The organism is Moraxella marmotae (genome assembly GCF_042219885.1).
Classification (GTDB): domain Bacteria; phylum Pseudomonadota; class Gammaproteobacteria; order Pseudomonadales; family Moraxellaceae; genus Moraxella; species Moraxella marmotae.
Map to the genome: position 1 here is coordinate 1556809 of NZ_JBHJHR010000002.1, position 57671 is coordinate 1614479.

Annotated in this window: 51 protein-coding genes, 2 tRNA genes and 2 pseudogenes (2 of these 55 only partly in view); 31 read left to right on the forward strand and 24 right to left on the reverse strand. The window is 43.7% G+C overall.

Translation table 11 applies throughout. The annotated features are described in order from the left end of the window. The 5 genes from ACFBZI_RS07115 to ACFBZI_RS07135 all read right to left on the reverse strand — a co-directional run. A protein-coding gene (locus ACFBZI_RS07115) for a sugar transporter (protein WP_375715690.1) crosses the window boundary here: on the reverse strand, window positions 1-95 show its 5' portion. 1102 nt of this gene lie to the left of the window's left edge; 95 of the gene's 1197 nt are visible here — the first part of the coding sequence; the start codon lies at window positions 93-95; its stop codon lies beyond the left edge, outside the window. Window positions 96-367: 272 nt separating this feature from the next. Continuing rightward, window positions 368-1858 carry a 30S ribosomal protein S12 methylthiotransferase RimO gene (rimO, locus tag ACFBZI_RS07120; RefSeq protein WP_375715691.1) on the reverse strand — a complete coding sequence of 497 codons (1491 nt, stop codon included), beginning with the start codon at window positions 1856-1858 and terminating at the stop codon, window positions 368-370. Window positions 1859-2119: 261 nt separating this feature from the next. After that, window positions 2120-2196, reverse strand: a tRNA-Asp gene (locus ACFBZI_RS07125). 5 nt (window positions 2197-2201) lie between these two features. After that, window positions 2202-2277, reverse strand: a tRNA-Val gene (locus ACFBZI_RS07130). Between the two features lie 286 nt (window positions 2278-2563). Next, a complete protein-coding gene (locus ACFBZI_RS07135) occupies window positions 2564-3052 on the reverse strand; it encodes a glutathione peroxidase (protein ID WP_375715692.1) in 489 nt (162 codons plus the stop codon). A gap of 308 nt (window positions 3053-3360) precedes the next feature. Between ACFBZI_RS07135 and ACFBZI_RS07140 the strand changes: the two genes are divergently transcribed. From ACFBZI_RS07140 to ACFBZI_RS07150, 3 genes are all read left to right on the forward strand, one after another. Next, window positions 3361-3693, forward strand: a complete 333-nt coding sequence (locus ACFBZI_RS07140) for an ArsR/SmtB family transcription factor (RefSeq protein WP_375715693.1) — start codon at window positions 3361-3363, stop codon at window positions 3691-3693. A gap of 124 nt (window positions 3694-3817) precedes the next feature. Continuing rightward, window positions 3818-4837, forward strand: coding sequence for an NADP-dependent oxidoreductase (locus ACFBZI_RS07145; protein WP_375715694.1), 1020 nt, complete (start codon window positions 3818-3820; stop codon window positions 4835-4837). Between the two features lie 167 nt (window positions 4838-5004). Beyond that, window positions 5005-6246 (forward strand): NADH:flavin oxidoreductase/NADH oxidase family protein, encoded by a 1242-nt coding sequence (locus ACFBZI_RS07150; protein ID WP_375715695.1) that lies wholly within the window; start codon window positions 5005-5007, stop codon window positions 6244-6246. A gap of 132 nt (window positions 6247-6378) precedes the next feature. Here the strand turns inward: ACFBZI_RS07150 and ACFBZI_RS07155 are convergent, their stop codons facing one another. From ACFBZI_RS07155 to ACFBZI_RS07175, 5 genes are all read right to left on the reverse strand, one after another. Beyond that, on the reverse strand, window positions 6379-6951 hold the full coding sequence (locus ACFBZI_RS07155) for a biliverdin-producing heme oxygenase (protein WP_375715696.1): 573 nt from the start codon (window positions 6949-6951) through the stop codon (window positions 6379-6381). A gap of 118 nt (window positions 6952-7069) precedes the next feature. Next, a complete protein-coding gene (locus ACFBZI_RS07160) occupies window positions 7070-9412 on the reverse strand; it encodes a TonB-dependent hemoglobin/transferrin/lactoferrin family receptor (RefSeq protein ID WP_375715697.1) in 2343 nt (780 codons plus the stop codon). Window positions 9413-9732: 320 nt separating this feature from the next. Next, window positions 9733-10380 (reverse strand): endonuclease III, encoded by a 648-nt coding sequence (gene nth, locus ACFBZI_RS07165; protein WP_375716334.1) that lies wholly within the window; start codon window positions 10378-10380, stop codon window positions 9733-9735. Between the two features lie 230 nt (window positions 10381-10610). Then, the gene (locus ACFBZI_RS07170) at window positions 10611-10925 is read right to left on the reverse strand and encodes a hypothetical protein (RefSeq protein ID WP_375715698.1); all 315 of its coding nucleotides are present in this window, start codon (window positions 10923-10925) and stop codon (window positions 10611-10613) included. Continuing rightward, complete coding sequence (locus ACFBZI_RS07175; protein ID WP_375715699.1) at window positions 10922-13312, reverse strand: Lon protease family protein; 2391 nt, start codon at window positions 13310-13312, stop codon at window positions 10922-10924. The genes ACFBZI_RS07170 and ACFBZI_RS07175 overlap by 4 nt, the downstream gene beginning before the upstream one ends. Window positions 13313-13546: 234 nt before the next feature. On the opposite strand from ACFBZI_RS07175, the gene rsmG reads away from it, so the two are divergent. The 11 genes from rsmG to ACFBZI_RS07230 all read left to right on the forward strand — a co-directional run bounded on the left by rsmG (window position 13547) and on the right by ACFBZI_RS07230 (window position 24456). Next, a complete protein-coding gene (gene rsmG, locus ACFBZI_RS07180) occupies window positions 13547-14227 on the forward strand; it encodes a 16S rRNA (guanine(527)-N(7))-methyltransferase RsmG (RefSeq protein WP_375715700.1) in 681 nt (226 codons plus the stop codon). A gap of 136 nt (window positions 14228-14363) precedes the next feature. Continuing rightward, complete coding sequence (locus ACFBZI_RS07185) at window positions 14364-15143, forward strand: ParA family protein (RefSeq protein ID WP_375715701.1); 780 nt, start codon at window positions 14364-14366, stop codon at window positions 15141-15143. A gap of 5 nt (window positions 15144-15148) precedes the next feature. Beyond that, on the forward strand, window positions 15149-15703 hold the full coding sequence (locus ACFBZI_RS07190) for a hypothetical protein (RefSeq protein WP_375715702.1): 555 nt from the start codon (window positions 15149-15151) through the stop codon (window positions 15701-15703). Window positions 15704-15800: 97 nt separating this feature from the next. Beyond that, window positions 15801-16883 carry a ParB/RepB/Spo0J family partition protein gene (locus ACFBZI_RS07195; protein WP_375715703.1) on the forward strand — a complete coding sequence of 361 codons (1083 nt, stop codon included), beginning with the start codon at window positions 15801-15803 and terminating at the stop codon, window positions 16881-16883. Between the two features lie 60 nt (window positions 16884-16943). Then, window positions 16944-18719: a lipid A export permease/ATP-binding protein MsbA gene (gene msbA / locus ACFBZI_RS07200; RefSeq protein ID WP_375715704.1), complete on the forward strand. Its 1776-nt coding sequence runs from the start codon at window positions 16944-16946 to the stop codon at window positions 18717-18719. A gap of 39 nt (window positions 18720-18758) precedes the next feature. Then, entirely contained in the window at window positions 18759-19844 is a 1086-nt protein-coding gene (gene lpxK, locus ACFBZI_RS07205; RefSeq protein WP_375715705.1) for a tetraacyldisaccharide 4'-kinase, read from the forward strand. Window positions 19845-19897: 53 nt separating this feature from the next. Then, window positions 19898-20668 carry a 3-deoxy-manno-octulosonate cytidylyltransferase gene (gene kdsB, locus ACFBZI_RS07210; RefSeq protein ID WP_375715706.1) on the forward strand — a complete coding sequence of 257 codons (771 nt, stop codon included), beginning with the start codon at window positions 19898-19900 and terminating at the stop codon, window positions 20666-20668. A gap of 192 nt (window positions 20669-20860) precedes the next feature. Next, entirely contained in the window at window positions 20861-21877 is a 1017-nt protein-coding gene (locus ACFBZI_RS07215; RefSeq protein ID WP_375715707.1) for a DNA polymerase III subunit, read from the forward strand. Between the two features lie 40 nt (window positions 21878-21917). Beyond that, a complete protein-coding gene (locus ACFBZI_RS07220) occupies window positions 21918-22688 on the forward strand; it encodes an ABC transporter permease (protein ID WP_375715708.1) in 771 nt (256 codons plus the stop codon). Window positions 22689-22697: 9 nt separating this feature from the next. Continuing rightward, a complete protein-coding gene (locus ACFBZI_RS07225; RefSeq protein WP_375715709.1) occupies window positions 22698-23705 on the forward strand; it encodes an ABC transporter substrate-binding protein in 1008 nt (335 codons plus the stop codon). Further along, on the forward strand, window positions 23686-24456 hold the full coding sequence (locus ACFBZI_RS07230; protein WP_375715710.1) for an ABC transporter ATP-binding protein: 771 nt from the start codon (window positions 23686-23688) through the stop codon (window positions 24454-24456). Before ACFBZI_RS07225 ends, ACFBZI_RS07230 begins: the two co-directional genes overlap by 20 nt. A 106-nt stretch (window positions 24457-24562) precedes the next feature. On the opposite strand, the gene ACFBZI_RS07235 is transcribed toward ACFBZI_RS07230, so the two are convergent. Beyond that, window positions 24563-25144 (reverse strand): septal ring lytic transglycosylase RlpA family protein, encoded by a 582-nt coding sequence (locus ACFBZI_RS07235; RefSeq protein WP_375715711.1) that lies wholly within the window; start codon window positions 25142-25144, stop codon window positions 24563-24565. 493 nt (window positions 25145-25637) lie between these two features. Here ACFBZI_RS07235 and ACFBZI_RS07240 point away from each other — a divergent pair, with 493 nt between their 5' ends. The 9 genes from ACFBZI_RS07240 (at window position 25638) to ACFBZI_RS07280 (ending at window position 35921) form a co-directional block, all read left to right on the forward strand. Further along, complete coding sequence (locus tag ACFBZI_RS07240) at window positions 25638-26471, forward strand: D-Ala-D-Ala carboxypeptidase family metallohydrolase (protein WP_375715712.1); 834 nt, start codon at window positions 25638-25640, stop codon at window positions 26469-26471. A 73-nt stretch (window positions 26472-26544) separates the two neighbouring features. Next, the gene (locus tag ACFBZI_RS07245; protein WP_375715713.1) at window positions 26545-27432 is read left to right on the forward strand and encodes a hypothetical protein; all 888 of its coding nucleotides are present in this window, start codon (window positions 26545-26547) and stop codon (window positions 27430-27432) included. Between the two features lie 279 nt (window positions 27433-27711). Further along, window positions 27712-28803 (forward strand): 3-phosphoserine/phosphohydroxythreonine transaminase, encoded by a 1092-nt coding sequence (gene serC / locus ACFBZI_RS07250; protein WP_375715714.1) that lies wholly within the window; start codon window positions 27712-27714, stop codon window positions 28801-28803. Window positions 28804-28809: 6 nt separating this feature from the next. Continuing rightward, complete coding sequence (locus ACFBZI_RS07255; protein ID WP_375715715.1) at window positions 28810-30771, forward strand: extracellular solute-binding protein; 1962 nt, start codon at window positions 28810-28812, stop codon at window positions 30769-30771. Between the two features lie 107 nt (window positions 30772-30878). Then, a complete protein-coding gene (gene gloB / locus ACFBZI_RS07260; protein WP_375715716.1) occupies window positions 30879-31661 on the forward strand; it encodes a hydroxyacylglutathione hydrolase in 783 nt (260 codons plus the stop codon). 117 nt (window positions 31662-31778) lie between these two features. Then, a complete protein-coding gene (locus ACFBZI_RS07265; RefSeq protein WP_375715717.1) occupies window positions 31779-32339 on the forward strand; it encodes a manganese efflux pump MntP in 561 nt (186 codons plus the stop codon). Window positions 32340-32342: 3 nt separating this feature from the next. Next, on the forward strand, window positions 32343-33389 hold the full coding sequence (locus ACFBZI_RS07270; RefSeq protein WP_375715718.1) for an ABC transporter permease subunit: 1047 nt from the start codon (window positions 32343-32345) through the stop codon (window positions 33387-33389). Then, entirely contained in the window at window positions 33389-34420 is a 1032-nt protein-coding gene (locus ACFBZI_RS07275; RefSeq protein ID WP_375715719.1) for an ABC transporter permease subunit, read from the forward strand. The genes ACFBZI_RS07270 and ACFBZI_RS07275 overlap by 1 nt, the downstream gene beginning before the upstream one ends. Beyond that, a complete protein-coding gene (locus tag ACFBZI_RS07280; protein WP_375715720.1) occupies window positions 34398-35921 on the forward strand; it encodes an ABC transporter ATP-binding protein in 1524 nt (507 codons plus the stop codon). The genes ACFBZI_RS07275 and ACFBZI_RS07280 overlap by 23 nt, the downstream gene beginning before the upstream one ends. 20 nt (window positions 35922-35941) lie before the next feature. On the opposite strand, the gene ACFBZI_RS07285 is transcribed toward ACFBZI_RS07280, so the two are convergent. After that, the gene (locus tag ACFBZI_RS07285; RefSeq protein WP_375715721.1) at window positions 35942-36418 is read right to left on the reverse strand and encodes an Lrp/AsnC family transcriptional regulator; all 477 of its coding nucleotides are present in this window, start codon (window positions 36416-36418) and stop codon (window positions 35942-35944) included. A 251-nt stretch (window positions 36419-36669) separates the two neighbouring features. Between ACFBZI_RS07285 and leuA the strand changes: the two genes are divergently transcribed. After that, on the forward strand, window positions 36670-38376 hold the full coding sequence (gene leuA, locus ACFBZI_RS07290) for a 2-isopropylmalate synthase (protein WP_375715722.1): 1707 nt from the start codon (window positions 36670-36672) through the stop codon (window positions 38374-38376). A 288-nt stretch (window positions 38377-38664) separates the two neighbouring features. On the opposite strand, the gene ACFBZI_RS07295 is transcribed toward leuA, so the two are convergent. From ACFBZI_RS07295 to ACFBZI_RS07310, 4 genes are all read right to left on the reverse strand, one after another. Beyond that, the gene (locus ACFBZI_RS07295; protein WP_375715723.1) at window positions 38665-39126 is read right to left on the reverse strand and encodes a threonine/serine exporter family protein; all 462 of its coding nucleotides are present in this window, start codon (window positions 39124-39126) and stop codon (window positions 38665-38667) included. Then, window positions 39126-40034 (reverse strand): threonine/serine exporter family protein, encoded by a 909-nt coding sequence (locus ACFBZI_RS07300; RefSeq protein WP_375715724.1) that lies wholly within the window; start codon window positions 40032-40034, stop codon window positions 39126-39128. The genes ACFBZI_RS07295 and ACFBZI_RS07300 overlap by 1 nt, the downstream gene beginning before the upstream one ends. Window positions 40035-40238: 204 nt before the next feature. After that, window positions 40239-41408: an aspartate aminotransferase family protein gene (locus ACFBZI_RS07305; RefSeq protein ID WP_375715725.1), complete on the reverse strand. Its 1170-nt coding sequence runs from the start codon at window positions 41406-41408 to the stop codon at window positions 40239-40241. Between the two features lie 28 nt (window positions 41409-41436). Continuing rightward, window positions 41437-41616: a DNA gyrase inhibitor YacG gene (locus ACFBZI_RS07310; protein ID WP_375715726.1), complete on the reverse strand. Its 180-nt coding sequence runs from the start codon at window positions 41614-41616 to the stop codon at window positions 41437-41439. 405 nt (window positions 41617-42021) lie between these two features. Here ACFBZI_RS07310 and ACFBZI_RS07315 point away from each other — a divergent pair, with 405 nt between their 5' ends. Further along, window positions 42022-43512 (forward strand): DUF3360 family protein, encoded by a 1491-nt coding sequence (locus ACFBZI_RS07315; protein ID WP_375715727.1) that lies wholly within the window; start codon window positions 42022-42024, stop codon window positions 43510-43512. 240 nt (window positions 43513-43752) lie between these two features. Here the strand turns inward: ACFBZI_RS07315 and ACFBZI_RS07320 are convergent, their stop codons facing one another. Continuing rightward, window positions 43753-45210, reverse strand: coding sequence for an NAD-dependent succinate-semialdehyde dehydrogenase (locus ACFBZI_RS07320; RefSeq protein ID WP_375715728.1), 1458 nt, complete (start codon window positions 45208-45210; stop codon window positions 43753-43755). 248 nt (window positions 45211-45458) lie between these two features. Between ACFBZI_RS07320 and ACFBZI_RS07325 the strand changes: the two genes are divergently transcribed. Then, entirely contained in the window at window positions 45459-45623 is a 165-nt protein-coding gene (locus tag ACFBZI_RS07325; protein ID WP_375715729.1) for a hypothetical protein, read from the forward strand. Window positions 45624-45805: 182 nt separating this feature from the next. Here the strand turns inward: ACFBZI_RS07325 and ACFBZI_RS07330 are convergent, their stop codons facing one another. Beyond that, window positions 45806-46186, reverse strand: a complete 381-nt coding sequence (locus tag ACFBZI_RS07330; protein WP_375715730.1) for a winged helix-turn-helix transcriptional regulator — start codon at window positions 46184-46186, stop codon at window positions 45806-45808. 217 nt (window positions 46187-46403) lie between these two features. Between ACFBZI_RS07330 and ACFBZI_RS07335 the strand changes: the two genes are divergently transcribed. From ACFBZI_RS07335 to ACFBZI_RS07345, 3 genes are all read left to right on the forward strand, one after another. Continuing rightward, the gene (locus ACFBZI_RS07335; protein ID WP_375715731.1) at window positions 46404-46919 is read left to right on the forward strand and encodes a nuclear transport factor 2 family protein; all 516 of its coding nucleotides are present in this window, start codon (window positions 46404-46406) and stop codon (window positions 46917-46919) included. A gap of 144 nt (window positions 46920-47063) precedes the next feature. Beyond that, window positions 47064-47459 (forward strand): DoxX family protein, encoded by a 396-nt coding sequence (locus tag ACFBZI_RS07340; protein WP_375715732.1) that lies wholly within the window; start codon window positions 47064-47066, stop codon window positions 47457-47459. A 268-nt stretch (window positions 47460-47727) separates the two neighbouring features. Further along, the gene (locus tag ACFBZI_RS07345) at window positions 47728-48285 is read left to right on the forward strand and encodes a DUF805 domain-containing protein (RefSeq protein WP_375715733.1); all 558 of its coding nucleotides are present in this window, start codon (window positions 47728-47730) and stop codon (window positions 48283-48285) included. A gap of 90 nt (window positions 48286-48375) precedes the next feature. Here the strand turns inward: ACFBZI_RS07345 and ACFBZI_RS07350 are convergent, their stop codons facing one another. The 3 genes from ACFBZI_RS07350 to ACFBZI_RS07360 form a co-directional block, all read right to left on the reverse strand. Beyond that, window positions 48376-49512, reverse strand: coding sequence for an NADH-dependent flavin oxidoreductase (locus tag ACFBZI_RS07350; protein ID WP_375715734.1), 1137 nt, complete (start codon window positions 49510-49512; stop codon window positions 48376-48378). 123 nt (window positions 49513-49635) lie between these two features. Then, window positions 49636-49860, reverse strand: a complete 225-nt coding sequence (locus ACFBZI_RS07355) for a hexameric tyrosine-coordinated heme protein (protein WP_375715735.1) — start codon at window positions 49858-49860, stop codon at window positions 49636-49638. 236 nt (window positions 49861-50096) lie between these two features. Further along, window positions 50097-50498 (reverse strand): Ohr family peroxiredoxin, encoded by a 402-nt coding sequence (locus ACFBZI_RS07360; protein WP_375715736.1) that lies wholly within the window; start codon window positions 50496-50498, stop codon window positions 50097-50099. Between the two features lie 540 nt (window positions 50499-51038). On the opposite strand from ACFBZI_RS07360, the gene ACFBZI_RS07365 reads away from it, so the two are divergent. Further along, window positions 51039-51422, forward strand: coding sequence for an SMI1/KNR4 family protein (locus tag ACFBZI_RS07365; RefSeq protein WP_375715737.1), 384 nt, complete (start codon window positions 51039-51041; stop codon window positions 51420-51422). A gap of 42 nt (window positions 51423-51464) precedes the next feature. Here the strand turns inward: ACFBZI_RS07365 and ACFBZI_RS07370 are convergent. Then, window positions 51465-52046, reverse strand: a pseudogene (locus ACFBZI_RS07370) (IS1595 family transposase); the annotation flags it as partial. Window positions 52047-52307: 261 nt separating this feature from the next. Here ACFBZI_RS07370 and ACFBZI_RS07375 point away from each other — a divergent pair. Continuing rightward, window positions 52308-53777: a hypothetical protein gene (locus ACFBZI_RS07375; RefSeq protein ID WP_375715738.1), complete on the forward strand. Its 1470-nt coding sequence runs from the start codon at window positions 52308-52310 to the stop codon at window positions 53775-53777. Between the two features lie 228 nt (window positions 53778-54005). On the opposite strand, the pseudogene ACFBZI_RS07380 reads toward ACFBZI_RS07375, so the two are convergent. Next, window positions 54006-54588, reverse strand: a pseudogene (locus tag ACFBZI_RS07380) (IS1595 family transposase). 1100 nt (window positions 54589-55688) lie between these two features. After that, window positions 55689-57671, reverse strand: partial view of a bifunctional proline dehydrogenase/L-glutamate gamma-semialdehyde dehydrogenase PutA gene (gene putA / locus ACFBZI_RS07385; RefSeq protein ID WP_375715739.1) — the 3' portion only. It continues 1602 nt past the right edge of the window; only the last 1983 of its 3585 coding nucleotides appear in the window; its start codon lies beyond the right edge, outside the window — the gene reads right to left on this strand; its stop codon occupies window positions 55689-55691.

The window sequence follows — 57671 nt, forward strand, 5'->3', positions numbered from 1 at the left end:
AAAATAAACGCCGCCAATGCCAAAATAATGACAGGCAGCAGGCTTTTTTGGCTTGATGCTTGGGCGTTGTCGGTGGAATTGTGATGATTTTGCATAATTGATGGTTGTTTTTGTGGCGTATTTTGATTGTATTAAATGATTTAAACTTGAATGATAAAAATCATCAAGCTGGTCTGAATACATTAAAATTAAATTTAATAAACTTAATTATTAATATTAATAAAAATATCAACAAAAAAAGCATCGAAAAACAAAACCCCATCGTTGCCAGATGGGGCGACAAAACGGCGAAAGTCAGCCGCTTATTTTAACATTTCGATAAATTGCCATATTCATAATTGCATTAAACATCATTTAATAACAATCATCATTGAGCTGAGTCAAAACTGGCAAACAAATCATAATCGCTGGCTTCATCGATGACGACGGTTAGCATATCGCCAGCTTTGACCGTGTCATCAATGTTATCAACATAGACATGACCGTCAATCTCAGGGGCATCGGCATAGCTGCGGCAGATGGCGATGTTTTCTTCTGTGTCAATCTCATCAACCAAAACCACAAGGCGTTTGCCGACTTTTTCGGCAAGTTTTTCGGCACTGATGGCTTGTTGGAGTGCCATCAGCCGCTCGTAGCGTTGTTGTTTGATGGCTTCAGGGACAGGGTTTGGCAAATCATTGGCAGCTGCCCCTTCAACTTCTGAATAAGTAAAGCAGCCGACACGGTCAAGGCGAGCTTGTTTTAGCCAGTCCAGCAGATATTCAAAATCCGCTTCGGTCTCACCGGGGAAACCGACCACAAAAGTTGAGCGAATCACAATATCAGGGCAGATGGCACGCCATGCTTGGATACGCTCTAGGGTGTTTTCGCTCATGGCAGGGCGTTTCATTGCTTTTAGTACGCTTGGGCTGGCATGTTGAAAAGGAATGTCCAAATACGGCAACAAACCGCCCATGCCGCCTGATTTTGCCATGCTGTCCGCCATAATCTGCACCACAGCATCAACATGCGGATAAGGATAAACATAATGCAAACGCACCCAAATGCCAAGCTGTGCCATCGCTTCGCACATATCAAAAAACTTGGATTTTAGTGGCTGACCGTCCCAAAAAACCGTTTTGTATTTCAGATCCACACCATAGGCAGAAGTGTCCTGTGAGATGACCAAAAGCTCTTTGACGCCTGATTTTTTGAGTGCCAGTGCTTCTTTCATCACGCTATCGATGGGGCGACTGACCAAATCACCACGCAGCGATGGAATGATACAAAAAGTACAGCGATGGTTACAGCCTTCGGAGATTTTTAGATAGGCGTAATGCTTGGGGGTCAGCTTGATGCCAGCGTCGCTGATGAGATCGATTTTGGGATCATAAGTCTTTGATTTGGTAGGTTTTGGCACATGATGCGTAACTGCCGAGACCACTTCTTCATAAGCGTGAGCCCCAGTTACCGCCAGCACCGCAGGGTGCATGGTACGGATTTTTTCGGCATCTTTGCCCAAACAGCCTGTAACGATGACCTTGCCGTTTTGGTTAATCGCTTCACCGATGGCGTCCAAAGACTCTTGCACCGCCGATTCGATAAAGCCGCAAGTATTAACCACGACCAAGTCCGCACCGTCATAGTTGTTGGCGACCTGATAGCCTTCTTTGGTCAGCTCGGTGATGATGCGTTCGCTATCCACCAACGCTTTTGGACAGCCCAAAGACACAAAGCCGATTTTTGGGGCGTGATTTTGTCCAGCAATAGGGCTGCTGCTGGCGGTTTGTTCGATGCTGCGGTTTTGGTTGTGATTGGCTTTGTGATGATAAGCAGGCTGATTGGCAGCTTTGGGATCAAATACGATGGGGCTTGACATAATGGACTCGTCTGGCTCGTGGCTATTCAAGGTTTTGCCAAATTTTAAACGCTTTGGCTTTATATGCTTGTTGCAATTTTTGCAATTTGCTTTTTGTCATTTGGCAAAATGGGTGGTTATTTTAGCATACTTTGTGCATTTAGCATATTTGCCAAATTTTACACATTGTTCACGCACTGACAAAAACCACCCAAGAAAAAATCCCCAAGCCAGGGGAGACTTGGGGAGAAAGTGATAAGCTTAAACAAGCTACACTAAAAATGGCGCAGCGGACGGGACTCGAACCCGCGACCCCCGGCGTGACAGGCCGGTATTCTAACCAACTGAACTACCGCTGCTAAAGTGGTGGGTGGTAACGGGATCGAACCGCTGACCCTCTGCTTGTAAGGCAGATGCTCTACCAACTGAGCTAACCACCCTAAAATGTTTTGTTTGATACGGTGTCAAGGTATCACATTTTAAGTTTCTAAACTACTTACAGTCAATCACTTAACATCAGTTTGTGTTGCTGTGTTCGTTCGTTGTGGTGCGTATTATATAGAATTTCCCACCAGTGTCAAATGTTTTTATCAAAAAAAATGCGATATTTTTGATAAAGTTTGTAAGTTATTGATATATAATAAGTTTTTTTGGTGGGTTTTTGGCGTATTTTGATAATAAAATCCGCCCACTAACTTTAAGTATCAGCCAAAACCAATAAACCTGTCAAATATCTTGGCTTAATGCCTGCTCAATGTCTTTGGCAATGGCGGCAGGTTTGGTGATGGGGGCGTAGCGATTAATTACCTTTCCATGGCGATTAATCAAAAATTTGGTAAAATTCCATTTGATGTTATCGCCAAACAGTCCGCCTTGCTCGGTTTTTAACCAATCAAAAATTGGGTGAACAGATTCGCCATTGACATCGATTTTATCCATCATCAAAAACGACACGCCATAATTGCGTTGGCAAAATTCACCAATCGCTACGCCGTCATTAGGTTCTTGCTTGCCAAATTGATTGCATGGAAAGCCAATCACCACCAAGCCTTGCTCGTGATAGGCATCGTGCAGTGCCTGTAAGCCTGCAAATTGCGGTGTAAAACCGCATTGGCTGGCGGTATTGACAATCAGCAGTACTTTGCCTTGAAATTGAGTAAAATCAATGCACTTGCCGAACAAATCTTGTGCAGAAAAATCATAAATGCTAGCCATAAATCACCTTTTTTGATAAATCGTACAAATGATAGAAATGATAGGTAGTATAAGGCATTTTGGGCGACAAGATATATTTTTATTGTCAAACTTTTAAAAACAGCCCAAATTTCCCAAAAAACGCCTAAAAAATTTCACAATTCGCCATCATTTTAATAAACCGACCAGTTGGTTTTTATTTTATTAACAAAAATCAATGCAAAATTTGATAAAACAAATCATCAAAGCACCAAAAAAAAGATTGCCAAAAACTTTTAAACTTTGGTATAATGCGTTTAAATTTTTAAACCTATTAAATGATTGCCATTATGAGCCAACAGACCGTTGATATTTTGCGTGAGTGCATTCCGACCTTTAGCGTCTTGGCGGACGAGAACCGTTTATTGATTTTAAAGGTGCTATTTGACGAGCAGCGGATTAATGTCAATGATTTGACCAAGCGGCTGCATCTGTCTCGCCCAGCCATTTCGCATCATCTTAAGCTGATGAAAGATGCAGGGCTTGTGCGTGTTGAGCAGATGGGCAAAGAGCGGTATTATCAGCCGTCTTTTGAGCAAGCAGGCGAGCGGTTTTTGCGGCTGATGGCGGCATTTGTTGCCGATGGCTGTTTGCCCAATTCATCGCCAAAATTGTCTGATTGATAGATATTTATGCTTAATCATGCTTAATTTTAGCGGCTATTTTTTTTAGTTATTTGGTTTAAATTTTTAAACTTATAAACTTTTAATGTATTAACAAATATGGTAAAAATTTCGGAAAATTGATATGAAAACCACCCAAAACCCAACCATGTCAGCACTGCAATTAACCGCTTATAAGCAGCCTTTGATGCTAAATACCACTCCCATGCCAGAGATTGATGATGATCAAGTGCTGGTTGAAGTGTACGCCAGTGCCATCAATCCGCTGGATTTTAAGATTGCACAGGGTGAGCTGCGGTTGATTTTGCCTTATCCGCTGCCACAAACGATGGGCAACGATGTGGCAGGTAAGATTGTCAAAATCGGTAAAAATGTCCAAAAATTTCAAATTGGCGATGAGATTTATGCTTGCCCACGCAATCAACACATGGGGACTTTTGCCGATTTTGTCGCCTTGCACCAAGACGACATTGCCCCAAAGCCTGCAGTGCTGAATTTCACCGATGCCGCAGGCGTGCCACTGGTGGCATTGACGGCATATCAAGCCTTGTTTGAAGTGCTAAAAGTTCAGGCAGGACAAAAAGTGCTGATTTTGGCAGGCTCTGGCGGCGTGGGGACGATCGCCATTCAGATGGCAAAACTTGCAGGCTGTCATGTGGCGACCACCGCCAGTGCTAGCAGTGCCGATTGGCTAAAATCTTTGGGGGCGGATGCGGTGATTGATTATAAAACGCAGGATTTTACCAAGATTTTGCGTGATTTTGATGCGGTTTTGGACACTCAAGGCGGTGATGATCTAAAAAATGCTTTTAAAATCCTAAAATCTGGCGGCAAAGTGGTGTCTGTCGCTGGCATGCCGACCGCCAAATTTGCCAAAAATCGTGGGCTTGGGCTGGTTAAGCAGGCGTTATTTGGCTTATTGTCTTATCCGATTTATCGACAAGCTCGCCGATACCATGCCGATTATGAGTTTTTATTTATGAAAGCTGATGGCAAGCAATTACAAACGATTGGTGAGTGGATACAGCAGGGCAAATTACACCCAATTACTGACCAAGTTTTTGATTTTAAAGATGTTTTTGATGCACTGGCATATGCAAGCACAGGCAGAGCCAAGGGCAAAGTGGTGCTGAAGATGAAATAAAAATAAATATTTATTAAACGATTTATCAAACTGTTTACAATGATTTTAACTTATTCGATTTTAAAAATAAGTGGATTTTGCATTTTATCAATTTAATTTATCTCAATTTAACTTAATGCAATTGAAGTCTAAATTTACCCATTGATTAATTTTAAAAAGGTTTTTTTATGAATTTATCCAATCAAATCAATCAATTAAACCAGCCTTTGACCCTAAAAAATGGTCAAATCATCAAAAATCGCCTATTTAAAGGGGCGATGAGCGAGCAAATCACCAAGGGCAATCGCCCTGATTTGGCGTACGCCAATTTGTATCGCACTTGGGCAAAGGGCGGTGCTGGCGTGCTGGTAACAGGCAATGTGATGGTGGATTATACCGCCTTGGGTTCGGCTGATGATGTGGTGATTGAAGATGAGCGAGATTTGGATTTGCTGACGGCGTGGGCAGCGGCAGGCCGAGAAAATGACACGCTGTTTTTGATGCAAATCAATCACCCCGGCAAGCAATCGCCCAAAGATTTATCACCCACGCCAGTTGCTCCCAGTGCAGTCGGTCTGGGCGGTGCGATGGCAAAATTTTTTAATCCGCCCCGTGAGTTGAGCGAAGATGAGATTTTAAATTTAATTCATCGCTTCGGTCAAGCGGCAAAAATTGCCCAAAAAGCTGGTTTTTCGGGCGTGCAAATTCATGCCGCTCACGGTTATTTGATTAGCCAGTTTTTATCACCAATTCACAATGTGCGGACGGATCAATGGGGTGGCTCGCTGCAAAATCGCATGCGGTTTTTGTTGGCGGTGTATCGTGAAATGCGTCGCCAGACTTCGGCGGATTTTGTGATTGCTGTTAAGCTTAATTCGGCAGATTTTCAAAAAGGTGGATTTAGCGAATCTGAAAGCGTGCAAGTGGTTGAGCAGTTGGTCAAAGAAGGCATTGATATGGTAGAAATCTCAGGTGGTAATTATGAGTCGCCAGCGATGCTCGATGGCGTCAAGCAAAGCACCCAAAAACGAGAAGCGTATTTTTTGGATTATGCCAAAAAGGTCAGATCGGTCTGCACCGTGCCACTGGTGATTACTGGTGGGTTTCGCTCAACCCAAGCGATGGCGGCGGCACTGGCAAGTGGTGATTTGGACATGGTGGGGCTTGCCAAGCCGTTTGCCATCATGCCAGATTTGCCAAATCGCATTTTTGCAGGCACTTATCAGACGGTGCATACGCCACAGCCACGCTTGGGCATTGCCAAATTGGACCGTCTGGTCGGTTCGATGGTTGAGATGAACTGGTATATGTATCAGATGCAGCGTATCAGCCAAGATAAAACGCCTAAGCCAAACAAATCGGCGTGGGCGATTTTTGGACGCATGCTCATCAGTCAAGGCAAAGGAGCTTTTAAGCGAGAGCGTGCCTAAATTATCATGGATATATTTTAATCAAACTTATCAAACTTCTCAAATCTTAAGCCAAAAACCGCCCAATCTGCTGGGCGGTTTTATATTTAAAATACCGACAATCAATGCAATGATTGTTGATTTATTAATGAATCAAACTTTAAAAATCTCACGCAAAATCACTTTATAAAAAGCAAACGCTTCGCAAGCCCCTTGAATGGCTTCGCTTTGGGCATCGCTGTCCAAGCCAAGTTCGTTCAAATGCTCACGAAATTCTTTCCAGTGCTTGCCACGACCATCAGGGTGAGCGTCCAAATGATGCGCACCAAAATTTTCATCATAGCCCAATTTTTCTTTGGCGTCTTTAAACAAAAACGCTGCACCTAAGTTTGAGCCTTCGGCACAGTATAGCCAGCCGATGGCTTTGTTGCCTGTTGGGGCTGGCAGCTCGCCACCAAAGGCGTATTCAGGCTGCTTAAGATCTGCCAAATCAGCAACCACAGCGTCATAGCGTGCCATACTGGCAAGCTCTGGAATGGCTTGGTTTAGCGTTTCATCTTTGTAGATATTATCAACAATTTTATGAAATACTGATTGTAGATTTAAAAATTTGACATAATTTTCTGGATTGTCAAAAGGCTTGACAGACATCACCAAATTATCCACGCTGTCGTGCGTTGCTCGAGTTTCTTGTTTTAGGCGTTCGGCGAAGGTTGGACTGGACATACTGTTCTCCTAGTTGGATTGGTTGGGTAACACTACTTATAAAAACTTAAAAATTATTGCATTTATGGTCAAATCTTTGGCTAAATTGATGCCTAAAATTTATGCCCAAAATTTGGCGTTAAAATTTGTATTCCAAAGCAAGGGCAAAGTTACGACCCGGTGCGTAGAATCGCTCTAGACCTTTACCATCTGCATCAACAGTGTTGGTTGTACCATAGCTATTTAGACCCCGCAGAGCGTCCCAAGTGTGGTATCTTTGGTTAAATAAATTATAGACACCAGCTCGTAGCGTGATGCTTTCATTGGGTTTGTAAAATCCAAAAATATCAAAGGTATAAGCTGCTTTATTGAGATATTTGGCGGCTGTGGTTTCTTTGTACAGCTCGTGGCGTGTGCAAATTTCTTCGTCAAACCAATAATCATACTCGTATGCTGTGCAGCGTTTTTTAACATCTTCGACTTTGGCATTGCGGGCGTTTTTGCCACCCAAATGGCTTAGGCGGCTAAACACGCCCCATTTACCATCAGGCTGTTCATAATCTAAGCCAATGATGACTCTGGCAGGCTGAATGGATAATAAACTGCTGTCCACTGATAGCTTGCCTTTGCTATAACCAAAAGAGCCAAATGCTTTCCAGCCTTGCGGGGCGTTGGTGATGGTGTCTAGGTTTAATTTGCCTTGCAGTTCTAGGCCTGAGATTTTGGCTTTGTCAATATTCACCGTTTGATTGACTGGGGTTTGATAAGTGCGTCCGTATTCGGTTTTTTCAATCAGACTGGTTTGCTCGGATAAAAAATCCCGATAGCGTGATTGATAAGCACTGACATCAAGCACACCATAATTGCCATAGCCTTGCAGTGATATGCTGTGGCTGATACTGCGTTCTTGCTTTAAATTTGGATTGGATTGCCAAGTGCCATATGGGTTTTTAAAGCTAAAATACATCTCTGACGCAGTTGGAATGCGATAGCCTGTGCCAATCTGATAGCTGGCTTTCCAAGCTGGATTGAGTTGTAGCTTAAGATTGGCAAATCCGCTCCAAACATCAAAACTTTTGCCAGCAGGCTTGCCTTCGGCTGTGCAAGCGGTGCTACATTTGGCATTCAGATTTTGTGGGCTGACTTTTTCGTGATCATAGCGGATACCGATGTCGCTAGACAAGGCATCATTCCACCAAATGCCGTCTTTGAATGACAATCCCAGTTGCTCAGTACGCATTGGGTGCTGAATGGTATAAATGTCTGTGTATTCATAAGATCGACCGATACCACCACGATCGTGGTTGATATTTTCAAAATCACGCCGTGCAATATGGGCTTTAAGAGCAAGACTGTGTTCACCACCTAAGGCAAATGGCTGAAAGTCGCCACTGAAACTTAGGCGTTCAAAGCGGTTTTTTATGCGGCGATCAAAAATTTCGTCCAATTGTTTTGCATTGGTTTGCCAATCTCGTCCGCCTTTGTAATTGATGGCAGAAATTTCAGCTTTTTGATGATCATACTCGGCACGCAAGCCAGCTAGCCAAGTGCTGGCAGGTGTGTATTCATAAAAGATGTTGCCATTGGTACGCTTTTGGCGATCATCGGCTTCACGCCATGCGTTAGAATGCAAATTATAAGAGCGTTCGTCGGTGTAGTTTTTGCCATTTTGACCGTTGATCGAAATGCCAACTCGATGCTCTGGGTTGATTTGCCAAGCCAGCTTGCCCAAGTAGCTGCGTTGTCGGTGTTCGGCAGGATCAGGTTTTTGGCTTTTGTCGCCTTGGGTTTCAAAGCCATTGCCGTTACTTTTGAGTTCATGACCTTTTCGCTCGGTGTATAAAGCAACCATTTCAAGGGCATCACCCTGATAGCCCACGCCGACAGTATTTGTCCATTCGCTATTTTTACTATTATAGCCACTACGCACCATAGTGCCAAAATCTTTATTATCTTTGATAATATCACTGGCGTTCAGTGTGCGATATTCAACATTGCCGCCCAACGCACCACTGCCTGCCGTAAACGAATTGGAGCCTTTTTGCAGTTCGATGTTACGCACCAGTTCGGTGTCGATGCTTAATCTTGATGGATTAAAATTACCATAGCGTGAGTACAGGGTGTTTTCTTCTGAGTCAGGCAGGCTGACACCATCAATACTGATGCCCACCCGATTGCCTTCCACGCCACGCATGGCAAAGCCTTTTAGGTGGCGGCCGCTGTCGGCGATGCCCACATCAGGACTGTAACGCACCAAATCACGCACATCACGAATCATTTTATTATCCAGCTCTGTACGGCTGATTTGTTCGGTGCTGGCGACTTTATTGCGTACGCCTTTGACTTTGATGGTCTCAAGCGTGACACTGGGGTCGGCTTGAGTTGGAGCATTGTCCGCATCGGCAAAAGCAGGGGTGCTGATGATGGCAACGATGCTGGCAACCATCGGCAATAATCGAGTGTTTAACTGTGAATAATTCATTAATAAAAACCATTATTAATTTATAAATAAAAAATTAACGATAATTATTATCATCAATAAGTACAAATAATAACCAAATTTTCTCAATTTTGCAATACTTTAGCATAAAAATACACATCAAGTTACATTCAAAACAAAATGCAGCCAATTTAGAAAATTTGGTTTTGGGCGGATAATGGTGGTTTGTCAATTTAAATCAGCCAAATTTGCACCGCCGAATTTAAGTAAGCCAAATTTGAGCAAGATAAATTTGGATAAGTTTAATTTGGCAAACTTAATTGAAGTAATTCAATTTGGGCAACTTAGATAATTTGGGCAATTTAGGCAAGTCCAGCCCATTTGTCTTTATCTTTGAACATGCATTCATCAAAAACCACGCAAGCACCGCATTTTGGCGTGCGTGCCATGCAAGTATATCGTCCGTGCAGAATTAAATAATGATGGGCGTCGACCAAAAACTGGGCAGGAATGCGTTTCATCAGGGCTTTTTCGACCGCCAGCACGGTTTTGCCAGTGGCAAGCCCTGTACGATTACCAACACGAAAAATGTGCGTATCGACCGCCATCACAGGCTCACCAAAAGCGGTATTTAGCACGACATTGGCAGTTTTGCGACCCACGCCTGCCAGTGCTTCTAGCTCATCTCTGGTGCGGGGGACTTGTCCGCCGTGCTTATCCAGCAAATCTTGGCAGGTTTTGATGACATTGGCGGCTTTTGAATTATAAAGTCCGATGGAGCTGATGTGGCTTTTTAGTCCGTCCAAGCCCAAATCGAGCATCGCCTGCGGTGTATTGGCGATTTTGAACAATTTGTCGGTAGCAAGATTGACGCTTTTGTCGGTGGCTTGAGCAGAGAGCATGACGGCGATGAGCAGTTCAAATTCGCTGCTATAATTAAGCTCGGTAACAGGTTCTTTGATGTGAGCTGCCAATTTTTCAAAAAAAGCCAAGCGTTTTTCGCTGTTCATCGCTCGTGATGGTGGTGTTTCGGCAGTTTTGGCGGTGCTGATTTTGGTGGATTTGCCAGTTTTGCTCGCTTTGCCAGATTGGGCGGCAGCAAGGGCGGCGGAAGTGATTTTTTTATTCATGATTTTTAAGTTAAATTTGCAATAAAATAATAAAAATGAATGATAAAATTTATATAAACTAAATTTAATACAATAAATAAATTAATTATTAATTAAAAATTCATTAATAATTAATGGTTGTGTGGTTCGCCACACTGTCGGCAAGTTTTGTAAAAAGACAAACCCCGATCAAAATCGCTGTCAGTTTGATGAAATAATCCACCGCAAAATGGGCAGGTGCTTTTGGCAAGGGCAATCGCTCCGACAATATAGAAATAAATAAAGAGCAAAATCAAAGCAAAACCGCCATCTAAGCCAAAATTAATCAGACACCATACGATAAGTACGGCAACAAATGGCGAAATTTGGCAAAATCTCGCCCAAAACATCATACTGCGATATTCACGCATTTTGTCTTCATAAGACAGTTTGGCAGGGTGTTTCATGGTTTTTTGTCCGTTTTGGTGTGCTTGTCGTGCTTGTGTTCGCCCACGCCTTCCCAGCTTTCTAGTCGCTTGATGATTTTGCCAAACAGTGTGTGGCGTTTGTATTCGCCGTGCTTGTTTTTGTCATCAATCGCCATGCCAGACAATAATGCCAACGCTTCGGCGATATGCTCGATGGCGTAAATGTGAAACTGCCCAGCTGCCACCGCCTGTACGATGTCGTCTCTTAGCATCAGATGGGCGATATTGGCACGGGGCAAGATGACCCCTTGACTGCCGTCCAGTCCTTTTTCACGGCAAGCGTCAAAAAACCCAGCGATTTTGGCATTGACACCGCCAACTGCTTGAGCCTGTCCAAGCTGATTCATGGAGCCTGTGATGGCAAGGTTTTGGGCGATCGGAATATTGGCAAGTGCTGACAGCAAAGCACAGGCTTCGGCTAAGGTGGCACTGTCGCCGTCAATTTGCCCATAGCTTTGTTCAAATGCCAGCGACGCACTGAAATTTAGCTCGCAAAATTCGCTAAACAGCGAACGCAAAAAACTGGACATAATCAACATGCCTTTGGCGTGCAAGCTACCACCAAGCTCAACATCTCGCTCAATGTCCAAAATCTCGCCATTGCCAAAATTTGGCTGAATCAGGGCGGTCAAGCGTGCTGGCAGTCCAAACTCACTGTCGGCATAGCTGATGACGGTCAGGGCGTTGATTTGCCCAATCGCCTGCCCTGTGGTGTAGATGAGCTGTTGTCCGTTTTGGATTTCTTGCCAGTACAAATCCTTAAGATAGCTGGTGCGTTCGATGATGTCGCTTAGGGCGGTTTGGACATGGCTGGTATTGACGGTTTTGGCATTTGCCAATTGGGCGATGCGTGCCGACTCAAAGAGCAGTCCAGACAGTCGGTCGGCGTGCAAGTCCAGCTTGTTTTTGTCATCGCTAAACTCGGACAATTTGTCAATAATCGTGGCAAAGGCGGTATTATCAAACGCAGGCAGCTGATGGGCTTTGATAATATCAACCATCTTTAGCACCATGCCGTATTCGCTGGTATCGTCTCGCTTGATGTCATCATGAAAATCGGCACGAATTTTAAACACAGCGTTAAATTCTGGTTCAAATTCTAGCAATTCATAATACAAATCCGCTTCGCCCAGCAAAACCACCTTAACATCCAGTGCCATGCTGTCAGGCTCAAGCGACAGACTGCCTGTCAAAGTCAGCATCTGCTCAAGGCTTGAGATTTTGATTTGTTTGGACTGCAAGGCTCGCTTTAGCCCTTGCCAAGCATAAGGGTGCTCGAGCAGGCTTTGGGCTTCTAACAGCAAAAAGCCGCCATTTGCCTTGTGCAATGCCCCAGCACGAATCATACTCACATCGGTCAAAACCGTGCCAAGTTCGGTGGTGTATTCAATGTGGCCGAGCAGATTTAGGTGCGTGGGCAAATCTTCAAACACAATCGGCGCACCAGCATCTGGCTTGTGGCTGACCAACACATTGACCGCATAACGGCTGGGCGTGTCGCTCAATGCCGATGCCACAAAGTCTTCATCGTCTTCGTTGATGATGCGTGCGACATTTTTGACCATATCGTCCTGCATGGCGTGCAGGTGGGTGATGGCTTTTGGGTGATTGTCAAAACTTGCCAAAACCTGCCGAAAAATCGGCTCAAGCACTTTTAGGGCAAGCGTTTGGTTAAGTTCATCTAATTGATTGTGCGTGTTATTTTCTAGCGTTTCTAGTGCCAGCTGGGCGTCTGATAGCTGTTTTTGTAGATCGGCAAGGGCTTGGGCATCAAGCGGCTTTGTCTCATCAATCGCCATAAATTGCATTCGCCCATCGCTGGTGGCTTTTAGCACCAAATTATGGGCTTTGGCGTGTTCGTTGATGATTGATAGCCGTTCATTTTGGGCAAGATCAATGGCGGATTTTATCAGATGGATTTGGCTTTGGTGTGCATCGCCAAGCAATTTGGCACTCAGCTTTTTTTTGGCAAGTTGCCACAATTTGTGTAGTTTTTGTTGAAAAACAATCGCCATGCCAGCAGGGAAATTGATGGCAATCGGACGGCGTGAATCATCAAAATTATGCACATAAACCCAGTCGTCAGGCGTCGGCATCTGTTTGGCTCGCTCACTAAGCAGTCGAGTAATCAGCGTGCGTTTGCCCAAGCCATTTTCGCCAACAGCAAACACATGATAACCACTGGCACGGATATCCAGTGCGGTGTTGATGGCTTTGATGGCACGACTTTGCCCAAAATCCACATCAGGCTTTGGCAGGCGAATGCGGCTGGATTTTGGCAATTTGTTGGCGTCGGTGTAGCGTTTGAGTTCGCTAGCCATCAATTGGTGCTTGGTTTTTAGAGTTTGGTAATCTTGTGCTTTCATAAAATCAGCTTAAGCTTAATAAAAATAATGCAAATCTGGGTAACAACGCCACGAAATGCCAAAAAACGCAGTCAGTTTGCTCAAAAAAGGGTATTTTAGCAGATTAAAGCATGATAAAATAGGCAAACTTTTGATTTTGCACGCCAAGCGGTGATGGTGGTATGATAGATGGTATAATGACTGTCATGGCTTTGCTGGCTTTTATTAATTATTTATAATAGACTTATTAAAAATATGAACATTAAATATGCCAAAATCGCCAATCAAGCCGAATCTTTTGCCGCCGCTATCGCTCAAGCTGCCGACACTTTGGCAATCAGCATCTCGCCTGAGCAAATTGGGCAGATTTTGCGGTATTTGGACGGTTTGCTCTTATGGGGCAAGGCGTATAATTTGACGGCGATTACAGACCCGAATGAAGCGTTGATTAAGCATATTTTTGACTGTATGGCGATTGTGCCAGATTTGCCGTTTTTGGACAAGTCCGACATTCGTCTGCTGGACATTGGCACTGGGGCAGGTTTGCCATCGGTGATGATTGCCATTTTATGCCCCACTTGGCAGGTCGATGCTTTGGATAGCAATCAGAAAAAAATCCGCTTTATTCGCCAGATTGCCAGCGAAATTGGCCTAAAAAATATCCGTCCTGTGGCGGCACGCATTGAGCATCACCAAGCCGATGAGCCACACGCCTACCAAGTGATTACTTCGCGGGCGTTTGCTGCTTTGCTTGATTTTGTCAATTTGGCAGAGCCGTGCTTGGCGGCCGATGGCGTGCTGTACGCCATGAAGGGCAAACTTCCCACCACTGACGAAAAGCAGGGGCTGGAGAGCTGGCAAATTGACACCAAGGTTATCAGCGTGCCAAAACTTCATGATGATCGCTGTGTGGTGTATTTGTCAAAATCATCGTAAGTTGGGTTGATTGATTTGTTGGTTTATTTAAATTATTTGGTTAAATTATCCAGTCAAATTGTTGATTAAATTTACCCATTTACAGTATTAATGAAACAGTATTAATTAAAACTGAATAAATTTTAAGGTTTTTATCATGGAAATTATCGCAATCGCCAACCAAAAAGGGGGCGTTGGCAAGACCACCACCACGGTCAACCTGGCAGCAGCTCTGGCTTTGATTGCCAAGAAAAAAGTTTTGCTGATTGATTTGGATTCGCAAGGCAACGCCACCACCAGTGTCGGCTTGGATAAAAACACGCTACAATATACCATGGCAGATGTGCTGCTTGATGGTGTGGCGTTGGCAGATGCCATCATGCCAACCGAAAGCGGCTTAGATGTCATCGGTGCCAATCGTGATTTGGCAGGCATTGATGTGTCGCTGGCAGGCGTGGCGGACGCACCGTTTTTGCTCAAGCAGGCGATGGCGGACGCTGTGGCAAGCGGACAGCTGGCCTATGATTATATCATCATGGACTGCGCACCAAGCCTTAGCATGATTACGGTCAATGCTTTTGCTGCCACCGATGGCGTGATTATCCCCATGCAATGCGAGTATTACGCACTTGAAGGTGTGGCGGATTTGATTGCTACTATTGACAAGCTAAAATCAATCAACCCCAAGCTGCACATTCGTGGTGTGGTGCGGACATTGTTTGACTATCGCAACACGCTGGCACAAGATGTTTCGGCGGAATTGGTGCGGCATTTTGGCGATTTGGTGTATCAGACCAGCATTCCACGCAATGTGCGACTGGCAGAAGCACCAAGTTTTGGACAGTCGATTTTTACTTACGAAAAATCATCAAAAGGTGCGATTGCCTATCATATGCTGATGAATGAAGTTGTCGCCCAAAGCAAAGCACATGGGTGAAACTGATGTCAAAAAAGCGTGGATTGGGTGCTAAGCGTGGCTTGGACGCACTACTAAACGGCACTAAAGTTGGGCGGCAGGTGATTGATGTGGTTGATGACGCCAAAACTGCCTTGACAGTCGAGCAAGTGGACAAACCAACCAAGCCAGTTAAGCTAGCCGAGTTGGCTGAATCGGTTGAGTTGGCTGAGCCAGTTGCTGAGCCAATCAGTCGGCCAAGTGCGGACGATTTGGCACAAAATTTATCAGTAGCCATCAATCAAACAGCAAAAGCCAAAATTGATGAAATTGATGAAATTGATGAAATTGATGAAATTGATGAAATTGATGAAATTGATGAAATTGATGAAATTGATGAAATTGATGAAATTGATGAAATTGATGAAATTGATGAAATTGATGAAATTGATGAAATTGATGAAATTGATGAAATTGATGAAATTGCCGCCGAGTCGCCAAAAGCCGATGCACCGCCAGAGCCTACGATACCGCTAAATGCCTATCAGCAGGAGCAAATCTCGCTGTTTTGGTGGTATGGCTTGACGGACATTCGGGCTTGATGGCTTTTGCTGATTGTTAGGCGTTATAAATTTAGATAAACTTTGTAAAATTTGTAGAAAAATTTGTTAGATAATTGAGTGCGGACTGGAAATTGTCATGATAAAAAAGCGTGGATTGGGTACAAGTCGTGGGCTAGATGCACTGCTTAGCGGCATCAATGCGGAGAAAAAAATCATCGCCGATGTGCAGTCATTGGCATCAGAGCCTGCAACCGACAAAGCGGCAGCAGCTGATGAATTGACCGACAGCAAAGCAGCCGATAAAGCAGCCGACAAGGCAGAGCAAACCAAAAAATCTGGCAAAGCCGACAAAAAAGACAAAGCCAAAAAATCCAAAAAATCCGCCACGCATTCACCAGATGCGTCCATCGCCACTGGCGAAAAAGTCGCCTTGGTGCAGATTGCGGTCAATCGCCTGCAGTCTGGCAAATATCAGCCACGCCGTGACATGAACGAAGATACCCTAAACGAGCTGGCATTATCCATCAAACAGCACGGCATCATGCAGCCGATTGTCATTCGTCCGCTATTGTCCGATGAAGACAAATCCAGCGACAGCGTAACCCATGAGATTATCGCAGGTGAGCGGCGTTGGCGTGCTGCCAAGCTGGCAGGGCTTGAACAAGTGCCTGCCATCGAACGCATTTTGTCCGATGAGATTGCCATTGCCTTGGCGTTGATCGAAAATATCCAGCGAGAAGATCTGAATGTACTGGAGCAAGCGGCGGCATTGCAGCGGTTTCATACCGAATTTGGCATGAGCCATGCGATGATTGCGTCTGTGGTCGGTAAGGCACGCACCACAGTATCAAACTTGATGCGGCTAAACCATTTGCACGATGCGGTCAAGCAGCACATTTTGGACGGTGCGATGGACATGGGTCATGCTCGTGCTTTGCTGTCTTTGTCGCACGAGCAGCAGCCAATTATCGCCAAAAAAATCGTCGATGGACAAATGACCGTGCGAGATGCCGAGCGTTTGGTCAAATCGATCTTAGATCCAGAACCCAAAGCCAGCGTCCAGCCTGATCATGAGATTTTGGCACTAAGCCAGCAGATTTCTGATGCACTGGGGGCGACCGTCAAGCTAAAAGCAGGCAAGGACGGCAAGGGCAGCGTGGAAATTTTCTTTTATAGCCATGATGAGCTTAATGAATTGATTGATAAATTGCGTCAATAACCAGATGTTTGCCTTATCAACCATTCGCTTGTTATGCCATTTGACCACAGAAGTGACATCATGACCGACAGCACCAACACCGATAACACCAACAAAGCCGACAGCTTACAAATCGGTAAATTTGCCATTTTTTTACGCTTAATCGGCTATCTAAAGCCGTATTGGTGGGCGTTGCCTTTGATTGTGCTTGGCTTTGCCATCGGTGCTGGCACGCAGGTCGCCATCGCCAAATTGTTCCAGTTTATCATTGATGCCATCAATGCCGCCAACCGTGAGCGAATCACTTGGTTTCCATTTCTAGTGATTATTTTGTTTGTGTTTCGTGGCTTGGGGCAGTTTTTGGGCGGTTATTATTCGGCGTTGGTGGCACGCAGCTTGGTTTATACTTTGCGTGTACAAGTTTTTGATAAATTACTAAAACTGCCGTCATCATTTTATTTACAAACGCCAGCTGGCTCCATCTCAAGCAAGCTGATTTTTGATGTTGAGCAAGTTACCGCCGCCAGTAGCGAAGCCTTGACCACGCTTTTGCGAGATGGCCTGATGGTGATTGCTTTGCTTGGTTATTTGTTTTATAGCAGTTGGAAATTAACGATGGTGATTTTTTTGGTGTTGCCGCCTGTGGTATGGCTGGTCAATAAAGCCGCCAAAAAATTTGCCAGCTTATCGGCAGGTATCCAAGACAGCATGTCGCAAATTAGCCATATCACCAACGAAGCCATCACTGGCTATCAAGTGGTCAAAAATTATGGCGGTCAAGCCTATGAAGCCGAACGCTTTAACCAAGCGTCCCAAAAAAATCTCACCCAAGGGCTAAAAATCGTCGTAGTCAATGCCATCAACTCGCCAATGGTGCAACTGATGATGGCAATTGGTATGTGTTCGGTGGTGTGGCTGTCGCTGCGTCCTGAGATTTTGGGCAATACCACTGCAGGTGAGTTCGTGGCGTATTTGACCGCTTTGGGATTGTTAAATGCACCTATCAAATCCTTAACCGATGTCAATGCCAAATTACAGCGGGGTATCGCCGCAGGGCATTCGATTTTTGGGCTGATTGATTTGGCAGACGAGCAAGATACAGGCGTTTTGACACCGCAAATCCAAGGGCAGATTGAGTTTGATCAAGTTACGCTAAAGTTTGATAACGGCGTAACGGCGATTGATAACTTTAGCTTAAATATCAAAACTGGCGAAACGGTCGCCATCGTGGGACGCAGTGGCTCGGGCAAAACCAGCCTTGTCAATCTGCTCACTCGTAGCATTGAGCCGACAGCTGGGCGGATTTTGATTGATGGTGTGCCGCTTAACGAGATTCGCCTGCAGAGTTTGCGTGATCAGATTGCCATGGTCAATCAACAAGTGACGCTATTTTTGGACACTATCACCAATAACATCGCCTATGGCACTTTGTCCGATCGCAGCCGTGAGCAGGTGATGGCAGCTGCCAAAGCCGCTTTTGCCCATGATTTTATCAGCAAACTCCCCCAAGGCTACGACAGCCAAATCGGTGCCGAAGGCTTACAGCTGTCTGGTGGTCAGCGTCAGCGTCTGTCCATCGCTCGTGCTTTATTAAAAGATGCACCGATATTAATTTTGGACGAAGCGACTTCGGCACTGGATAACGAATCGGAATTTTTTATCCAAAAAGCACTGGAAACGGTGATGCAAGGGCGTACCACGATTGTCATCGCCCACCGCCTATCCACCATCGAAAAAGCCGATCGCATCGTGGTGATGGACGCAGGGCATATCGTGGAGATGGGCAGCCATGATGAGTTGCTTGCCAAAAAAGGTGCGTATGCAGCGATGTATGAGCGGACATTTGATGAAAATTAATCCAAAAATTGGGCAAAAACTGGGCAACGGGAGCGTGCGATGAAAAAAGCCGAATTGATGCTGACGCACGCTTGGCAAACACAATCGCCGCTGCTTGGCGTGTTAGCCCCTTTGTCGGCACTGTATGGCACGGTCAGCCGAGTGCGTAAGCTTTTGTACCAATCGGGCAAATTGAGCGTTTATCATGCTCCTGTGCCAGTGTGGGTGATTGGCAATATCACCGTGGGTGGCAGTGGTAAGACGCCGCTGATTATTGCTTTATTAAAGCATCTGCTGGCGTATGGCGTCAAGGTGGCAGTCATCAGTCGTGGCTATGGCGGCGATACTCAAGCGATGCCAAGACTGGTCAGCCCAAGCAGTCAGCCCAGCGAAGTTGGTGATGAGCCGTGCTTGATTGTCCAAAGTTTATCCGCCTTGGGTCATCAAGTACCGATGGCGGTCGGAGCCAATCGTGATGCGGTGATTGAGCTGCTTTTGGATAATTTTTCTGATATTCAGCTGATTATCAGCGATGATGGCTTGCAGCATTATGCCTTGCACCGTGACGAAGAGTGGATCGTGGTCGATGCCATGCGTGGCTTTGGCAATGGCAAATTGTTGCCACAGGGGTTTTTGCGCGAGCCAGTAGAGCGGCTTGATGGGGCGACGGTGATTTATCATGATAAAACCATCACCCAAGGCGATAAATTCGCCATGACGCTAAAAGCAGGCGAGTTGATACCGCTTATGGACAGTGCCGATACTGATTTGAAACCGCCCCAATTGGGCAGTCGTGTCCATGCCGTCAGTGGTATCGGCTATCCAGCACGATTTTTTGCCACTTTGAGTGATTTGGGCTATCAGGTTGTGCCGCAGCCATTTGGTGATCATCATGATTTTTGTTACCAAGATTTGCTGGGTTTGGACGATTTGCCAATCATCACCACCGCCAAAGATGCGGTCAAATTACGCAAACTTGCCGAACACAGCGAGCAAATTACTCAAGACAAGCAGGCGATGGCAGCGATTTTTAACAACATCTGGGTATTGCCTGTTGAAGCGGTGCTGTCTGATTCACTGATTGCACACATTCATACTTTGCTTGATAAATATCAGCTGGGCAACAGGGCAAATTTGGACAATTAATTTAACAAATTTTAATTTATAATCAATTTTTATTAATATAAAAAAGGGCAAAAATGCAAAAAATTCACTTGGTTATCCCTGCTCGTTATAAGTCCACGCGCTTACCGGGTAAGCCGCTACTTAGCATTCACAATCAGCCGATGATTTTATGGACTGCCAAAAAAGCCATGCAAGCGACTTTTGCCGATTCTGTCTGCGTGGCGACCGATGACGCTCGCATTTATCAGACTTGTGCAGACGCTGGCGTGCGTGTGCTGATGACTGATGACAATCACCCATCAGGCACGGATCGCTTGGCACAGGTGGCAAAAGATTTGCAATTTGCCGATGATGACATTGTGATTAATATGCAAGGCGATGAGCCGCTGGTGCCGCCAGTACTGCTTGAGCAGGTGATGCAGCTTTTGATTGATAATCCTGATTGTGCGATGGCGACTTTGTGCGAGCCGATTGGCGACATGGACGAATTTTTGCGTCCATCGGTGGTAAAGGTAGTCAAGGACAACGCCAATCGTGCTTTGTACTTTAGCCGATCGCCGATACCGCATGACCGTGATGGTGCAGCGGCAGGGCAGACTGTACCAAATAACGCCTTTCGCCATCTGGGGCTGTACGCCTACCGTGTGCGTGTCTTAAAGGCGTTCACCAACTGGCAGCAAGGCGTGCTTGAAAAACTTGAAAGTCTTGAGCAGCTGCGTGTGCTTGAAAATGGCGAGCGGATTGCCATCGATGTTGCCAAAGTTGCCTTGCCAGCTGGTGTTGATACGCCAGCGGATTTACAGCGGCTGAACGCCATGCCGATTGATGAATTTTTGGCGTATTGATTGGCTTGCCAATTGGTTAAACAGTAAATTTAATCAATCTGCCTATAAACATTAATGCAAGCACAAACACAATCATCAACACAAATAAGGCATCTTGGGTCAACCTTTGGCTTTTTGGGATAAGTTGAGATACATTGGGATAAACTGGAATAAATTGAGAAAAATGCATGAATTGGATTTTGGCGGCTGACGATGGCAGATGATTTATCACACTCATCGGCTGCAGGTGTTTATTTTGCACCCTTATTGCCGTGGCAAGCACGAGCGTGGCAGCAGCTGACAGGGCAGTACCACGAACGACATTTGCCACACGGTTTGTTGGCAGCAGGGCAGCAGGGCATTGGTAAGCGTGCTTTTGTTTGGCGGTTTGTGGCGTATTTGCTGTGCCATCACCGCAGCGATGATGGGGCGTGTGGACAGTGCCAAAGTTGCCAATGGCTTAAGGCAGGTACGCACCCTGATTTGATGGTGCTGCCTGAAAGTGCTGGCGTGGGTGCTGATGGCGGCGAAGAGAGCATAAAGATTGACGACATCAGACAGCTGCAAGAATACAGTCAAACCAAAGGTCATGGCGTTAAAATTATCGTTTTGGATTATGCCGACACGCTGACCATCGGTGCGGCAAATGCCTTGTTAAAGACACTTGAAGAACCAAGAGAAGGCATTTTTTTGCTATTAATCAGCGACAATCCAGCACGGCTGTTGCCCACGATTAAAAGCCGAGTGCAGAGCTTACCACTTGCTCACATTGAGCAAGCTCAAGCATTGGATTATTTGGGGCAATTTATGCCAAGCGAGCAAGCTGGGCTGCTGCTTGCCATCAGCGATGGGGCAGTGGTGCAGGCAAAAAACCTATTGGACGCTGCTTGGTTTGATAAGCGGCTGCTTTGGCTAAAAACCTTTGTGGCACTGCGTACTGGCATGCGTTTGCCGACCGCCGCCAGTGATTATTGGCAAAAAACTTTGAGCCTAAGCGATTTTATCGGCTTATCACGCCTGATGCTTGCTGAGCTGTGGCGAGTGTATTTGGCGTTGCCACGGTTGCATACTGACATTGACACGCCAAAGCTGTTGGGCGATTTGCCAATCCATCAAAATCAGCTTGACAATCTATTAGCCGTGCTTGATGATGTACAATTATCCGTCCGTCAAAATCTCCAAGAAAAACTGGCATTTGACAAAATCATGTTACAAATTGCGACAGGATAAGCCGATTTATATAAATTTTATATAAAATTAGATTTTATCTATGATAAATAATAAAATACGGAATTATGCACTGACCTTTGTCCGTCAATATGCTTTGGTGTTGGCTTTGTTGGTGTGTTGGCAGTTGGTGGTGGCGACAGGCGTTTTGCCAGATTATTTGCTGCCCAGCCCTTTGCAGATTTTGCAGGCACTGGTGGACGATGCCGCACTTTTGGCTCATCATGCCAAATATACTTTGGCGACGGCTTTTATTGGCACGATTATTGGGCTGTTACTGAGTTTTATGTTGTCGATTTTGATGGATTTGTCGGCAAATTTTCGCCAAAGCGTTTATCCGTTGATTTTACTCAACCAAACCATTCCGACCATTGCCATTGCACCTTTGTTGGTGATTTGGCTGGGCTATGGCATTTTGCCAAAGGTGGTGCTGGTGGTGCTGTCGGTGTTTTTTCCGATGACTATCGCCTTGCTTGATGGCTATCGTTCGGTGGACAGCGATGCGTTAAATTTGTTTCGCTCCATGAAAGCCAGTACTTATCAAGTGTATCGCCATCTAAAAATACCTTCGGCGATGGGTTATTTTTTTACAGGACTAAAAGTTGCTTTAAGCTATGCTTTGATTTCGGCGGTGGTGGCGGAGTGGCTTGGCGGTTATCACGGCTTAGGCGTGTACATGACTCGAGTGCGTAAGTCTTATGAGCTTGACAATATGTTTGCGGTGATTTTTTTGATCAGTTTTTTGACATTGCTGCTCATCGCTGCCGTTCGCTGGCTTGAGCGTCGTGTACTTGCTTATCAATACAAGGAATAATAAAAATCTATGAAAAACTTTCAACAAATTATTAAAAAATTCTCCCAAAAACCACTGCTTACGGCGGTGATTTTGGCGACATCTGGCGTGCTATTGACTGCCTGCGAGCAATCAGAACAAGCAGCAGAGCAAGGGCGGCTTGAAGAGCTGGTGATTGCCCTAGACTGGGTTCCCAATACCAACCACACAGGACTGTATGTGGCACTGGATCAGGGTTATCTGAGCAAGGCAGGTTTTGATGCCAAGATTGTCCAGCCCAGCGAAGACAGCACATCGACACTGGTTGCTAATAAGCGTGCGGATTTTGGCGTGTATTTTCAGCCTAATATGGTCAAGCGGCTAAACAAAGGCGAGCCAATCACTGCGGTTGCTGCCATCACTCAGCACAGCAGTGCAGGGCTGTTGTCATTGGCCACATTGGGGGCAAAGTCGCCAAAAGATTTGCAAAATAAGCGGTATTCTACTTGGGAAGATCCTGTTGATGATGCCGTGGTTGAGCAAATTGTCGGTGCGCCTTTGACCAAAATCCCCAGCGAGTCCACCGATGCCACGACCGCACTGCGAGTGGGTTTGTTTGATTACATCATGGCGTATTATAGCTGGGACGGCATTCATGCCAAGATTAAGGGCGTGGATAGCAACTTTTTTTATCTCAAAGATGCCGACCCGGTGTTTGACTATTATGCACCGCTGTTGATTGCCAATAGCGATGAATTAAAGAAAAATCCCGACAAATACAAAAAAGCACTGGCAGCCATCAAGCAAGGCTATCTGTACGCCGCCAAGCACCCTGACCAAAGTGCTGATATTTTGGTCAAATACGCCCCTGAGATTAACCAAGAGCTTGCCAAACAAAGCCAGCGTTACATTTCGCCGCAATATCTGGACGAGCAGGGCGATTGGGGAAAGTTCGACTATGCTCGTTGGGACAGATTTTTTCAATGGGTGCATAAACAGGGGCTAAGTGATACTTTTGTGCCACAAGCAGGCGTGAGTAATGACTATTTACCACAGTGATGGCGACATTTGCCCAAAGCTGCAACTGATTGATATTCATCATGATTTTGCTATAAAGCACGGTGTTTTGCCGCTGTTTGATGGCATCAATTTGAGTATCAAGGCAGGCACTGTAACCACCATCATCGGTGCTAGCGGTGTGGGCAAAAGCACGCTGTTTAATATCGCAGCAGGGCTGATACGCCCAAAAAGCGGTCAGGTGTGCATTGATGACACGGACAGCACCGCCACCGCTGGGCAAGTTGGCTATATGTTACAAAAGGATTTGTTGTTGCCATTTAAGACGGTGTATGACAATATTGCCTTGCCGCTTACCCTAAAACATATGCCAAAAGATAAGATAAATGCAGTGATTTTGCCCAAGCTTGCGTTGTTTGGGCTTGAGAATTTGGCAAATCAATATCCGCATCAGCTGTCTGGTGGTCAGCGGCAGCGTGCGGCATTATTACGCACTTATCTGTCAAATCATGAGCTGATGCTGCTTGATGAGCCATTTTCGGCATTGGATTTTATTACCAAAATGCAGATGTATGATTGGTTTTGCCAATTTCAACAACAAAATCAGCTCACCTGCCTGATGATTACTCACGATATTGATGAAGCCATTTATCTGTCTGATGAAATTTATGTATTAAAAGGCCTGCCTGCCAAGTTTGCTCAACGCTTTACCATCCCAAAAACACCAAATTTTCATCAATCTGCCGAATATCTGACGCTAAAACAGGCGATATTGGACGCTGTTCAAAGCTGATTTGTGCTTTTGCTTGGTTTTGGGAGATTATTTTAAAAATAAAAAAAGACCAGTTAAGACAAGCTGGTCTTTTTTATAAATATTATCTTAAAATTAAAAGATAAAATCAGTCGATACGCTCAATGGTTACATTGCCCAAATTGCCTGTGATGCCGATGGCTTGGGCAGCACCGTATGACAAATCAAGCACACGGTCGGTTTTTGGGCGGTCATTGATTTTGACGACAACCGATTTGCCATTATCACGATTGGTAACACGAACCAAGCAATTCATCGGCAATGAGCTATGTGCCGCTGTCAAGGCATTCATGTCAAAGGTCTCACCACTGGCGGTTTTGCGACCGTGGAACTGGCGACCGTACCAAGAAGCAATGCCTGTTTGCTTAAATTTATTAACCGTGCTTGATGCCACAGCGGTCAAGCGATCCAAAACAGGCGTGTTATCGTCCGATTTTTTGTTACTGGCAGACTGGCTGACCAGTGGGCTGTTTAGTGCCAGCGATGCAGGTTGGCGTGCTGATTTGACCAAACTTGAAGCATTATTGTGCTGTGTGGTTAGCTGCTGTAACACATTGTCAATATTGGCATTGTTGGGCGTGTTGTTGCTGGCTGCATTTGCCGCCAAGCTCAAACTGATCGTTAGTGCAACGCTTGCCAATCCAAGTAACGATTTGCTCACTGTTTTCATGGGTTGCCTCTTTAGTGTTGAAATCTCTGACGCCAAATCAAAACTTGGCAAAATCCTTGCCACATCGTCCATTCGCCAGATTCACTACTATTAAGTCATCAATACCATGTGAAAGTATCAATAAAGTTAGTAAAAATAAGTATAAACTTCGCAAACGCTTTATATTAACAATGATTTTACCAAATTACAAGTAACTTTGTGTGAATTTTATGTGAAAAATGGCAAAATTTATGGGTATTTTGGCTAATTTTTGTACAAATTTATCCAAAAAAGCGATTTTTTTTAAATTTGACCGCAAGTTTATCAAAAAAAATCAAACATTGACTAAGTAAAATCACCAAGCGATAATTACTACTAATTGGTTGATTTGACTAAATAAATTTGTCAAGATTTACTTGATAAATGACAGACAATTGGTTGCTAAAAAGCAAGTGATGGTGTAAGCTATCAGGCATTGATGATGTTCATATAACAAAAAGGGCGGTGATTGGTGATGAAACTGGAAAAAATGCAAGCAAATCATCAAAATAAGCGGTATTTTAAAAGTGGCAAGCGGTTGTTTTGGTTGATTGGGGTGATGGCAATGCTGACTGCGTGTACTGCAGCAGATGGCGTGCAGTCACCGCCCAAGCCTGCCAAGCTTGATGTTCAGATGATGTCTGATAATGCAGATAACAATCAGAATGCTGACCATCACGCTGACCATGACCACAGCATGCCAAATGTCCAGTCTGGTGATGTCGGTTCTGTGGTACATTTTCAATCATGGCTAAATAATCACCCTGAGATTTATGATGAAGTGATGGCTTATCAGGCGTTTTTACATCAGCAAATGGGATCGGCAGAAGCTGTGCCGCCGATGAATCAGCTGCTGACCACTGCACGAGCATGGCAAGAGTGCAAAGATGAGCCATACCAAGTGCCACCAAGAATGCTTTGGGGTAAGATGTTGCCGACTTTGCGACTGTATCATGAGCTAAAGCAGGCGGATATTTTGCCAGCAGATACCTTGATTCGCTCGGTGTATCGCAACCCCAAGCTAAATCAATGTGCTGGCGGTGCGGCGGCGAGCAAACATCTGACCAATGGGGCGATTGACATTTGGGTACCACGCTTTGCCGATGACGGTGCCAAGCTGTACCAGTTGCAAGATAAGCTATGTCAGTATTGGCTAGAGCAGGGCGAGCGGCACGCTTTTGGGCTGGGTCTGTATGCCACAGGGGCGATTCACCTAGACACCCAAGGCTATCGCAAATGGGGTGGTCAGTTTTCGCAAGAAGGTTCGGTTTGTCGTACGACTTTGCCCAAATTAACATCATTGAATTGATTTAATTTTTAACTTAAATTTAATAATTTAATCAAAACCTAGTCAAATTTAGCCAATTTTAAAATTTAAAAAAATGCAGCCGTCCAATCAACTTTATCAAAATCGCCACATTTTTCAGCAGCTGGGTATGGTGCTGTGGGTGGATAAAAACCGCCCAATCACCCAGTTGATACCATGGCAAGAGCGGTCAGACTTATCCCAAAATCTACCCCAAAGCTCGTCCCAAAATTTGGCGGCGTTTGACACTTTGGCAAATGGCGACATCAATGGTAATACCAACAATAATTTGACAAAAGCTGTGCTTGAGCCAAATTTGCCAGACTTATCAACTCCGTTAAAGCAAGTGCCAAATTTAGCAACAAGCCCAGAAATTCAGCCCAAAAGCTCGCTGCCACCTGTGCGTACGCCCAAGCAGGCATTGGATTATCTGCTCAATCAGCAAAAACCATCGGAGTCAGCCAATACGGAGCAAACTGATGAAAATTTGTCCAACACCACCGATGGACAAAGGGCGGCTGATGGCGAGCTTGAGTTGAATTTTCATCTGCAGGCGGTGATTTATCAAAATTGGCTGCTGCTTGTGGATTTGGACACGCTGGAGATGGCAGGGCGTGAGCTTTGGCTATCTTTACAAAATGCACTGTTTAATCAAGCTAGCCAAGTCAGTCAAGCCAACCCAAAAAGCCAAGCCAAATTTATCACCAAGCAGCTGGATTATCCGATATTTGCCAACGATCCTAGTAGTCGGTTGGTTTCGGTGGCTAATGCCAGTTTTAAGGGTTTTATTTTTTCGTGTTTGCGTGAATCTAACACATTGAAAAATATCGCATTATTGACCGATTTGCCTGATTATCTCAACCCAGAATTGCCAGCGTTGCAGCTGCATGATGAGCATCGCATTGACAAGATGCTGCTTGATAAAATGGCAAAAAAAGCCTTTTGGCAGCAGCTACATTCATGAGTTTTTCATTTCATAAAATTGTTAAATTTTTTTACATATTTTAATATGATTAAATGATTTGATTTTGGACAAAATTGCCAAAATTTGCCATGATTTATTTGAATTTACTGTGTTTTGTAAATATTTTGTAAACCAAATGCCTGTTTCGTGATATACTACACTGCGATTTATTATCATTTGCTGTTATCGGCTGTTGCCGTTTGGTTGTTGTGTTTTTAAACTCAAGCTAAAATTAAGTTAATATTAAGCTAAAATCAAGCTAAGATTAAGGTTAAAATTATGACTCGTTTTGCAAATTTTTGTGCTGGCCCTGCCAGTATGCCGACCGCCGTTTTGGAACACGCCCAAGCTGAGATGCTTGATTGGCAAGGGATTGGGGCATCTGTAATGGAGATTAGCCACCGCAGTGCCGACTATCTTGAAATCGCCCAAAAAGCAGAAGCCAATTTACGCAAATTGATGAATATCAGCGATGATTATGCGGTGCTGTTTTTGCAAGGTGGGGCGATGACGCAGTTTTCTGCCGTTCCGCTCAATCTGCTCAATGGTGGCACGGCGGATCATTTGCTCACTGGGGCATGGTCAGAAAAAGCGTACAAAGAAGCCAAGCGTTATGAAGCCTTGGGCTTGGGTAAGATTAATTTGGTGGCAACTGGCAGTGAGTCGAATTTTAGCGATGTGCCAGCGGTGGACGAGTGGCAATTAAGCGAGCAGGCAAGTTATTTTCACTATTGCCCAAATGAGACCATTCATGGCGTGCAGATTTTTGATGTCCCAAAAGTCAATGCTCCAATCGTGGCGGATATGTCGTCTTGCATCTTGTCAGAGCCGATTGATGTCAATCAGTTTGGCGTGATTTATGCCGGTGCTCAAAAGAACATTGGGCCGGCGGGCTTGACTTTGGTGATTGTTCGCAAAGATTTGCTTGAACAAGCCAGTCCGTGGTGTCCAAGTATCATGAATTATCAAAATCAGCTAAATAATAACTCGATGCTAAACACACCGCCGACCTATGCTTGGTATTTGGCAGGTTTGGTGTTTGAATGGCTGCTTGAGCAAGGTGGCGTGTCAGCGATTGCCAAAATCAACCACGCCAAAGCAAAAGTCCTGTACGATGCGATTGATGCCAGCGATTTTTATACCAATAAAGTCAATCCAAAACATCGCTCAATCATGAATGTGCCGTTCCAGTTGGCAGACGATGGTTTAGACAAGCTGTTTTTGGAAGAATCCAAGCAAGCAGGTTTATTAAATCTAAAAGGTCATCGTGTGGTTGGTGGTATGCGTGCCAGCATTTATAATGCCATCACGCTTGAGCAAGTACAAGCGTTGGCGGCGTTTATGGCGGAGTTTGAGCGTAAGCACGGTTGATGGTTTATGGCAGTATGGCTAAACACAAATCCGCACAAACCACGAATCTACCAGTTAGGTTCGTGGTTTTTCGCATGTTGTGGCTTGATGGTGCTGCTAGGCTGTCAAGATGGTAAATCTACCGCCCAAGACGCTGGCAGCAATGCCGATTATCAAGCACAACTTACCGAGCCATCGACCCAGTCGCCAGATTTTTTGACGACTTTAAATGCCGACCATTTGGACAGTCGCCGCAAAAATAGCCATTTGAGCGAGCCAACCATCACCCAAAGCGTGCTGGCGGTGAATAATGCCGCTCAATACGCCAACGCCAGCCATTTGCCCTATGCCAACCCCCAAGCACCCAAGGGTGGCACATTGTCAATGCCTGCCATCGGTATGTTTAATAGCCTAAACAGCTTTATTGATCAGGGCGTGCCAGCGACAGGCACATTTTATCTGTATGATACTTTGATGGCAGGCTCTCTTGATGAAGCCTATGTGCTGTATCCACAGCTTGCCGAAAAAGTTACCTTTAGCCCTGATGATGCCAGCTGGATTATTTATCATATCAATCCTAAGGCGAGATTTTGGGACGGCAGTGCTGTTACCGCCGCCGATGTGCAGGCAACTTATCAAGCAATACTGTCCAAAGGCTTGATGTCATGGCGGGCGTTTTTGGGCAGTGTGGAAGCGGTGGAAGTGCTGGATAATCAGCGAGTGAAGTTTTATTTTGATAAAAATGCACCCAGCGACATGGGGGCGACCGTGGGGCTGATGCCTGTGTTTGCCAAATCGGACATTGTTAAGCGATTTGATACAGTGAGTTTGACACCGCTAATGGGCAGTGGGCCGTATCGCTTACAAATTGCCGAGCCATCACGCCGTGTGCGTTACCAAAAAGACCCCAATTATTGGGGCAGGGACATCATGGTTAATCGCGGGCGGTTTAATTTTGATGCCATTGAATTTGTGTATTTTGCCGATGAAGCGGTGGCGTTTGAAGCGTTCAAATCTGGCGTGTACCGCTTTCGCACCGAAAACGACATCAAACGCTGGGCAAGATTTGACCCACAGCACACCAATGCCGCCATCAAAAAGCTTGCCATCGCCAATGACAATCCTGTGCTGATGCAGGGCTTGGTGATGAATTTACGCAGGCCGTTATTTGCCGATATTGCCGTGCGGCGAGCGTTGAATTTGGCATTTGATTTTCAATGGACCAATGAGCAGCTATTGTATGGGCAATATCAGCGGTTGGACAGTTATTTTTATGGCTCACCCCTACAAGCCAAAGGGCAGCCTGATGCCGATGAGCGGCAGATTTTATTAAGTTTGTCTTTAAATCATGATGAAAAATCGGCACTTGATGGCGTACCACGGCAGCCAATGTCTGACGGCGATGGCATCAACCGAGCCAATTTATTGACTGCCAAAAATTTATTACAACAAGCAGGATTTTATTATCAACAAGGGCAGCTGATGGATAAAACTGGCAAAGCGGTACGGCTAGAAATCCTAGTGGCAGATGATAAATATCAAACCATTTTATTACCATATCTAAATAATCTGAAGCGTCTGGGCATACAGGCGAGCGTTCGCCGTGTGGACAATGCCAGTTATATTCACCGTAAGCGGCATTATGATTTTGATATGATTATTGACAGTTTTATGCAGGGCAATTCACCGGGGATTGAGCAGGCGTATCTGTGGGGCAGTGCCGCCGCTGATGAGATTGGCAACCAAAACACCGCAGGCATCAAAAGTGCCGCCATTGATGAGATTATCACTCGGCTAAGCCAAGCTGATAACCGCACAGACATTGTGCGTTATACGCATGTGCTAGATCGGCTGCTGTTGGCGGGTGAGTATATCATACCGTGGCATGGCAAAAACACCACCGATGTGATGTATTATCAAGGCTATCAGCACCCCAAGCGTTTGCCAAGTAGCAGCATTGGCCTAGATTATTGGTGGTATCAGCCATAAAATTTGCTGCATTGTCTGCAATAAAAACCGTAGTAATATTCACCAAAACCGTTAAAAATCACTGACAATATTTCATTGTTATTTTATTAAAATTTTAGTAGTATTTTATGAAAACTTATCAAATCCACCCAATCCCAGCACTGGACGATAACTACATTTGGGCAATTTGCCAAGCCAATCATGCCATTATCATTGATCCGGGCGACGCCAAAGCGGTACAAGACTTTTTGACCGCTGGGCGGTTGGATTTGGTGGCGATACTCATCACCCATCACCATCATGACCACACCGCTGGTGTGCGTGATTTGTTGGCGGCATATCCTGACTGTGCTTTGTATGCACATCGTAGGCATGGTTTTGATGATGCGATTGCCGTTGATGAAGGGGCAACATTTTCACAGATGGGGCTGGACTTTGATGTGTGGCGGACGGCAGGGCATACAGAAAATCACATCAGTTATTTAGCCAATGTTGATAATAAAACTTGTGTATTTTGTGGCGATACGCTGTTTTCGGCAGGCTGTGGGCGAATTTTTACAGGTACGATTGAGCTGCTTTTTGAGAGCATGAGTCGATTTGTCAAGATGGCAGATGAAACGGTGTTTTATCCAACACATGAATATACTTTGGCCAATCTGCACTTTGCTAAGGCGATGGCGACAGACGATTATCAAGATAATATTGACAAAGCGATTGCCAAAGTTTGCCAATTACGCCAACAAAATCGCCCAAGCCTGCCGACCACTTTGGCACACGAGCGGCAAATCAATGTCTTTTTGCAGGCGTGTGATGCCAATCATGCCCAAAAACTTGCGATTAAGTATGGCTTAACAAATCATACGCCACTGGCGGTGTTTGACTGGCTAAGAGAGCAAAAGAACAATTTTTAAGTTTTGGGTTGTTATTTATTATTGTGATTTTGATGATTTTAATGGTGTTAATTTTATTAAATTTCATCAAATCACATTAAAAATTAATTAAACCAACACAGCACCCAAGGTGGTTTTATGAGTCTGATTGCACTGGTTTTGTTGGCGTTTGGCATGTCAATGGACGCATTTTCGGCGGCGATTGCCAAAGGGGCAATGGCTCGTAAGGTTGCTTTTGTTCAGGCATTCAAGCAGGGGGCGGTTTTTGGATTGGTTGAAGCGACCGCACCGCTGATTGGCTGGCTGCTTGGGCGTGCAGCGTACCAATGGATACAAGATGTTGATCATTGGATTGCTTTTGGGTTGTTGTCATTTTTGGGTGTGCGTTGTATTTATCAAGCACTTTATGGACAAAATCGGCCCGATGATACCGAGCGGCACGCAGGATTTTGGTTGATTATCACTGCCGTTGCCACCAGTATTGATGCGATGGTGGTGGGGATAACGCTGGCGTTTTTGGCGGTGAATATTTGGCTGGCGGCTTTGTTGATTGGTTTGGTAACGACCATGATGGCGACTGCGGGGCTGTTATTGGGTCAGCGATTGGGGGCAAAATTTGGCAAAAATGCCATGATGGCTGGGGGTGTGATGCTGATTTTTATTGGTGCTTATATTTTGTACAGTCACTTGATGGGGTAGGCGATGCGTTATGTGTTTTATCGGCTGGCGATGATGTTGCCGACTTTGCTTGTGATTTTGCTGGTGAATTTTTTGATCATTCAAATCGCCCCCGGTGGTCCTGTTGAGCAGCAACTTGCCAAAATCCAAGCCGAACAGCAAGCCCTATCAGCACAGGGTTTTGTATTAGCCAATCTAAATTATCAAGGAGCAAATGGCTTATCTACTGAAATGATGGCACAGCTGAACGCTCGCTTTGGCTATGATTTGCCGATGATGCAGCGGTTTTGGCTGATGCTCAAAAATTTTGCCCAGTTTGATTTGGGTGAGTCGTTTTTTCAGGGTCAAGCGGTGGCGACTTTGATTGCTGACAGATTGCCGATTACGCTGGGTTTGGGGGCGTTGAGCCTTTTGATGATGTATGGTTTTGGGGTGGTACTTGGTTTGTATAAAGCTCGCCATCACGGCAGTATGGGCGATTATTTGACGACCATTATCCTTGCGGTGCTACACGCTTTGCCAGTGTTTATGTTGGCACTTTTGCTTTTGGTGCTGCTGGCAGGAGCAGGTGGCTGGCAGATTTTTCCTATCCAAGGAGCGGCATCGCCTGATTTTGATGAGCTAAATTTATTTAATAAAATTAAAGATTTGGCATGGCATTTGGCTCTGCCTGTGGTGGCAGGTAGCATCGGTTCGATGGCATCGATTACTTATTTGAGCAAATTTAGCGTGATGGCAGAATTTGGCTCGCCGTATGTGCTGGCGATGCAGGCTCGTGGCCTGAAATTTTCTTATATTATTTATACACAAGTACTAAAAAATGCACTACTGCCCATTGTTTCGCATCTGCCGATGGCGGTGGTTGGTGTGCTGTTTTCGGGCAATTTTTTGATTGAAGTGATTTTTGGTATTGATGGCATTGGGCGGCTGGGTTTTGATGCGGTGGTGCAGCATGATTATCCGTTGATGTTTGGGATTTTGTATGTGTTTACGCTGATTTCGATGGTGGTGCAACTGGTGTTTGATTTGTGGTACAAATACCTTGATCCCAGAGTGGATTTTGGGGTGTGATGATGACGAAAAAGCACACATGGCAAATTGGCATGGCAAAATTTTGGCAAAAATTTCGTCAGCAGCGATTGGCGTATTATTCTCTGATATTGTTTGGTGTGATGACGCTTGTGGCGGTTTTTGCTCCAATCATCGCCAATGACAAGCCACTACTTGTGCGATATCAAGGCGAGTATTTGCTGCCGATTTTGCACGATTATCCAGAAACCAAATTCGGCGGTGAGTTTGAGACGACCGCCAATTATCAAGATCAGGCAGTCGTGGCGATGATACGCCGTGATGGTGAGTTGTGGCTACCGCCGATTGCTTACGGTGAGTTTAGTCTGGTGCTAGACGCTCAGATGCCACACCCAGCGTCGCCCAGTCGCAGTCATTGGCTGGGGACGGACGATGTGGGGCATGATGTGTTGGCACGGATATTGTATGCTTTGCGTGTGTCGCTGCTGTTTGGTCTGGCGTTAAGTGTTTTTGGTGCTGTGATGGGCGTTGGCGTGGGGGCGTTGATGGGTTATTTTGGCGGCATGGTGGATTTGCTCGGTCAGCGTTTGGTTGAGATTTGGGCGTCGTTGCCGCAGCTTTTTGTGATGATGATTATTGCCAGCATTTTTGAGCCGTCATTGTCGGTTTTGTTTGTGCTGTTGTTGTGTTTTGGTTGGCTGTCCTTGACGGCTTTGACTCGGGTGCAGGTGCTAAAAATGCGACAAATGCCTTATGTGCTGGCATCAAAAAACCTAGGCATCGCACCGACAACGATTATCATACGGCACATTTTGCCAAAAGTTGTACTGCTGTCGGTGTCGCAGCTGCCTTTTATGATCGCTGCCAATATCGCCGCCTTGACCACGCTGGATTTTTTGGGTTTTGGCTTACCGCTGGGTGCTGCCAGTCTGGGCGAATTATTGGCACAGGGCAAAAACCATCTTGATGCACCGCATTTGGTGCTGTCAGGTTTTGTGGTGCTGTCGCTGCTGCTGTCGCTGTTGATTTTTATTGGGGAAGGGCTAAGAAGTGCATTTGACACACAAGGCTGATGAGCCGATTTTGACACTAAAAAATTACAGCATCAGCTTGCAGACAGCATTAGGGCAACCAAGCTGCCAGCCAATCATCGCAGGGCTAAATGTCAAGCTGTCGGCTGGTGAAGTGCTGGGTGTGGTCGGTCAATCTGGCACAGGCAAAACCAGTCTGATGTTGTCTTTATTGGGTCTATTACCCAAGGCGTTTTTGGTGCATGCCGACACCGCCAAATTACAAAACCAACCAATTGCCATCACCAAGCAGGGTGATGAGTCGGCATTTTTGGGCATTCGTGGGCGTGGCATCGGTTATATTTTCCAAGAGCCAAAAGCCGCCCTAAATCCTGTGCATACCCTTGCCAAAAGTTTTGATGAACTATTTCACCAAATGGCCATGCCCAAAAAAGCACGCAAGCAAGCAACTCTAAAGTGGCTTAGGCTGGTGCAGCTGCCCAATCCAGAGCAGTTTTTGCACCGCTACCCACATGAGCTGTCTGGCGGTGAAGCGCGGCGTGCCAGCATGGCTTTGGTGCTGGCGATGCAGCCAAAACTTATCATTGCCGATGAGCCAACTGGGGCATTAGATGCGTCTTTGCGTGATGAGATTTTGGATTTGTTGGTCAAACTTTGCCAAGACAGCCAAGCGGCATTAATGCTGATTAGTCATGATTTGCCAAGCATTGTTGGGCGTTGCGATTGGCTGTTGGCGATGGATAAAGACGACAAGGGCAATCATCGGCATGAGTTTGGCAAAGTGCAAACGGTGCTGACTTTGCCAATTGCCAAGCGGCTGATGGCGGCAGATTATGGCACGCCAAGCCAAATTAGCCCCAGTGATGTGCAGGTGTTGTCGTTGCAGGACTTTGGGGTGGCTCGCCGCAGGTTTTGGTGGGGCAAGCCTAAGCCGATGATTGATAAGATAAACTTAACCATTTACCAAGGTGAAATTATCGGCATTATGGGAGCGTCTGGCATCGGTAAGACCACTTTAGCAAAGGCAATCACAAGGCTTGATGACACGCTGATAACGCAAGGTCAATGGCTAATCAATGGCTCAAATCCAGTCAAATTAACAGGCAAAGCATCGCAGCAAGCCTATCGACAAACCCAGCTGGTAATGCAAGAAGTGCGTGCCAGCCTAAACCCCGATTTGACGATTTTTGCCAGTTTGCTTGAAGCATTTGCCGATCAACAGCCGAGCGATTGCCTTGAGCAGATGCATCATTTATTGGCATTGTGCGGTTTATCCACGACAATCCTTGAGCGTTATCCTGATAAATTGTCTGGCGGTGAATGCCAAAGGGTGTGCTTGGTACGAGCCTTGCTTGCCAAGCCAGATTTGCTGATTTTGGACGAGCCGACAGCGATGCTGGATCGGATTTCTATTGCCAAGTTTTTAGAATTACTAAAAAATATCAACACACAACATGGCACAAGCATGATGATTATCAGCCACGACAAGGCGGTATTGCAAGCCATTTGCCATCGGATTATTACGGTCAATCAAAGCGTGTGATGATTGATAAAATCTGTTGGCTAAACAGCCGAACGACTGAACACTTCTCGCAGCTCAAAACTGGTGTGGAGCTGGCTGACGCCATCAATTTTACTTAAGCGATGTAATAAAAATTCTTCATAATGACGCATGTCTTTGACCAAAACTTTAAGTAGATAATCTTCACTGCGTCCTGTAACAACACTACAACTGACCACTTCGTCAAAGCCCTGTACTTGGCTTTCAAACTCGCCAAAACGCTCGGCGGTGTGCCGATCCATACTCACCGCCACATAGACCGACAGCGTGTAGCCCAGCCTGTGCGGATCGGTGCTGGCGTGGTAGCCTGTGATGATGCCAAGCTCTTCTAAGCGTTTGATGCGGCGAATGGTTGGTGTGGCGGACAGATTGACACGCTCACTAATCTCAGCCACAGGTAGGCGAGCGTTGGCGGTCAGCAATCGCAGAATTTTTTGGTCAATGGCGTCCAAGCTGATACTGTCGTTGGTGTTCATCATTATCAATATCTAAAAAATTGGTGAATTTAGCCAAATTTTAGCATAAATTTGATATTTTTAACTAAAATAATGCAAAATTGATGCAAAAATAAGTAAAAATTGCTATACTTTTTTTGTTATGATATTTAGCAACAATGATTGGCAGCCACAGTTGGTGGTAATTATCGTTAGCTGCAATGATAGCATTCATTAGCAGCAGTAATAAAGCAGTCGCCATTTGACTTTTTGATAAATTCGGATTTGGAGCTTTTATGCCACACATCACCCCAAAAAACCCTGCGTTTGATTTTAATAAATATCGCCCATTTGCTTTTGCCCCTAAGCTTGAAAACCGCACTTGGCCAGACAAGACGATTACCAAAGCCCCCATTTGGGCGAGCGTGGATTTGCGTGATGGCAACCAAGCCTTGATTGATCCGATGACTATTGAACAAAAGTTAAAATTCTTTAAACTTTTGGTTGATATTGGCTTTAAGGAAATTGAAATCGGTTTTCCGTCAGCGGCACAAGTGGAATTTGATTTTACTCGCCGTTTGATTGAAGAAGGCCATGTGCCAGACGATGTGACTTTGCAGGTGTTGGTGCAAGCTCGTGAGCATTTGATTGAGCGTACTTTTGAAGCCTTGCAAGGGGCTCGCCGTGCCATTGTCCATGTTTATAACTCCACTTCACAAGTGCAGCGTGAAAAAGTCTATAAAATGGACAAAGAAGAAATCAAGCAAATCGCCATCGCTGGGGCGACCATGCTGCGTGATAAGGCGAAAAATTACCCAGACACCGAGTGGGTGTTCCAGTATTCGCCAGAGAGCTTTAGCCAAACCGAGACCGATTATGCTGTTGAAGTCTGTGATGCGGTGTGCGAAGTGTGGCAGCCACAAAACGGCCAAGCGGTTATCCTAAACTTGCCAGCGACCGTAGAAGCATCGACACCAAACATTTATGCCGATCAAGTGGAGTATTTTTGCCGTCATCTTAAGCACCGCAAAGATGTCATCATCAGCTTGCACACGCACAATGACCGTGGTTGTGCCGTTGCCGCATCAGAGCTTGGCTTGATGGCAGGGGCTGATCGTATCGAAGGCACGCTACTTGGCAATGGCGAGCGGACGGGCAACATGGATATTTTGGTGATGGCGATGAATCTGTACACGCAAGGTGTCGATCCTGAGCTTGATTTTAGCCAAGTCAGCGAAATGGCACAAATCGTTACCGAATGCAACAATTTGCCAGTACACCCACGCCACCCTTATGTGGGTGAGCTGGTGTTTACAGCATTTAGCGGCTCGCACCAAGATGCCATCAAAAAATCCTTGGATTATAACGAAAAACACCAAGAAACCGCCAACCATTGGGACGTGGCATATCTGCCCATTGATCCGATGCACATTGGCCGTGGCTACCAAGATGTCGTGCGTATCAATAGCCAGTCAGGTAAAGGCGGTGCAGCGTATATTTTGCAGCGTCATTACGGCTTTAATTTGCCACGCTGGACGCAGATCGACTTTGCTCGAGTGGTGCAAGCCCAAGCCGAAACTTTGGCTCGTGAGCTAAAAACTGACGAATTGCTTGAGATTTTTACCAATGCTTATTTGGCTCAAGAAAAATTCCGCCTAAGCGATTATGCGATTAATAACAAAGGCGGCAATGTCAGCTTCCAAGGGCAAGTGGCTGCCCCTGAAGAAGTGTTTGAAGTGATTGGTCAAGGCAATGGGGCGTTGTCGGCATTTATTGACGGCTTGGTCAAGGCAACTGGCAAGCAAATCCATGTTACCAACTACGCCGAACACGCCATCAACGCCGCCCACGCCCAAGATGGCGACAACCAAACCGACAATGCTGCCGTCGCTTACATTCAGCTGTCTGTCGATGGGCAGATTTACTCAGGCATTGGCACTTGTAGCAGTACCGTATCAGCGATGCTCAAAGGGGCGTTATCGGCACTGGCTCAAGCATGGTAATGGTAATTATTTTATAAGTCTTTGATAACATTGGGATAATTGGTTTTGTCATTTTAAGATTGTCTGGTTTATCTCAACTATCATTGGTCTTAATTGCCATTTATCAAAATACAAATAAAAACCCCACAAACTGCTAAAATGGCGGCTTTGTGGGGTTTTTATTAAGTTTAAGAAAATTTAATTGTCAAGTTTTTAAAGTCAAATACGGATTGAAATGGGTTTGGTTAAATTTTACTTTTCAATTATAAAGTATTGCTATTCAAATTTTATCACATCAAATATATCCAATCAAACAATCGGCTTACGGCGATAAAACAAAATCCCCGGAATGGACAAGCCCAGCACCAATGATGAAATGACAAAAATGGCATCAAAAAAGTGACGCATCATCTGCACGAACAAATCCATGCTAAAGCCAAAATAACCAATTTGCACCATGCTCACCATTGCCTTATAAGCGGCGATACCAGGCATCATGCAAATCAAGCTCGGCACAATCAAGGCCTTGGGCGGCAGACCGTGTCGCTGGGCAAAATGCACCCCCAAAAAACTGCCAACCATCGCCCCAAAAAAAGTCGCAATCGCCAAATGCACGCCAAAATTGACCATCACAAGTTTTAGCCCAAAGCCTAATGCAGTAACCATCATCGCATGGACAATGTATTGGCGTGGCAAAGTAAACATCAAGCACCAGCCCAGCGTGATGATGCACGACAGTATGATTTTTTGTAGAATTGGTAGTATGTCCATCACAGCCCCCAATGCGGAATTTGTAAGGCAATCAAAGCAATGACAATACCAACACACGCCGACAGCGTCAGCATCGTGGCAAACATCCAGCGGCCGACACCCATATTGATATAGCCTTTTAGAATGTCGGATAACGCATTGATAATCGGAAAACCCGGCACCAGTAGCAGCACACTGGCGGCAACGGCAACATCGGCATTATCGCCCAAATCCAAAAAATACGCCGACGCCCCAAGCAGCGTGGCAGTAAAGGCGGTGATAATCACTACCACAAAAGGGTTGAAATGATGCGTGGAAAGATACACACGCATTCGCATCGCCACAAAGCCAGCCAACAGCGTTACCAGAGCAATCGCCAAATCCCCACCGTTGAGATAAGCAAAACTGGCACAGGATAAGCCAACAAACAGCGACATCAAGTTATTGGGATAAGTGGCACGCCGCATGTGGTCAAAATCCTGCTCGATGCCATCAATCAGGGTATCTTGCTCATCAGGCGTGAGCAAAAATTGACGCTGGCGTTTGGTTTGCTCGGCGTGTAGAACGATTTGCTGAATCTGCACCAAAATGCTGACATTGATGCCTTGATGCACGGTATTGCGGACGGTGGTGATGCAGCGTCCTTGGTACAGCGTGGTCAAAGTGACGGCATTAAAAGACAGACCGCACTCCACGCCATCAACACCCAAGGCAACGCCCAGTCGCTTGGTCAAATCCACAACCACCACCGATTCGCCGCCGTATTGCATCAGTAGCAAAGCACAGCGAATGCACAGTCTGGTGATACGCTGCTGCTGTTGGTAGCTGATGCGCGCCGTGGCTTGTCCGTCGTTATACAGCACGGCAGGCGTGGCGTCGGCTGCGTTTGTTAAATGTGTCAAATGCGGTGTTGCGTGATCATTTGTCATATTTTAAACAAAGTTTATGATTGCTGATTTTTTGTTATTGGTTATTGATTATTAATTGTCTATTATTTAGATAATTTTATCAGTAAAATTGGTTGATTGCCAATCGGTCAATAATCAAATTGGCAAACGATTCAATCGCCAAATTATCGACAATCAGCCAAAATTATTAAAATTATCCAATTTATTAACTGGCTAGCCAACTAATTAATTAAGCAGTTGTTGAATGACTGCAGTCATTTTGTCAATCAAGGCTTGAGTATCATCAGGCGATAAATTCAGTGCAGGCAACAGGCGAATGACATTGCCACCAGTCACATTGATAATCAAATGATGCTCATCACGAGCAATATCAACCGCTTGGGACAAATCCACCACCGCTGGCATGGCAAGGCCAATCATCATGCCACGACCACGCACGCTGACGCCTTGATGGGCAAATTTATCCAGCATCGCTGCACGAATGGCATCGCCTTGGGTTTTGGCGTTATCCATGATGTGTTCGTCAAGTGCATCATAGACAGCACAGATGATACGGCTGCCAAGTGGCGTGCCGCCATAAGTTGAGCCGTGTGAGCCAGCTGTAAACAGACCGACTGCCTTACCGCTAACCATGCAAGCCCCAATCGGAAAGCCATTGCCTAGACCCTTGGCGGTGGTCAGCACATCAGGGGTGATGTTGGAATATTGATAAGCAAAATATTTGCCCGTGCGTCCGTTGCCAGTTTGTACTTCGTCAAGCATCAAAAGCCAGCTGTTGTCATCGCAGATTTTGGCAAGTTTTTCTAAATAATCATCGCTAGGGGTGTGCAGACCGCCTTCGCCTTGGATTGGCTCAACCAGCACCGCACAAATATCATCATCGCCACTAAGGGCTGCCACAGCATCGGCATCGCCAAACGGCACACGGATAAAATCATCATCAAGCGTATAAAACCCAGTGCGTGCTTTGGGGTTGGCGGTGGCGGAAACGGTCAATAAGGTGCGACCGTGAAAAGCATTGTCCATCACGATGACTTTTGGGCGTATTTTGCCGTGATTGTGGGCGTAGCGGCGAGCCAATTTTAAGGCACATTCGTTGGCTTCTGCCCCTGAATTGGCAAAAAACACCTGCTGCATTTTGGCAGCTTGGCACAGCTTTTGGGCGGCTTTTTCTTGCCAGTCGATTTCAAATAAATTGCTGGTATGCACCAAAGTGCTTGCCTGCTCAGTGATGGCGGTGGTGATGGCAGGGTGGCAATGCCCAAGACCGCACACGGCAATGCCAGTCAATGCGTCCAAATAAGCCGTACCGTCAGCGGTATAAAGATAAGAGCCTTTGCCACGTACAAAGCTGATTGGCTGTCGAGCATAAGTGGGCATCAGTGAGCTTTTCATAGTTTTATCCTTGTTTTATCCTTAAAAATCAATGCGTTGTCAGCTCTTCAGAAAAAGGTGATTCTTCGCCAGCGATGACATATTCTTCGGACGCCCAAGCACCCAAATCCATCAATTTACACCGCTTGGAGCAAAAAGGGCGATAAGGGTTGTCTTGCCAAGTGGTTGGCGTTTGGCAGTTTGGGCAGGGGTGGGTGGTTGGATTCATGATAAATACCAAATAAAAATCGCAAAAATGGCTATTTGGGCAGTTATTTTATCACAAAATCAGGCACAAATTGCGTGATTTTGCCGCCCAGATTGCGTATTTTTTTTGGCGATTTTTGGATAAAATGCTTGTGCAATTTGGCTTGGGTTTGTTGGTTAAGTGCTGGCTAAGTTATGGATTTTGATGGGATTTTTGTATAGATGTTTGATTAAAATCGGGCATTTGTGATGATTTTGATGAATTTTTACCAATTTTTACCATTTTTTATTGTGATACTGATTATTTTTATCAAATAACACATGACAGATGGCATCAGTCAAGTTATAATCGCACGCGGGAAAATATAAGTTTATAAGTAAGGTAGCAAGGCAAAGCTACGCTCAACAAGCAATTAAGGAGAATGTTGTGAGTGATTCTAGTACCGTAACCGATGATGCCATTTTGGGCAAATCCTATCAGCAACTGCACCGTCCCAGTTCCAGTTTTGATTCTCGTGATGAGTATCTAAATCACGAATTGCAAATCATGCAGCCCAAACGCTGGCGTGTCAATTTGCCATTTCGTGATTATCGCTTTGAGCTTGAAGACGCCATTCCTGCGATGGCAGGGACGATTGGCAAGATTGTCATGGTGGGTGCGATGGCAGCAGCATTTGCCGCACCATTGGGTTTGGGCGATGCTTTTATCTTAGAAAATGTGCGTTATGAATTGCTGATTGCATCGGTGTTTGTGCTGCTGTTGTCAGGATTTTTATTGCCAACGGCAAACTTGCCCGGCACGCACGGCCCGCTGATTCCACTGATTCCATTGGTGGTGGCATCAGGTGGACACCCTTTGGCGTTTGGTTTGCTCATTGGGGTGTTTGGGATTTTGCTGGCGTTATTTCGGGGTGGCTCGCTACTGGCGAAACTGACCAGTAATGGCGTCGCTGGTGGCCTGTTGTTATATTTGGGCTTTGTTGGTCTGATAGGGCAGGTCAAAAAAATGATCGATTGGTCAAATACCATCGGTTTGCCGCATTTGGCATTTATCATTATCATTGCCACGATTGTTATGTATGCCCTACTTGAGCATTGGCAAAAACGCTGGCTGGCAGTGCCGATCGGCTGTGCGTTGGCAGGCTTGATTGCGTTTGCTTTTGGTGCGCCATTTGAATTTAATACACACCCAGGCTTACCGCCGCTAAACCCAATGTACTGGTGGGGCGAAGATACCGGCTGGACGGTCGGTTTGCCTGATGCCAGCAGTTTTATTGCGGTTTTCCCATTTGCAGTGCTGGCGGTGGCAATGTGGTCGCCTGATTTTCTGGGTCATCAAGTGTTCCAAAAAATCAGCTATCCCAAAAACTCTGAGCGTACGCACATGGATATCGATGATACCATGGTCAGCTGCTCTGTGCGTCAGGCGGTCGGCTCGCTGCTAGGTGGGGCGAATTTCACTTCATCATGGGGAACTTATATCGTCCCTGCGGCAATCGCCAAACGCCCAATCCCTGCTGGTGCGATTTTGACGGCGGTTTTTTGTATCGTTGCTGCCATTTGGGGTTATCCGATGGATTTGGCGGTGTGGCAGCCTGTACTGTCCACGGCGTTGATTGTTGCGGTATTTGTACCATTACTTGAAGCGGGCATGGAGATGACTCGTAAGGGCAAAACCACCCAGTCGGCTGCCATTGTGGTCTTTGCATCGGCACTGGTCAATCCTGTGTTTGGCTGGTCTTTGACCATGCTGCTGGACAATCTGGGCTTGATTGGCGATAAGCAGCGTAGTAGGGAGCTGGGCTTTAGCGGTCGTGTGGTTATTCCTGTGGTTGGCTTTGTGGTGCTTTGTGTTGCCATGGCAGCGGTCGGTATGTTCCCCGGCATTCCAGCGATGCTGCCACAATTTAGAGTGTAAATTAATAAAAATTAATTATTATTAAATTTAATTAATAAAAATAAAACCCCAGTTGGTCGGCAGCTGGGGTTTTTTGATGGTAGTGCAAAGGTTTAATAATGGCAAACAGGGTTTGGAAAAATACAGTTGGGTAAAGGTTGTATTTTTGCCAATTATTATGGTAACAGCAATCGATTAAAATTTATGACATCAATCCATAAACATCAATTAATAACCATTACTTCATTATTAGCCAAACCATCAACCCACCACATTCACACACCAATATTTACTGCTAACATATTCATCAATGCCGTATTTTGAACCTTCACGCCCAAAGCCAGATTGTTTAACACCGCCAAATGGAGCAACTTCATTAGACAGCAGCCCTGTATTTTGGGCAACCATGCCATATTCCAGTTTTTCGCAGACTCGCCACGAGCGTGCCAGATTTTGAGTATAAAAATAAGCCGCCAAGCCATACTCGGTATCATTGGCAGCTTGGATCACTTCATCTTCGCTATCAAAACCAAACACAGGGGCAATTGGACCAAAAATCTCTTGATGGGCAATATCCATATCCTGCGTGATGCCGTCAATCACCGTCGGCATAAAACTTAGGGGGCTTGCAGGGTGCGTCTGTCCGCCTGTGATGAGTATTGCCCCTTTTTGTAAGGCGTCGGCCAGCAGACTTTGAACTTTTTGCAGGGCTTTATCATTAATCAGCGGCCCAATATCTGTGTCCAAATCCAGCCCATTGCCCACTTTGAGCGTGGCGATTTTTTGCCTTAAAATTGCCAAAAATTCTGCCTTGATACTGTTTTGGACATAGATGCGGTTGGCACAGACGCAAGTTTGCCCAGCATTGCGATATTTGGACAAAATCAGCCCAGTTGCCGCTTGCTCCAAATTGGCATCTTCAAAGACGATAAACGGTGCATTACCGCCCAATTCTAGGGATAATTTTTTGACCGTGCTGGCACATTGTTGCATAAGCAGTTTGCCAACCGTCGTTGAACCTGTAAAGGATAGCTTATGAATGCGTTCATCTTGGGTTAAGACACTGCCAATGGTCGCAGCATCACCAGTAACCACCTGCACCACGCCTGCTGGCATGCCTGCTTGCTTGGCAAGTGCCATCAACGCCAAGGCAGAAAAAGGCGTTTGGCTGTCTGGCTTGACAATCATCGCACAGCCTGCCGCCAAAGCTGGAGCAACTTTGCGAGTAATCATCGCCGCTGGAAAATTCCAAGGTGTGATGGCAGCACAAACGCCCACAGGTTGCTTTAGCACCAAATAGCGAAGGTCGGCATTGGTGGTCGGTATGACATCGCCATAGATTCGCTTGCCTTCATCAGCAAAAAAGCGGATAAAACTGTTGGCATAGCCAATCTCGCCACGAGACTCTTTGAGCGGTTTGCCTTGCTCTAGGGTCATGATGCGTGCCAAATCGTCCAAATTGTCATCAATCAAATCCGCCCAGCGGTGCAGGATTTTGGCACGATGGGCGGCAGTTTGCCCTGACCATGATTTTTGGGCAAGCGTGGCAAATACCACAGCTTGGCGGACTTCATCGGCAGACAAATCAGGCACGCTGCCGATGATCTCACCACTAAAGGGATTATTAACGGCGATGGTTTTGCCACTTTGGACATCTTGCCAGTCATTATTAATAAAGCAGCTTTGACAAAACAGTTTGGCGTTTTTTAGATGATTCATCGCATTTTTCCTTTGATTTTAAAAGTTGGCGTTGTTATATAACTTAACATTCTCACCCAATTTATACAAGCACAAGTTTTGCAAAACATAAAGGGCGATGGCAGTGATAAATAATAAAAGCAATTTGTACTCTCAAAGTACTTGCAAAATCATTACAAAAATGCGATAATATGGCTCTTTTTTCATCAGTTTAAAATGGTTAATTATTCATCAAACCATCAATAAAATCTTTATTAACGGAGCAAATCATGAATCACAATGAGCAGACCACTTTTAATATGCGTGTGGACAAAAATTTGGTTGAGCAATTTAAAAAAGCCGCACGAGATAACAATCGCACCGCAAGTCAATTGCTGCGTGATTGTATGATTGATTATGTCAAAAAAAATCGCCAAGCAGATATGTTTAAATGATTTAAATAATTAAAAGTGTTTTTATAAATTTTATAAACATTTGGGCAATTTGTAGAAATTTATAAAAACACCCAAAAACCAAAACTGCCGCAAATTGGCAGTTTTTTATTGCCCATGTATCAAAATTGGGTAAAACTGGCGAAAATTGCCAAAATAGCCAATCAACCCAATTTGCCATCATGTTATTGGCGAGTTTGATTTGCCAAAATCTCTGGCAAATGCATCTCTAGCCATTCTACCAAATCCGCCAATTTTACCGCCGCCTGCGTGCCGTGTTCACTGAGCGAATATTCCACATGTGGCGGTACGGTGTGGTAAGATTTGCGATGAACCATGCCGTCCTGCTCCAGTTGCTGCAAGGTTTGCGTGAGCATGCGTTCACTGATGCCTTCAATTTCTCGGCGAAGTTCGCTAAACCGCTTAGTGCCTTGTTGCAGCACAATCATCACCAAAGTCCCCCAGCGACTCGTCAGATGTTGCAGAATTTGCCGAGAAGGGCAATTTTTTGCCAAAACTTGACCACGGCCATCGTCTGCTGGGCTGATAGTCATTTCATCAATCATTTTATTTCCTTAAAAATCATAATATTATAGACAATTTTTATACTTACATTTTTGTAAGTACTTTCAAAAAATAAGTTAATGCGTATAATACCGCACATCAACCAAGACTGCAAATTTTTACGCCAAATTGGTCAAATTTACCAAATCGACAAATGACAAATAAGAGAAATTTGCAAAACTCATTCATCAATAAATTTAATCAAATAAGTGAGAGATTATGAAAAATTTCATTTTGGTGGCAATGGTGGCAGGTGTGGGCATACTAAGTGCCTGCGGTCAGGCTAAAAATGCCGAAAATGCAAATCCACAAGCTCAAAGCAGCGAGCAAACCGCTCAAACCACCAACCAAAATATCGCCGAGCGTAACAAGGCCAATGTGCTTGCTTTTTATGAATTGGCATTTAACCAACACAAATTGCAAGAAGCGGTGGATAAATATGTCGGTGCTGAGTATTTGCAGCACAATCCGAGCGTGGCAGATGGCGGACAGGCTTTTATTGATGCATTTTCGCCATTTATCGCAGAATATCCACAATTTGCGGCGGCCGTTAAGCGTGTGGCGGCAGACGGCGATTTGGTTTGGCTGCATGTGCATAGCCAAGCCACTCCTGATGACCATGGAGAAGCGGTGGTGGATATTTTCCGTCTGGACGAAAACGGCAAAATCGTGGAACATTGGGACGTTATCCAAGCTGTGCCAGAAAAAACTGAAAGTGGCCGCACGATGTTTTAATTAATTTTTCTAAAATATAAATCATAAAAATATCAAGAATAACATCAAGAAAAATATCAGGCGGTATTGCCAAATATTGCCTGATATTTATTGGTCAAATTTCTTAATCAAATTTGCCAATTCAATTTAAAATAGGTTAAAAAAATGAAACAAACTTTAAATCAATATCAGCCTTATGCACAGGCATTATTGCGTATTGCCGTCGGTTATGCGTTTATTTTGCACGGCACGGCGAAGTTTTTTGAATTTCCTGTCTCGATGACCGATGGCAACGGTGCTGTACCGCTGTTTTCATTGTTTGGCGTTGCAGCTTTGTTAGAATTGGTGTTTGGTGCGTTGTTTTTGCTTGGTTTAAAAACACGCCTAGTCGCCTTTTTATTGAGCGGACAAATGGCGGTGGCGTATTTTATGATGCACTTTAGCCCATTTCCGATGACCAATGGCGGTGAAGCGGCGTATCTGTTCTGCTTTATTTTCTTTTACTTTATTTTTGCTGGTGGCGGTGCATGGGCATTGGATAATCACTTGTCTAAGAAATAATTTAATAAAAACTTAAAATAATAAAAATAATTCCACAAAACGCTGCCCAAAATGCAGCGTTTTTTATAAATAATTATAATTTGCATTTATTATGGGTTGTGAAATGGGGTGAAATTGGCTAAAATGGCAAGAAATTTTTGTGATTTATTCAAATATGGTTAAAATGCCTTTGTATTTTTCTGGGATAATTTTTTAGGAAAAATGCGATTTGATTTTGATAAATGGCACAATATTAGTTAATTTATTTTAACAATAAAAGGAATGCGTAATGCGTTGGTTTTTATATGCTTTTCGGCATATTTTTGATTATCGTGGGCGTGCCAGACGCGCTGAATATGGTTGGTTTTTATTAATAAGTATTTTAATCAGCTTTATATTTCAGTTTGTGGTGTCTTTTGGGGCTGCTTTGCTTGCTGTGATGACAGATTTTGGCGTGCCTGATTTGGCAATTGGGATTCTGATAGTGATTTCTGGCTTATTGATGATAGCATGTGGCATTGCTAGCCATTTGGTGCAGATCAGCTTAACCGCTCGCCGTCTACATGATTTGGGTTGGTCGGGTTGGTGGCAGCTGGTCTTTTATCTTGGACCTTGTTCGTTTCTGTTTTGGCTGTGGCTTTTGCCACCCCAAGCGGTTAGTGTATTAGAAAGTGGTAATTATTCAGAAGAATTGTCCGCTTCGTTTGTGCTGTTGGGTGGCTGTTTTGTTGTTTGTATGGTAGCAATGCTGGTTATTAGCTTGATTTTAATTTTTAAAGACGGACAACGCTTTACCAACAAATACGGTGCCGATCCCAAAGCGGTGGGCGAGATAGCCGCCGATTAACTTGATATTATTAAAAATTAATTCATTTAAAATTAATAAAATTAAGCCGCCTAATGAAATTCAAGCGGCTTAATTTTTTTTTATAAAAACTTAAATATCTACCGATGTCCAGTTTTTATCTTTCACTGGCGGCAGCCACGCTTGATCTTGACTGCACAGATACCATAAGCGATCTGGGATACCATAATGATCTTCTTTGCTTAAATCCAAGGCAGTGATGATTTTATCTTGTTCGCCATTTTTGATTAGTGTGGCAAAATTCGGGTTCATCATCACGGTTTTACCCACGGCGATAAGTTCCGCCCAGCCTGTTTGATAGGCATTTAGCACATCATCGGCACTAAACAGACTACCTACGCCAATCAGCGGTAATTTGCCGTTAATGCGTTCGTGAATCAGTTTAATCCGCTCAATACTGGTGTCCGCCCCACGGCGTGCTTTTTTATAGAAATCCCATAAAGAAATATGCAGATATTGCAATGGCAAGTCTTTTAGCACATCAACCAAGGCGAAGGTATCTTCCATGGTAAGCCCCAATTCTTCAGGTTCTTCGGGCGAGAAGCGATAGCCGACAATAAAATCATCTCTGCCGTGTTTGGCTTTGATTGCTAGCACTGCGTCAATAATGGCAAGTGGGAAACACATACGCTTTTCACGCGAACCGCCCCATTCATCGCTGCGGCGATTAGAATGACCAGAATAGAACTGTTGGATCAAATAGTTATTTGCACCGTGGATTTCCACGCCGTCAAAACCTGCTTGAATGGCTAAATCCGTGGCATTAGCAAAAGAGGCGATGAGCGAACGAACTTCTGCGTCCGTCGCTTCTCTTGTACCTGTTGCCTCGTCGGTACTGGCACCGATTTTATCTTTGCCATTTAACAATTCAGTAATCGTTTGTTTACCGCCGTGATGAATTTGCAAAATGGCTTTCGCCCCTTGCGATTTGATGATTTCAGCCACTTCACGCAAGCTCGGCAAGTCTTTTTCGCCCACCGCTTCCGGCTGACCGTGGAAGGCTTTTCCGCCATCTTGCACTAAGGTCGCCGCGGTAATAAACATCCCAAAATCTTCGGCACGATTAGAAATAAATCTGCGTTCCTGATCGCCTAAAGAGCCATCATCGTTTGATCCTAAATGGGTCATCGGTGCTACCACTAAACGGTTTTTGATGCTCACGCCGTTGTTAAACGTTAAAGGTTGAAAAAGGGGTTGATAGTTATTCATTTGTTTTCCTTTTATTATTAATGAAGTATAAATAATTAAAAATTTAAATTTTTATTGTAAAAAATGCCGTCCGAAATATCAATTTCAGATGGCATTATTGAGATGTTTAGCCGCTTTTATTGATTATTTCCAATAATTATTGGCTGCTGCAACAGTTTGAAAATTAATCGCCACAACTTGAGAAGCCAGCGTCAGGCTGTCTGCGTTATTTTCATAAACTGGGCGTAATTTACTGCGGATTTCGGCATCAGGCTGAGTGTATTTAATACCCATGCGAGACAATTTAATCGCCAGTTCATAGCCTTCTTGTGGCGTTTGTGTGATTAAGCTGGTTAGCCATTGTTCCATAATTTTTCTCCAAAAGAATTGCAATTGCCAATGTTGGTGGCAATCAACAATCATTATATATAAAAAAAATTATGCAATCAATAAACACAAGGTATAAATCGCCGTCCAAAATGGGTATGGATAAAATTCAAAAATCGCCTGTTTTTGCTTTAAAATTGCCGCAAAGGAAAATTATTCCAAAGAGCAATACCGTCCAAAACCCATTTCCAGACGGCATTACATTATAAGTCAAAACATTATAAATCAAACGAATTAACAACCTTCACGTGTAAACGTACATCCACATTACCACGCGTTGCGTTGGAATATGGGCAAACTTCGTGGGCGCGGGTAATTAAGATTTTCACTTCTTCTTCGCTTAAGCCTTCCACGGTAATGGTGATGTCTAAATCCAAGCCAAACGCACCGTCTGCTTTTTGTCCGATGCCCACACCAACGGTGGTGGAAGATTTGCTGGGTTTTAAGCCCAAAGTCGGGGCTACGTGGTTCATGGCACTGTCAAAGCACGCCGCATAGCCCATCGCAAACAGCTGTTCTGGATTGGTGCCGACTTTGCCGCTGTCGTTTTGAAAGCCGACCAAATCAAAGCCGATTGAACCATCGTCTATGCCATTGACAATTATGCCATTGACAATCATTGCAAAAAGAGATTTTAAAGAATATATATCACAACCACGCTTTGTTTAATTTAGGCAGTATTTTTTATATTATGTATTAACATCTCACGCATGGATTGTGTCAATATTTGGTTTTAATATATAAACATTCTACCTACCCCCAGTAGTTGTCACATTTCCTTTGCTTTATGAAAATATTTTGTTAATGAAAAATATGGCTCTGCTGCCTTTAAAACAATGGTCATTGAAAATAAAACATTAATGGGTAAAAATTTTTTAAATCAAAAAAAATTTATATCAAAAATCCAGTGATATTAGATTGGGATTTTTGTATAAAAAAACACTGGTTTCTTTATAAATAACGACCCAATTTTAGAAGTTTGCTTTATCAAACTATCACGAAATGATAAAATTTTCTTTATTCTATATAGTAAAGCCGATAGGAACTTTATTAGAAAATTGTAAGAGATTTTGCATTGTAATAATTAAAAAAATAAATAATAATTTTTAATAAAATTATATATAATTTATTAAAAATTATTAAAATTATATTGGAGTTTTATGAACAAACAAATCTCTTTTAGCCCCTACCCACAACAAATGCTACTAGAGGGATTTTCTTACCCACAAAGCTATCTTAAATTATCCCAAGACACATCAACCATTAACTGGAGTAGTCAATATCTGTTTCCTTGGTGGTTTGAGGATCATGGTACAGAGGGTGCAGAACTTGCCTATAGATTTAGAAAATCCGATTCTGACATTGTTGGGTTAAATTTAATCCCATTTGCTCAAAATGGTGATTGGGAGGCTTATTTTAATGCTGATGACACTTCAGGCAATCCTCAAGTAATTGTGATTGATTTAAGTGATACAAAATATGTTAGCTATTGTGATGATTTTGATTCATGGCTAAAAATGGCAGAACAAAATGGTTGGACATAATTTTTTTTGGGTCCGTCCTAGATAACCAAACCAAACTACCCCAACCAATTGTTTTAAAATGAAAATTTGAGATTTAAGGTCATTATTGTTAAAACGCCATTCACACTCTTTAAGATACAGCTCAAAATGAGCTTTGGGAATACCATTAAATTTGCGTAAATGATATTTTGCTTGATTTTAAAAAATTTTTCAATGCCATTAATGTGATTTTGTTTTTATACAAAATGCGTGCTGTGGTTGATTCTAATCTAGCACATCATAGCTTTTGTGAAAATCTGTGTAAACAATACTGCCAGGTTTTGCTTTTTCTATGGTAATCAAAATTAAGATTTTGCTTTTGGTATTGGTGCCACCAAATAAAAACTTTGCCAATTCATTTAAGTAAACTAAATACAGTGGTCACCAATAGCACGCTCACCCTTGTGGATAACCAAAGTAGCTTTCATCAACTTCAATTTCGTCTTCTAATAAGCATATATCATCACTGCATTGATAAATCAGCAAACGAAGACGATGGAAGTAGTAAGTAGTAGTGGTTTTGTTCGCGTCAATAAGCTTAGTAATAACTCCAGTGGTTACGCCTGTAGCAAGTAGTTCGATTAAACCGATTTTGTTTTTAAACACTTAAATGGTTTTTTTTCTCATAATATCCCAGTATAACTGAAGTGAGTTACCCAGGATGGCTTCTAAAAATTATAAGCTACCCGAGAACTAGGATAAAAAGAATGCATTTGATATTTGGGGAGTGTATTAAACGAAAGGGTAAAGCTAAGTTGAGTGGCAATATAGTAATTGCAAGATTGTAATATTTTCTATTATAGCCTATATGGACAAGGGTATATTTGATATAATTAATAAAAATAAGATAAATAAAGGGGAATTAGAGTGGATGTAGTAGGAGTTATTAAATTTAAAATAGAAAGATTATCAAATGATAATAGACAAGAAAATATATTATCGTTGCTGTATATTGTATGGTTTTTAATTTTGGCTATGGCATTTATAAATATAACAACTAATATGGTTATAAATGCAATTGGAAGACCTGTTTTTTTATTAATAAATTCATTTATTGAATCCATAAAAAATAATCCAATACCAAATTTTGAATTGAATTATTTAGATTTTTTTGACATCAGCATCACAGGTTTAATTGCTGTTATTAAATCGGTTTTTCTGATATTTATAACAGTTATTTATGTGAAATATTTTGAAAAAATGGAATTCAAAACAGAATTAATTTATATGATAATTAATACAATTATCACCATGTTTTTGTTTCTAGATATAAAAATAATTATTTCGTTAATCCTAGTAATATTTTTATTAATGTTGATAGTTCCGATATCCAGTGGGAGATATTTTAGTGTATTAAAAAAAATTAGATATTTAATATATTTATATGAAGAGCAAAATGTAAAAATTGATAAAAAAATAATTCAAAAAGCGCTGATAAAATGGTTATTAATTATTATTATTTGTAGTTTGTTGTCGTATCTAATTACCCAATTCGTTTCCTTTTTTTTAGGTTTTTTCCTTTGTATGACTTTTGCTATGAGAATATATATGGGAATTAATTCAGAAGATAAAGTGTTAGATATTGCTAGGAAAATAATACTATATATCATTGTTATATTGATATACATTTTTTTAAACAAACAATCAACAGCCGAGATAGACAAATTAATTGGATTAATTGTAACTATATATTTTGCATGGGATAGATTGTTTTCCATTTCAAAAGATATGGAAGATTTGATAAATGATAAGAGTGTATTATTCTACTATGAGGAAGAAAACATTTCTGAAAAAAAGCTGAGTAAAAGATATGTAAATTTTAATTTCATAAATACAAAAATGGATGAAAATGAGTTAGTTATTCAAATTTTAATAAGATTCAATATGATTTACTACAAATCTATAATTTTAGAAAATGACAAACAGGTAAGAAAAGAAATCACTAGGTTGTGTGAATTATATAAATCATTAAATTATAGCTTATATTACTTATTGATTGGATATATAGGAATTTTAATTAATAAAGATCAACTAGAAAAAAGAGAATATTCTTTAAAATTAGAAGAATTATTTAAAAAAAACAGTGATAGCTATCAGAAGTTGATTCCTATAGATGCTATATTTGATTATATAAGTAAATTATGTGATAGTGAAAAATATGAAGAGGTTATTCGCTTGTATAAAAAATATTTAGAAATATATGTGAAAACTTTTGATAAGGATAGGCTATCTCTTTTAATGCAAGCTGCAAATACCATTGATAAGCCATTATATAAAAGACTGAAAAAATTAGCTGAAATTCAATTAAAGGTCAAGCAATTAAGATGTAGGCAATAGAAGGGTAAAAAGATCTATCGTCTTTTTTACGCCTATTTTTAATTTATATTGCGATTATAAATAGAAAAATTTGCAGGTAAGCTAACTAGAATTTCAAATTCATCTCACCAATGTATACACTTTCAAATAATAATTTATTTAAATAAATTATGGAAAGTAAAGGAGAAAAAAATAACAAGGATATAAAGCCCTGCTAAGGAAAAACAAAGGGGGTGGCGTAGATAAAACTTAAATCCCACACCATCTTCTCAAAAATTTTCAGCTTTTTAGATGGTGTACAATGATTAAATCCAGACTCGGTCTTTGATAAAAAGATGGAAGTTTTTTTTGTCAAGGCTATTGATGTGGTTATAATTGTTGGCAAATTCTTTGAAATGGTTAATTTTAAAGTGCTTAAAATTAGATACATTAAGAGCATTGCAACTTCTGCAACTGATAGATAAATAATACTGTCAGATTTGACTTTACTTATAATAATGGACATTAATGTATCTGTTTTGGTGTCTTCAATCGCTACGGTATAAATTCCACCATTAGACCAGCAGCCTTACCATCGGTACCACGCCCACGCTTACCTTTTCTTGCACCAATAAAATATCTTTTATCAAGTTCAATTTCATCATCAAACACAATGTGAGTTTCAAGATTGAGATTGTATTTTACCGCAAGGTGGGTTTTATAGCAGAGTAGTATTGCTAAATTGTACTGAATCCCTAGTAAATCAGCTACTGAACGAGCGGTTACTTTTGCGATAAAAATTCTAGCAGCTTTGTTTGGTTTTTTTACTTAATTGACAACGAGTTATCTTCATATTTGTAGTGCAGCATGGGCGTTATTCTGGCACATATTCAAAAATAATAATAATTTTGGTTTTTGTATTTTTTGCTTTTGTGTCACTGGTTATTTTTCATAGATTATCATCGCCTATTTATCAATTTTATTTGGATATATTAGTGTTTGGGTTTTTGCTTTAGCTAAGTTAAATCGCCATCGCTAATATAGAAAGTCAAACTAAGTTGATGGGAAAAGCAGTATCTGATACAATTAATTCAGTTGTAATTAACCATGGCATAATAATTTCACCAATAACAAATACCTTCTATGTACTTAAGGAATATAGAGAATGATGATTTTTCCAGTTAGTTATTCTCTGATTTTTGTGATGTTGTGGTTTTTTTCAGGGTTTTTCGCTTGTTTCCTTATTGCTGTATTTGTACGAGAAAGTTATATATATTGCCAATTTACACTACAATAAGCTGCATAAATTTAATAATGCATTCTATCCATCGGGATTGTTCAGTATAAGCATCTTAATAATACTAATCGTAGATGGTTTTTGATGGATATTTTGGAGTGTATGTCACACTCTTTAATTTTGAGCAAGGAGTTGCAATTAATCTTTTGATGTGCATTATATTTTTATGCTTTTTTGTACAAAAAAAATTGGTTTCGGATAAAAAGCACAATAATAAAAAGATAGAATATTTCTGTTACTGCTTTGGCTTTGTTACAAGTTTTATTTCAGTAATGGATTTTATTTTTTTTATATGATTGCATAATGAAAATGATAATAAAGAAACCAAATGCCAAAGTAGATATCACCCAATTTTGGCAGTGAGTGCCGTGCTATCAAAAGTGGATACGCCAAAATAAGAAGGCTACTGCAGTCTATAAATTGCTATTTGGAAAAACATAATATACCTGACTGACCTTGTATGGTCGCTATTTTTTTTATGGAACCTAATGCCTAAACATAAAAGGCTGGTTGTGTCGGTTGATTTTTTTTTTGGCATTATGCCTGATTTTGGGTGATTTTATTAAGTGAATAAAAAAAATCCACACCCAAAATCATTTGGGTGCAGATTGTCAAGGCTTGATGATTCAAATAAAATCATCAAGCCGCAGGGCAAGTTAGGCAGATGCCATCAAGCTGGCATTACCACCAGCGGCGGTGGTGTTGTAGCTTTGGCTGACTTCGTGGTACAAGCGAGTGAAATCTAAGCCATTGGTGGCGTCAATCACACGGCGAATCGAACCGTCCAATGCTGCCAATCGCTCTTGTTCGTGCGTTGGCATGGCAGATAGGGCAATCACGATGTCATTGGCATCAGACGCTGGCTCTTCCACAACTTCCAACACGCCGTCCAACTCGCCAGCAAAATCTGCCAAAGCGTGTGCTGGACAAACCTGAGCAAGCGTACCATTGGCGGCAAGTGTTGCCAAGGCGTTTAGGCTCTGGACTTTATCGCCGCCGTAGATTGTTACGGTTTTTGGTGCGTGCCATGACAGAGTGTTGGTTTCACCAGTTGGGCCAGTAAGCTCAACGCTGGCATGATTTAGCGAAGTTTGGATAGCTGCCTGTACGGCACCATCAAAGGCGGTTTTTTCGTCTGCATTAAGCAGCTTATCAGCAACCTTACGGACTTGAGATAGAGCAGCTTCGTTAATGCTGGCAGGGGTGTCAAGTTTTGGCGTATCCCAGCGGTTGATTTTGCTCAGACGCTGCAAGTAGAATGGACCGCCTGCTTTTGGGCCTGTACCACTCATGGCATGACCACCAAACGGCTGCACGCCAACCACCGCACCAACGATATTGCGGTTGATGTACACATTGCCTGCTTCAATGCGATCGGTGATTTGTTCGATGGTGCTGTCGATACGGCTGTGGATACCGTGTGTCAGGGCAAAGCCTTTTTTGTTGATGCTATCGATCAAGTCGTCCAGCTCATGTGAGCCAAAGCGTACGACATGCAGCACAGGGCCAAAGACTTCTTTTTTCAGCTGTGATAAGTCTTTGAGTTCAAACAAAATCGGTGCAACAAAAGTTGAGCTTGGTGCATCTGATTTGATTGCCACTTCATGATATGGGGCGATTTGTTTTAGGGCATTGATGTGATTGAGCAAGTTTTCTTGGGCTTCGGCATCAATCACAGGGCCGACATCGGTAGATAGGGCGGCTGGGTTATTGACAACCAACTCGTCCATCGCACCTTTGATCATCTCAATGACATGATCGGCAATGTCTTCTTGGACGCATAGGATACGCAAGGCAGAGCAGCGTTGTCCTGCTGAGTCAAAGGCAGATGCCAACACATCTAGGCAGACCTGCTCAGGCAGTGCCGTGCTGTCCACAATCATCGCATTCATGCCGCCAGTTTCGGCGATTAGCACAGGGTTGTCGGTGCGACTGGCAAGCAGTTTGTTGATGCGTTTGGCAACTTCGGTTGAGCCTGTGAAAATCACGCCATTGATGCGAGTATCTGCGGTCAATGCCGCACCAACATCACCAGCACCCAGCACCAATTGCAGGGCATCGGTCGGTACGCCAGCTTCATGCAGCCATGATACTGCCAAATGGGCGATTAGGTTGGTTTGTTCGGCAGGTTTGGCGACGACCGTGTTACCTGCTGCCAAAGCAGAAACCACTTCGCCAACAAAGATTGCCAATGGGAAGTTCCAAGGGCTGATGGCGACCACTGTGCCAACAGGGCTGGATAGGTTTAGGCGTTCGGTTTCGTCGGCATAATAGCGACAAAAATCAACCGCTTCACGCACTTCAGCGATGGCGTTTAGTAGGGTTTTGCCAGCCTCACGCACCGCAACCATCATCAATAGTGCCATGCGTGATGGCTCTTCCATCAAATCGGCAAAACGGCGTAACATCGCAGCTCGCTCGCTGGCACTGACCGCTTGCCAGCTGCCTTGGGCGGCAATCGCTGTGCTGATGACTTCATGCACGCCATCGGCTTGGGCAAATGACACTTGACCGACTACATCACGGTGATCGCTTGGGTTTAGTACCGCTGTCGCTGGCTGATGGGCGATGGTGGCCGCTGTCAAAGATTGAGCATCAAAGGCGATATGGCTTGCTTCTTGCATATGCTCTTGTAGCTT

Coding starts and splice junctions, on each gene's coding strand:
- ACFBZI_RS07275 (WP_375715719.1), top strand. CDS start 33,389: ATGATGACGAAAAAGCACACATGGCAAATTGGCATGGCAAAATTTTGG.
- ACFBZI_RS07135 (WP_375715692.1), bottom strand. CDS start 3,052: ATGGCTAGCATTTATGATTTTTCTGCACAAGATTTGTTCGGCAAGTGC.
- kdsB (WP_375715706.1), top strand. CDS start 19,898: ATGCAAAAAATTCACTTGGTTATCCCTGCTCGTTATAAGTCCACGCGC.
- ACFBZI_RS07235 (WP_375715711.1), bottom strand. CDS start 25,144: ATGAAAACAGTGAGCAAATCGTTACTTGGATTGGCAAGCGTTGCACTA.
- ACFBZI_RS07345 (WP_375715733.1), top strand. CDS start 47,728: ATGCGTTGGTTTTTATATGCTTTTCGGCATATTTTTGATTATCGTGGG.
- ACFBZI_RS07330 (WP_375715730.1), bottom strand. CDS start 46,186: ATGATTGATGAAATGACTATCAGCCCAGCAGACGATGGCCGTGGTCAA.
- ACFBZI_RS07175 (WP_375715699.1), bottom strand. CDS start 13,312: ATGAAAGCACAAGATTACCAAACTCTAAAAACCAAGCACCAATTGATG.
- nth (WP_375716334.1), bottom strand. CDS start 10,380: ATGAACAGCGAAAAACGCTTGGCTTTTTTTGAAAAATTGGCAGCTCAC.
- ACFBZI_RS07320 (WP_375715728.1), bottom strand. CDS start 45,210: ATGAATCATCTAAAAAACGCCAAACTGTTTTGTCAAAGCTGCTTTATT.
- ACFBZI_RS07265 (WP_375715717.1), top strand. CDS start 31,779: ATGAGTCTGATTGCACTGGTTTTGTTGGCGTTTGGCATGTCAATGGAC.
- ACFBZI_RS07155 (WP_375715696.1), bottom strand. CDS start 6,951: ATGTCCAGTCCAACCTTCGCCGAACGCCTAAAACAAGAAACTCGAGCA.
- ACFBZI_RS07245 (WP_375715713.1), top strand. CDS start 26,545: ATGCAGCCGTCCAATCAACTTTATCAAAATCGCCACATTTTTCAGCAG.
- msbA (WP_375715704.1), top strand. CDS start 16,944: ATGACCGACAGCACCAACACCGATAACACCAACAAAGCCGACAGCTTA.
- ACFBZI_RS07185 (WP_375715701.1), top strand. CDS start 14,364: ATGGAAATTATCGCAATCGCCAACCAAAAAGGGGGCGTTGGCAAGACC.
- ACFBZI_RS07305 (WP_375715725.1), bottom strand. CDS start 41,408: ATGAAAAGCTCACTGATGCCCACTTATGCTCGACAGCCAATCAGCTTT.
- ACFBZI_RS07140 (WP_375715693.1), top strand. CDS start 3,361: ATGAGCCAACAGACCGTTGATATTTTGCGTGAGTGCATTCCGACCTTT.
- ACFBZI_RS07215 (WP_375715707.1), top strand. CDS start 20,861: ATGGCAGATGATTTATCACACTCATCGGCTGCAGGTGTTTATTTTGCA.
- ACFBZI_RS07190 (WP_375715702.1), top strand. CDS start 15,149: ATGTCAAAAAAGCGTGGATTGGGTGCTAAGCGTGGCTTGGACGCACTA.
- ACFBZI_RS07360 (WP_375715736.1), bottom strand. CDS start 50,498: ATGATTGTCAATGGCATAATTGTCAATGGCATAGACGATGGTTCAATC.
- ACFBZI_RS07145 (WP_375715694.1), top strand. CDS start 3,818: ATGAAAACCACCCAAAACCCAACCATGTCAGCACTGCAATTAACCGCT.
- ACFBZI_RS07150 (WP_375715695.1), top strand. CDS start 5,005: ATGAATTTATCCAATCAAATCAATCAATTAAACCAGCCTTTGACCCTA.
- ACFBZI_RS07230 (WP_375715710.1), top strand. CDS start 23,686: ATGACTATTTACCACAGTGATGGCGACATTTGCCCAAAGCTGCAACTG.
- ACFBZI_RS07310 (WP_375715726.1), bottom strand. CDS start 41,616: ATGAATCCAACCACCCACCCCTGCCCAAACTGCCAAACGCCAACCACT.
- ACFBZI_RS07255 (WP_375715715.1), top strand. CDS start 28,810: ATGGCAGTATGGCTAAACACAAATCCGCACAAACCACGAATCTACCAG.
- ACFBZI_RS07365 (WP_375715737.1), top strand. CDS start 51,039: ATGAACAAACAAATCTCTTTTAGCCCCTACCCACAACAAATGCTACTA.
- gloB (WP_375715716.1), top strand. CDS start 30,879: ATGAAAACTTATCAAATCCACCCAATCCCAGCACTGGACGATAACTAC.
- rimO (WP_375715691.1), bottom strand. CDS start 1,858: ATGTCAAGCCCCATCGTATTTGATCCCAAAGCTGCCAATCAGCCTGCT.
- ACFBZI_RS07270 (WP_375715718.1), top strand. CDS start 32,343: ATGCGTTATGTGTTTTATCGGCTGGCGATGATGTTGCCGACTTTGCTT.
- lpxK (WP_375715705.1), top strand. CDS start 18,759: ATGAAAAAAGCCGAATTGATGCTGACGCACGCTTGGCAAACACAATCG.
- ACFBZI_RS07335 (WP_375715731.1), top strand. CDS start 46,404: ATGAAAAATTTCATTTTGGTGGCAATGGTGGCAGGTGTGGGCATACTA.
- ACFBZI_RS07240 (WP_375715712.1), top strand. CDS start 25,638: ATGAAACTGGAAAAAATGCAAGCAAATCATCAAAATAAGCGGTATTTT.
- ACFBZI_RS07220 (WP_375715708.1), top strand. CDS start 21,918: ATGATAAATAATAAAATACGGAATTATGCACTGACCTTTGTCCGTCAA.
- ACFBZI_RS07285 (WP_375715721.1), bottom strand. CDS start 36,418: ATGATGAACACCAACGACAGTATCAGCTTGGACGCCATTGACCAAAAA.
- ACFBZI_RS07355 (WP_375715735.1), bottom strand. CDS start 49,860: ATGGAACAATGGCTAACCAGCTTAATCACACAAACGCCACAAGAAGGC.
- ACFBZI_RS07350 (WP_375715734.1), bottom strand. CDS start 49,512: ATGAATAACTATCAACCCCTTTTTCAACCTTTAACGTTTAACAACGGC.
- ACFBZI_RS07170 (WP_375715698.1), bottom strand. CDS start 10,925: ATGAAACACCCTGCCAAACTGTCTTATGAAGACAAAATGCGTGAATAT.
- serC (WP_375715714.1), top strand. CDS start 27,712: ATGACTCGTTTTGCAAATTTTTGTGCTGGCCCTGCCAGTATGCCGACC.
- ACFBZI_RS07340 (WP_375715732.1), top strand. CDS start 47,064: ATGAAACAAACTTTAAATCAATATCAGCCTTATGCACAGGCATTATTG.
- rsmG (WP_375715700.1), top strand. CDS start 13,547: ATGAACATTAAATATGCCAAAATCGCCAATCAAGCCGAATCTTTTGCC.
- ACFBZI_RS07325 (WP_375715729.1), top strand. CDS start 45,459: ATGAATCACAATGAGCAGACCACTTTTAATATGCGTGTGGACAAAAAT.
- ACFBZI_RS07300 (WP_375715724.1), bottom strand. CDS start 40,034: ATGACAAATGATCACGCAACACCGCATTTGACACATTTAACAAACGCA.
- leuA (WP_375715722.1), top strand. CDS start 36,670: ATGCCACACATCACCCCAAAAAACCCTGCGTTTGATTTTAATAAATAT.
- ACFBZI_RS07225 (WP_375715709.1), top strand. CDS start 22,698: ATGAAAAACTTTCAACAAATTATTAAAAAATTCTCCCAAAAACCACTG.
- ACFBZI_RS07195 (WP_375715703.1), top strand. CDS start 15,801: ATGATAAAAAAGCGTGGATTGGGTACAAGTCGTGGGCTAGATGCACTG.
- ACFBZI_RS07295 (WP_375715723.1), bottom strand. CDS start 39,126: ATGGACATACTACCAATTCTACAAAAAATCATACTGTCGTGCATCATC.
- ACFBZI_RS07160 (WP_375715697.1), bottom strand. CDS start 9,412: ATGAATTATTCACAGTTAAACACTCGATTATTGCCGATGGTTGCCAGC.